Genomic DNA, 57,671 nt, shown 5'->3' with positions numbered 1-57,671 from the left:
TCAAAGGAGGATTCGTGCCAAATAACTTCGAGTATACATTGATAAAAACTTCATTGCCAGCAATTCCAAATGTTGTACAGTTCAGTCCGACATTTAATGGTATAGGAGCTGGAGATTATACAGTTACAGTTAGAGATGTTAATACTTCTTGTACGAGAACGGTAGACGTGAAATTAATTCTTCCAACACCAATCAATTTTGTATTAACAGATATTGTTACTACTCCTGTAGATTGTACTGCTGGTCAAGTAGGAGCAACAGACAATGGAACATTGACTGTTAATTTAAATCCAGCAAATGATAATCCAGATTATACTTATGAATTAACACCGGTTTCACCAACGGGACCTGTTAAAACACAACTTAATAATAATGTATTCACAGGATTAAGTGCGGGAGATTATTCGATTAAAGTAATTTCTGGCAGAGGTTGTGAATTGCAATTACCGGCAAATGTACCAGCTCCGGCAGCTGTAGTGGCTACTGCAGACGCAACGCCATTTAGCTGTACTGTAGATCCTGCAACTACAACGGTAGTTGTAACAGGTGCAGGCGGTTCAGGAAGTTATACTTTTAGTCAAAACGGTACAGATTATTTTACAAGTAATAGTAGTCCGGCAGACAATAAGTATACATTTGAAATTTCCGATAATCTTGGAGTTCAAAATCCAACATATTGGGTTAAAGATGCTAACGGTTGTGTAGAAAGTACTACATTGACTACTCCTTTAGAACCGCTTCCAAAGTTAATCTCAGCAACAGCAACGAGATCAACAGCAGCAGATTCGCAAATTGACTGTCAAAACGGAAGAGAAGTTATTGAAATAACGGTTGTAGGTGGATCTACAACTCCAATTGATTTGAAATATGAAGTTTCGATTGATGGTAATCCGTATATGGTTCTTGCGACGTCAAGTGTTTCACAAACATTTACTTATAATGCAACTTCGGTTGGAAGCAAATATCAGTTTAAAATAACTGATAACGCAACACACTGTGAGATTTTGTCTAATATCTATGAAGTTCCAGTATTTAATACTGTGGAGGTTAAAGCAACGACAGTGGCTGATGTAACGTGTAAGTCTGCAACGAACGGAAGTATTGAAATTTTCGTTTCAGGTTACAGTGGACCATATACATACGCATTGTATGATGGTGCAACACCAGTAGTGGGAGCAGGTGCATCTGGATCTCACGATACTACTATCTCAAATCCATTTGTAATACCATTCGGATTAGGAGAAGGAACAAATTATACCGTACACATATTAGAAGGAGCCTATCCAAGATGTTCAGCAACTTCGACTATTGCGGTTATAAATGAACCAACTATTGCATTTACTTTAGATCCTCTAGATGTTACACCATTAGGTTGTACAAGTGACGGTGCGGTTACAATTACAACTCAAGGTGGATGGGGTAATAACGAATATACGCTTACACCTCCATCTGGTCCAGCGATAAAAAACACCAATGGTAAATTTGGAAATCTTACATTAACAGGTACTTACGGAGTTTCTGTACGTGATGCTAACGGATGTACGCTTACTGATTCGTTTCCTTTAGTTACACCAACACCTCCAGCAGCTATTATTGCTGCAACATCTGATTACTGTTATGATAGTACAGATTTAGCAACGTTAGTCGTTAGTGCTTCAGGCGGTGCAGGAGGATTCATGTATAGTATCGATAACAGACAATCTTGGAAGGCAGACAATACATTCAAGGATTTAACACCAGGGAAATATGATATTATTGTTAAAGATGCTCTTGGTTGTGAAGTTACAGTATCTAATAATGAAATTAAACCACAGCTTTTTGCTTCGGCTACTAACGAAAAAGATGTTTTCTGTACAGGTGTTGTAGACGGAACTATCAAAATTACTGCAGTAGGCGGATACGGTTCTTATTCTTATACTGTTAATGATGGTACAGGAGCTTCTCTTCCAATTGCTTTCCCAGCAGGATTAGATACTGCAGAATATAGCGTAACAGCTGCTGGTACTTATGAAATTGTAGTTTCTGATGCAAGAAATTGTTCTTATACGATTACAGAAAAAATTGTTATGCTGCCTCCAACACCAGTAGATTTATTGGTGTCTGATATTGCTATTACACCTGTAGATTGTAATGCATCTCAGGGTACAAATAACAACGGAACGATTACTGTTAATTTAAGAGCAGTTAATGATAATCCTGATTATACTTATACACTTACACCAACAGTGCCAGCAGGTACCCCAATAGTTCAGAAAAATAATAATCTGTTTACTGGTTTAACTCCTGGAGATTATAACGTAAGTGTACAATCTGCGAGAGAGTGCGAGGCTAATGTAGATGTAACTATAGCAGCTCCTGTTCTTGTGACAGCATCGGCTAGTGTAACACCATTTAGCTGTGCTGTTGATCCAACTAAAACAACTGCGGTTGTTACAGGCGGCGGCGGTACAGGAACATACACTTTCAGTATCGATGGTACAAATTACTTCGAAAGTAATAGCACACCAAAAGACAATAAATACTCATTTGAATTATCTGACACAGGATTTACTCAAAATCCAACATTCTATGTTAAAGATTCTAATGGTTGTATTCAGTCAACACAATTGCCAGCTGTTTTAGACCCATTGCCTAAATTTATTTCAGCAATTGGTACTTTTGGAGCGCCAATTGACTGTATTAACAGAGCACAAGAAATAAATGTAGTAATCACTGGAGGAAGCAATACGCCAAATGCATTTACATACAATGTATATGAAAACGGAGTATTAATCCCGGGACCTCCTACTACAGTTACAGGAAATACATTTACTTATAATGCTACAACAGTAGGTAGCAGTTATCAGTTTGAAGTGATCGACAACAATACAGGATGTCGTATCAAATCTCCTGAATATGAAGTTCCTGTTTACGAAATTGCTTCTGTGAATGCTATTGCTTCTGCTGACGTAGATTGTAATGGTAATAATAGCGGAGCGATTGAAATTAATATCGTAGATTATAGTGGACCTTATACGTATGAAGTATTTAATGGTACAAATCCAGTGGCAGTAACTTCTGGTCCAGGAGATACAGCAACGGCAAATCCATTTGTAATTCCTTTCGGATTCACTGCTGGTACACAATACAGAGTAGTTGTAACAGAAGGTGCTTACCCAAGCTGTACAATAACTTCTGCTGATGTTGAAATTAAAGAACCAGCAGCGTTAAGTTTAGCAGGATTTAATCCAAGCGTTGATAATCAATATTGTGATAGACCATTTGCAGTAATTACTATAGATCCAACTACAATTGTAGGAGGTGTAAAAGAATATTCTTATGCAGTAGTAGCAACAACAACTCCACCAACAGTTCCAGCTGTGGGAGATTATAAACCATTAACAAGAATAGAAATTGCTACAGCTCAAATTGCTCCAGCATCTGATTCTTACGATGTTTATGTTAGAGATGCTAATGGATGTTACGACTTTAAGACGATTCAGATTGCACAAGATCCAATGCCGGTTATAACTGCTGTAGTGCCTACGCATTGTGCTACTACAACAGGTTATACTATTACGGTAACGGCTACAGGATTTACGTCAGATTTAGAATATAGTCTAGACAAAAATACTTGGCAGTTAAACAACAATGTATTGGAAGTAACTACTCCTGGAGATTACACCGTGTATGTTAGAGATGCTAACTTATGTATCGTTGATGCTCCAGTAAAAATATTACAACCATTACGTTCTGGTTATCAAATAACTAATTCTCCAATCTGTAATGGAAATCAAGGAGAAGTAACATTATTGCCTTCAGGAGGTTCTGGAACAGCAAACTATGAGTTTAGCCAAAATGGTACTCTGTTTGTTTCTTCTCCTGTATTTAGTAATTTGACTCCTGGTAATTACCAATTTACAGTTAGAGATAATGTAACAACTTGTACTGTATTAGTAGACGTTGTAATTCCAATACCAAATACTGCTATCGAATTTACTTTAGTTCCAAGCCCAGTAATTTGTAACGGAGGAAGTACAGGATCAATAACGGTTAAAATGGATCCTGCAACAGGAACTGTAAATAACAATCCAGAATATACTTATGCTATTAGTCCAGTTCCAGTAGGAATGGTATTGGTAGGTAATGTATTTACAAATCTTCCTCAAGGTACTTATACAGTAACAGTAACTTCAGGTTTAGGATGTCCAGTTGATAAAGATATGACAGTGACAGAACCACTGCCTATAACAGTACCAGTTCCTGTAGTTGCAGAATACTTATGTACAACTGGAAACAAAGAGAATAATGCAACAATCACAATTAATACTCCATCTGGCGGTTCTAATGTTTACAAAATATATGAATTCTTCAGAGATGGTAATCCTGTAGCAGTTCAAAGAGGAGATAATCCTGTTTACATTGAATCAGATTTATTAGGAGGAAATTATGTGATTAATGTATATGATGATAAAGGTTGTTTAGGAACCGCTACAGCATCAATAAAACCATTTGTTAAAGTTGAGTTTGCTACTCCAGCTGCAATTACAGTGACAACAGCAATTACTTGTAAAAATGACGAAAGTATTCAAGTAAATGCAATTACTGTCGGAACTTCAGTTCCTATGCCAGTTCTAAGTTACAATGTAAAAGGAATTTCTGCTGGAAGCACTTACGATCAAACAAATAATGATGGTGCTTTCACAGGATTGACAATTGGAAACTATTTAGTTACAGTAACAAATCCTCTTACAAACTGTTTCATTACAACGATTCATTATGTAAACAATCCGAATACATTTGAGTTAGTGACAAATCCTACTAATGTAGTTTGTTACGGAGGTGCTGGAAGTGTTGATTTAACTATCGTGGACAACCAGACAGACCCAACAGATGATGCAGGAATTTTTGATTACGTTATTACAGGACCTGTTAATGTCAACGGACAAACATTAGGCGCAACAATCAATATTCCAAACTTACCTGCTGGTCTTTATACAGTAACAGCTAAATTGTTTGGAACGCCATATTGTGAGGTTGCAGGAACATTTAGAATTGATCAACCTGATGCTGAATTACAAATAACAGAATCTCATACACCAATTACTTGTGATCCAGGTAATGATGGTACCATCACAGTTAGCGCTGTCGGCGGATGGTTAGGAGGAGATTACCTATACGAATTGGTTGGTCCAGTAAGTGTAGCATACTCTACAGAATCTCATTTTGAGAATTTGACAGCAGGAATATATACTGTTAAAGTTAAAGATGTTAATGGATGTGTTGATACAGCAACAGTTGTATTGAAAAATCCAGATCCAATTTTAGTAACAGCTCATGCGACTGTAGCTCAATTGGTTTGTAATGGAGATACAAGTGGTGAAATTACAGTTGATCTTCCAACAGGAGGTCAGGAAGGAAATTATTCTTATATCTTGAATTACCTCTCTGCTGATCCTGTAATGTCAACAGTACCACAGATTAGCCCTGTGTTTTCAGGATTACCTGCAGGAACATATACCGTTACTGTAGTAGATGGAATTAATTGCGTATCGGCTCCATCCCTTGAAATCGTAATTAACGAACCATCAAGAGTTGAAGCATCGTTAACATTGGCAACAGGAATAACATGTAAAACTGATGCAACATTGACGCTGAGCGCGATTGGAGGAAATGGTGGTCCATATGAGTACAGTCTTGATCAAAACTTCAGTAGTGTTATAGGTTCGTTTACATCATCTGTAACATTTGCTGTAGGACTAGGAAATCACCAATATTATGTTAGAGATTCTAAAGGATGTGTTGGTATAATTTCTAATAATGTTACAATTAACCCATTAACACCATTAAATCTTGAAATAGATTTAACAAATGCAAAAGTTTATTGTAAAGGAAGTTCGACAGCCGCTATTGATGCAGTTGGAGTAGGTGGTTTAGGAAATTATGTTTATACTTTATTTGATGCTAATGGTAATCAATTAAAACCAGCGCAGTCTGAAGGATATTTTGATCAACTTCCTAAAGGAACATATGTGGTACGTGTAGATAGTGGAGATTGTCAGTACGATTCTAAGGCAATAATAATTGATGAGCCAGCTTCAGAATTAACTGCGGTTCCAACAGTTACAGATGCGACTTGTTTCGGTGCTAATGACGGTAAAATTGTAATCGCTGCCACTGGTGGTACAGGTGTAATTAAATATGCTATTTCACCAAACTTAGGATTATTCGATGACAAATTCAGTTTTGATCGTTTAGCTCCAGGTATGTATACAATAATTGTTCAGGATGAAAACTCATGTTTTGTAATTATAGAACGTGAAATTAAAGAACCAAATGTATTAGAAGGTAAAGTGGTTGGCCCAATCATCCAAGAGATTTGTGATGGTGAAAATGACGGAGCATTCTCAATAGAAGTTACCGGAGGTAGACCACCTTATACTATTAGCCTCGACAATGAGACGGGTACTTATGTACCATTGAATAATGGCACAATACATGATTTTACAAACCTTAAAGGAGGTTTACATAATGTTTACATTAAAGACGCTAGCTGTATTACTTTGGTTGAAGTAAACATGGATAAAGCGGTAGTTCTTAACCCAACCCCAGAAGTGAGATACGACTGTGTGGACAACAAACAGGCAAACATGGTAATCGTGACTGTTGATAAATCTAATAGTCCTACAGATGTGGATTACTCTCTTGATGGAGGAACATTCCAACCAAGTAACATTTTCACAAATGTTGCTCCAGGAAAGCACTATATTATGGCAAGACACTCTAATACTTGTGAGAAGAGAACAGATTTTGAAATAGATGCAGTTGCAGAGTTAAGCCTAATAGATGTTACAAACCAAAGCAAAGACATCAACACAATTGTTGTAAAAGCTTCTGGTGGTGTTGCTCCTTACGAATACAGTTTCAATGGAGAATCATTTACATCATCTAATAGCTATAGAATCTATAAAACAGGTATCTATAAAGTAATTGTTAGAGACAAAAATGGTTGTGAAGCTACGATAGATGTAGAAGGAACATTCTATGACTTCTGTATGCCGAACTACTTTACACCAAATGGTGATGGTGATGGAGACACTATTGGACCTGATTGTGGTGCATTAGCATACAAAGAGCTTACGTTCGATATTTATGATAGATACGGTAGAGTAGTAGCGAAATACCGTGTAAATGGAAAATGGGACGGAAGATATCACGGAAACGAATTGCCTACAGGAGATTACTGGTATGTTCTTAAATTAAATGATCCGAAAGATCCAAGAGAGTTTGTTGGGCATTTCACATTATACAGATAACAAAATTATAGCCCCAATGATGTTATCTAAAAAAATTAATACAATGAAAAAGTTTATTTTATCCTTAGTACTCATGGCTGTAACAACAAGTTACAGCCAAGAGTTAAACCTACCAGTGTTTACCCAGTATTTAGCTGATAACCCTTTTATTCTTTCTCCTGCGTATGCTGGTATTGGAGATAATCTCCGTATTAGAGCCAACGGTTTGACACAGTGGGTCGGAATTAAAGATGCACCAGACAACCAATCATTGTATGCAGATTTTCGTCTATTAGATCGTTCGGGTGTTGGTATTTCATTGTATAATGATAGCAACGGTAATACAAGACAAACAGGAGCAAAAGTTTCTTTTGCACACCACTTGATTTTAGATTATCGTACAGAACAGTATTTATCTTTTGGTATCTCTTATAACTTTAATAGTTTCCGTATCGAAACGGGAAATTTTAATGACGGTAGTAACGGAAATCCGCCAGTTGGTGGACAACAGCCAACAGACAATCGCTATAGTGCTAACAATAACTTCGATATTAGTGCTTTGTATCGTAACAGAGGTTTTTATTTAAGTTTCAATGCCAATAACGTATTAAAAAAGAATATTAGTCTTGAGAGAGTAAATGAACCCGATCTTTTATCAAATTTTCAAGTATACACAGGATTTACTTTTAAAGATGCGGAAAACAGACGTATCGAATACGAACCATCAGTTTTCTTGCAATACTTTGCAAGTGATCAGCGTTCTACAACCGATTTTAACTTCAAGTACAGACGTTATAATCGTTACGAAGATTATTATTGGATTGGAGTTTCATATCGTTTCTTAAATGACCAGTTCCCAAAACCTTTGGCAATGGGACCAATGGCTGGTTTTATGAAATCTAAATTCTATTTTGCATACTCTTATCAATTGATGTTTAATGGTCTTGGAAGCTACAATTCAGGAACGCATTCTATCACAATCGGATTCGATTTCTTGCAATCTATCAGTAACTGTCCTTGTACACAAAGTCCCGTTCGAGATTAAACAAGTAATTTTATCATTTTTGAGAATAAATTTGTTTATTTTCATAAATTACAACGTTTTCGTTTTTATTGTTCGATTATTTTTGCTTTTTTGAAATTTAGACTACTGTAAAAGTTCTATATTTGTTATTCTTTCAAAAAATTAAAAAAATTAGCAGATGAAAACTTTAAACGATTTCGATTTTAAAAATAAAAAAGCAATTATCCGTGTTGACTTCAACGTGCCATTGGATGAAAATTTTAATGTAACAGATACGACACGTATTGAGGCTGCAAAACCAACAATCGATACTATTTTAGCACAAGGCGGAAGCGTGATTTTAATGTCACACCTTGGAAGACCAAAAGGAGCAGAAGAGAAATACTCTCTAAAACATATTCTAAAAACAGCTTCTGATATTTTAGGAGTTCAAGTAAAATTTGCTGAAAACTGCGTTGGAGAACCAGCTCAGACTGCGGCAAAAGATTTAAAACCAGGCGAAGTTCTTTTATTAGAAAATTTACGTTTTCATGCTGAAGAAGAAGCAGGAGATGTAGCTTTCGCTAAAGAATTAGCTTCTCTTGGAGATATTTATGTAAACGATGCATTTGGTACTGCTCACAGAGCACACGCATCGACTACAATTATTGCACAGTTTTTTCCAAACGATAAATGTTTCGGAACATTATTGGCAAAAGAAATTGACAGTTTAAATAAAGTTCTTAAAAACAGTGAAAAACCTGTAACTGCTGTTCTTGGAGGTTCTAAAGTTTCTTCTAAAATCACTGTTATCGAAAATATCTTAGATAAAGTAGATCACATGATTATTGGAGGAGGAATGACTTTTACTTTCATTAAAGCTCAAGGCGGAAAAATTGGTGAGTCTATCTGCGAAGATGACAAACTAGATCTAGCTCTTGAAATTTTGAGATTAGCAAAAGAAAAAAATGTTCAGGTTCATATTCCTGTTGATGTTATTGCTGCAGACGATTTCTCAAACAATGCAAACACGAAGGTTGTAGATGTAACTGCAATTCCTGACGGATGGCAAGGTTTAGATGCAGGTCCAAAATCTCTAGAAAACTTCAAAAAAGTAATTTTAGAGTCAAAAACAATTCTTTGGAATGGTCCATTGGGAGTTTTTGAGATGGAAACGTTCTCTAAAGGAACAATCGCATTAGGAGATTATATCGCAGAAGCTACAGCAAATGGAGCATTTTCATTAGTTGGTGGTGGAGATTCTGTTGCAGCAGTAAAACAGTTCGGATTTGAAGATAAAATGAGCTACGTTTCCACTGGTGGCGGGGCTATGCTAGAAATGTTAGAAGGAAGAGTTTTACCTGGAATCGCTGCGATTTTAGACTAAAAAATCACAATTAACATTTTTTTAAACACTTTTCTTCGATAAAGGGCTTAGATTTGCAAAAATACAACTCTTGTAATTGTTTGAATTACAGAATTTTAAAAAAATGTTATATGATTGTAAAGAAATTATCGTTAGTGGTTTCGGCTTTCTTTTCGTTAGCTGTCTGTGCGCAAGAAACGGCAAAGACAGATATAGAACTGAAACCAGAGGTTAAACTTTCATATTTAGATTCTATTAAAAGCACATTCAAAAAGAACGATCTTGCTACAAAAGTAGATAGTCTTTGGATGAACGAATTAGTAAGTCTCGATATTTATGATGATCTGACCAAGGACATTCAAACCATCAATAAGGATGTTACTGTTGATGAAGAACTTCCAACCGAACTGCTAAAGCAGCGTTTGGCGGCGATGAATGAGAAATCACCTTTTGAGATACAATACAATCAAGGTTTAGAAAATATAATAAAGTCATTTCTTAAGAATCGTAAAAAATCGTTTTCTCGATTAATGGCTTTATCAGAATATTATTTCCCAATTTTTGAGGATGCTTTTGCCAAACAAAATGTTCCTCTAGAGATAAAATATTTAGCCGTTGTAGAATCTGCTTTAAATCCTAAAGCAGTTTCTAAAATGGGCGCTACGGGACTTTGGCAGTTTATGTACGGAACCGGAAAACAATACGCTTTAAAAATCGATTCTTATATCGACGAAAGAAGTGATCCTCTTAAAGCTACAGCTGCAGCATCTGAGTATATGACCAAAATGTTTAATATTTTTGGCGACTGGGAACTGGTTTTAGCTTCTTACAACTCAGGTCCAGGAAATGTTACCAAAGCAATTCGTCGTTCTGGCGGAAAAACAAAATACTGGGACATTCGTAATTATCTTCCAAAAGAAACTCAAGGTTACGTACCAGCTTTCTTAGCAACAATGTACCTTTTTGAATATCACAAAGAACACGGAATTAATCCAGAAAGAGCTGTAGTCAAAAACTTTGAAACCGATACAGTAGCAGTCAAAAATCAAATGTCTTTCAAACAGATTGCCGATTTATTAGACATGCCACAATCTCAGATTCAGCTTTTAAATCCGTCGTATAAAATGGGTGTTGTGCCTTTTTACCAAGGAGAACAGCATTTTATACGTCTTCCAAAAGATAAAGTAGCAACATTTGTTTCAAACGAAGAACAAATTTATGCTTACGTAAAATACGACAAAGAGTTTAGAGCAACATCATCTAGATTAGCTGTAAAGTATGCTCCTAAAGCAAAACCTGCTGTTGCAAAACCTGCAGCGGTTGAAAGCGGTGATTTCGAATTTTATAAAGTTAGAAAAGGAGATAATTTAGGCGCAATTGCATCTAAATATAATGTTAGCATCAGCGAGTTGAAAAAATGGAATAATCTGAAAACAAATGCTGTTGCTATTGGAAGAAGTCTAAAGATTAAATCTGAAGAAGAAGTTCCAGTTAAAACTACTCCTATCATAGACAGAAAAGAAGAAGCAATCGCTTCTGCTGATGAAAAAAATAAGCCAACAGCGGTAGATATGGACTATGTTGTGGTAGCTGGAGATAATTTAGGCAGTATTGCAAAGAAATTCGGTACGACTATTGCGGAGTTAAAAGAACTTAATAATTTAACTTCAAATAATATTGGTTTAGGAAAAACACTGATTATTTCTAAAGCAGCAATAGTTATAGAAGAGCCTGTTTCGACAGCAATTGCATCAAACTCGGTTGATTCATTCAAGAAAAAAGCACCTTCTAAAAATGTAAGTGAAGATTATTACGTTAAAAAAGGAGATTCTTTATACAGCATTTCTAAAAAATATCCTGGAGTAACAATTTCAGATATTAAAAAATGGAACGGCATTAAAGATGAAGATATTAAACCGGGAATGAAACTTAAAATAAACGGATAAATAGAATAATCTTATTAAATTTGGGTTTTATTTCATAAATTAAAAAAATGAATAAAACCCATTTTTTATTGCTATTAGTTCCATTTTTCCTGACTTCTTGTTTTAAAAGTGAAAAACAAAGTGAACCAGTTTCAGGAAAAACCAACACCATCTCTGTCATTATTGACGATCAGTTATGGTATGGAGAAGTAGGTGATAGCATCAGAAATAAATTTGCCTCTCCTGTTCTTGGACTTACCCAAGAAGAGCCTCTTTTTACCATAAATCAATATCCCGCCAGATTGCTAGAAGGATTTGTTACAGACAGCCGAAGCATTATTGTGGTAAAAAAAGCCGCAGCTGATAAATTCGAAATCATTCGAAGCAAAACATTGCCTCACAATACTTTTCGCATTTACGGAAAGTCGGTAGACGATATTATCTGCAGTATCGAATTGAATTCAGCGCAGATTATAAAAATAATTCACGACGCCGAAATTGAAAAAATTCAGGAAGATAACAGCACTTCGTTGTTAAATAAGGCAATTATTAAAAACAAATTCCATATTAATATTCAGATTCCATCAGGATATGAATATATGCTGCATAAAAAGAAATTCATCTGGCTTAAAAAAGAAATCATAAGCGGTAACACCAGTTTACTAATTTATCAGATTCCACTAACTAATTTCAAGAAGAAAAAAGACGTTGTAAACGCCATTGTCAAAATGCGTGATTCAATCGGTAAATATATTCAAGGACGTGAACCCAATACGCAAATGATTACCAGTGAAGCATACGCTCCTTATTTCTCAAAAAGAACTTTAGATAATAAAACGGCTTTCGAAACAAAAGGAACGTGGGAATTGAAAAACGATTTTATGTCGGGTCCCTTTATCAATTATGCCATATTAGACGAAACTTTCAATCGTGTTTTGGTTATAGAAGGGTTCTGTTATTCGCCTTCACATCAAGAACGTGATCTAATGTTAGAACTTGAAGCCATTATAAAAACGGTTAAAATCGACAAAAGATAGGGTTTCAAGTTTCATAACGTATTTAATAGTTCTCAAAGATTAATAGCGTTCTTTGCGCAAAAACTTTACGAGTTTTGCGGTTTAATTAGTCTAGCTTATCAACTTGAAACCTCAAACTTCAAACTTGAAACAAATTTTTTCGTACTTTTATTCATAACAAACATAAAAACAAATAGTTATGAAAAAGTTAACCGCAACCTTAGCAATAATAACCTTGTGTTTTATTTCTTGTAAAAAAGAAGTGAAAGAAGAAACTACAACCTCAGTAGCAACAGATTCTGTTAAAACTGAAGAACCTGTTACTGAAGCGCCATTAGATTCTGCCGCACAAATGAAGGCTTGGCAAGAATATGCAACTCCTAGTAATCCGCATAAAATGCTGGCTGATGAAGTTGGAACTTGGAATTGCGATATGACATTTTGGTCTGATGCAAATGCAAAACCTGAAAAAGAAACTTCTGTAGCCGAAATCAAAATGATTTTGGGCGGACGCTTTCAAGAAGCAACTTATAAAGGAACTATGATGGGGCAGCCATTTGAAGGCAAAGGCACAGTGGGCTATAATAATGCGAGTAAAGAATACATCTCCACATTTATTGATAACATGGGAACGGGAATGATGGTTGGTAGAGGAAAGTATAATGAAAGCACAAAGAGTGTAGAATATGACGGAGAAATGGCCGATCCAGTAACAGCAAAAAACACCAAGTATAGAGAAGTTTACACCGTTGTAGATGCTAAGACCCGAAAAATGGAAATGTTCGATACAAAAAACGGAACCGAATATAAAAGCATGGAAATTATAATGACCAAAAAATAAATTTTCTATTTAGATACAAAGAAACAAAGGCGCAAAGGCACAAAGTTTTATTTCTATGAGATATAACTTTGTGTCTTTTTTGATTTCTATAAGAAACTTTAGCGCAATAAAAAAATAATATAACTTAGCGCCTTCGTGCCTTCGTGGCAAAAAATAAACAAGAATGGAATTAAAATGGAAAATAAAGCCTTTTGAGGCATTAAATGTTCATGAGTTATATGATTTACTCAAACTAAGAAGTGAAATCTTTGTCGTAGAGCAAAACTGCGTTTATTTAGACCTTGATGGCAAAGACAAGAAAGCGTTACACTTAATAGGAGAGTTTGAAGATAAAATCGTGGCCTATTCACGCTTATTTGACGCTGGAATTAGTTTTGATAATGCTTCTATCGGAAGAGTAGTTGTAGACGCCAATTACAGAGATAGAAAATGGGGACATGAACTAATGCAAGAAGCCATAGTTGGAATTAAATCTAATTTTGGAAAAGATAAAATTACCATTGGAGCGCAATTATATTTGAAGAAATTCTACGAAAGCCACGGTTTTGCTCAAACCAGCGAAATGTATCTTGAAGATGATATTCCGCATATAGAGATGATTCGAGAATGATTAAAAAATGAAATAAATCCGAAAGGATTTTTAGCATATTCCAAGCAGCAAAAAACTTAGAACCTTAGCAGCTTAGTATCTTAGAATCTTTAAAAAAAACTAGATTTTAGTAATCACAAACTCCACCCGCCGATCATAATTATCACCTTTTCCTAACGGATATCGATTGCCGCATCCAATATACGTCATACGGCTTTTGGAGATTTTTTTAGACATTAAATAGTGAAAAACCGTTTTGGCACGATTCCAGGAAAGTCTTCTTTCTTTTGTATCTCTATCAATTCCGTCACTGTAAATTTCTGGCGTGCAACAGACATGGCCTCTGATCTCAAAATTGAGAGTTCTATGTTTTTGAAGTGTTACTGCAATTTTATCCAGTTCTTTTTTAGAAGTGCTGGTTAGTTTGGCGCTTCCAATATCAAATAGAATAGATTCGAGATAAACTTTGTCACCAACTTTTAGATTGTCTTTGAAAGAAGTATAAACACCTTTTCCAAAACTATTTTTCTTAACAACGATTAAATCAACCCGCCGATTTCGGAGACGTGTCTCATACAGATTCTCTACCGTATCTGCTTTTACGACAACACGCCCTTTTCCTTCAAGAATGACGATTTTACTTTGTTTGAATCCTTTCCCGACCAATAGATTCTGAATCGTATTAGCCCGATCGTTAGACAATCTAAAGTTATACTCATCGTTTCCGCGATCATCACAATAGCCATAAATCTGTATAGACTCAACTTTTGCTGTGTCTATGTTTTTTATAAAGTTTGAAACAACAGTAATTTGTTTATCTGTCAGATCATACCTGTCAAATTCAAAATAAATAGTTTCAACAGGTTTTTGCTGTGCCGTTACTGTATAAAATGAAAAAAGAGTCAGGGCTAAAGTTATCTTCATTCACTACATTTTTAAAATCGTCTTATATTCTGTTTGGTTATTTAATACGCCAACTGCTCTTTTAATTTCTGAATTGTTTTTTAAATAATACTGGTACAAACCTTCCTGATATTGATATCTTTTAATCAACTCTTCCAAAATCATGTTTTTAATTTCTTTTTGATTTTTGTCCAGTAAAGTAGTTTCGCTTTTTTCTAAAGCATTTAACAATTGCTGATATTCGGCAGTAATGGTCTCGTCTATTTTTTCTTTTTTAGCTGCTGCTAAAGTGTTTTTTAAAGCCACTTCGGTTTCTGTATCGAAAGTGATTTTGTTAGTTTTTAAGTATTGCTTGAACGCAGTATAATCGGCATCAGTCAAAGTCGGAATCTTATCACCCAGATTTGGATTTTTGTAATAATACGTTGTTGCATAATCAAAAACACCATCGTTTTTAATTAAAGCAGTTGCAATAGCACTTGTTTTAGTTTCTTCCAATTCAATATCTGGTAAAACACCTCCGCCATCATAAACCGTTCTTCCTTTTCTGGTTTTAAAAGCATTGAAATTTTTAGCATCAGTTTTCTGAGCCACACCATTTTTATCTTTATGTGCGTAATCCAAAGCCTGAATACATCTTCCAGAAGGCGTATAATATCTAGAAATAGTAACTTTCAATTGCGTTCCATAAGTTAAATCAACAGAACGCTGAACCAAACCTTTTCCAAAACTTCTGCTTCCTAAAATAACGGCACGATCCAAATCTTGCAAAGCGCCCGAAACAATTTCAGAAGCCGAAGCACTTCTTCCATTCACTAAAATTGCCAACGGAATTTCGGTGTCAACAGGTTCTTTCTGTGTTTTATAAGTATTGTTGTGTTTTTCAATTCGCGATTTAGTTGTCACGATTACTTCGTTTTTTGGAACAAATAAATTACAGATATCAATTGCTTCATTCAATAATCCTCCAGGATTTCCTCTTAAATCCAAAACAATCTGTTTGGCTCCATCGGCTTTTAATTTCTCAAGAGCATCTTTAACTTCAGCTGAAGCTTTTCTGCTAAAATGAGCCAAAACAATATATCCTGTTTTATCATCAATTTTTCCGTAAAAAGGAACCGATTTAATATCGACTTCATCCAAAACTAAAACCGTAGTACTTGGTTTTCCCTGACGAAGATATTTGATGTTGATTTTAGTGTTTTTTGTTCCTTTCAATAATTGAGAAGCGTCGTCTTTAAAATCAGCAATCAAGACATCACCAATCTGAATGATTTCGTCACCGGCTTTTAATCCTGCTTTGTCTGCGGGATAATTTTTATAAGGTTCGCGTACAACTAAGCGGTCATTTTTTCTAGAAATCAAAGCACCGATTCCGGTATATTCTCCAGTATTATTGATTTTGAAGTTAACTACATCTTGTTCGTTAAAATAAACCGTGTACGGATCTAAACTTCCCAACATACTCTTAATGGCTTTATCCATCAAATCACCAGGATTGGTTTCGTCGACATAATTGGTATTTACGGCTTTAAACAAAGTCGTAAAAATCTCGATCTGTTTGGCAATTTCAAAAAAGTCTTCTCTAAAACTGGTTCCAACAAACAACATTCCCGCCGCAGCGACTGGTATAATAAATTTCTTCTTGAAATACGGATACATGATTATTCTTTTTTTCTTCTTTTAAATCTTCTTCTTATAAAATAGGCAAATACAACAAATAAAATTACAAACGGCCAAGCGCTTAATAAAGAAATTAATAAATCGGATAAAGTATAAAATCCCGATTTAACGGCGTTCCAAAGTTTGGAGCCGTATGATATTTTAACGCCTTCTTTTTCGGCAATAGTTTTATAAAACTCTATTGTGATCGTGCTTTCAGAAACACGACTTTCTAAGTATTTTAATTGACCTTCTTTAGCCTCTATTTCTTCTCGAATAGTTGAAATTTGTTGTTCAATTTCTAAAATCTCACTGACTTTGTTCGCTTTCTTTAAAATTTCAAGATAACGTTCCTCCAGTTTTTTCTTTGTTTTTAATCTTGAAGTAAGATCTAGGTACTGTTCTGTTACATCCTCAGCAGATATGTTTTTAACTTCAAAATAAGAAACCCCTTTAGAAACGTCATTTATAAAACGGTCAAAATTCTGGCTTGGTACCTTTACAATAAGATTTCTAAAGACAGTTCCATAATCTTTACCCTCAGAATCATTTATGATTCTAGCTTTGTTGCTTGAAACAGCTTTTTGAACTTGATTAAAAGTATTTTCAAGATTATCGGTTTCAAACCGTAAAGTGGCTTCCTTTATTATCTTTTGCTCAATTTCTTGTTTGACTTTTGGAGGCGGTGGTGCTTTAGCGGGATCTGCGTCATAAGAAGATGCTTCTGCTTTTGCAGGAAGTTTTACCGCTGCAATAGAAATATTTTCTTCATTTGGAGCAGAAGATTTACTACAGCTAGAAAGAATAAAAACAAAAACGAAAATAGATAAAAAGAAAAGTTGACGCATAAAATTTCAATTTAGAGCTAAAACTACGATTTTTTTGTCTAACTTGATTAATAATCTTACGTTTTGAAATTTACGCTTCAGTTTTCGTATCAGAATCTTGCGGTTTGTTGATTTGAGCTGAAAATTTCTCAAATAACTGAATCATTTTGGTATTGATTTCTTCGTAAGATAAACGGTCTTTGGTCTGATAAAAAAGCATTATCGAATAGGGCTGATCCATGTTATCCAAAAGCAAATGTTTGTTCAAACGATACGTTTCTCTTAAAACCCTTTTGAAGTAATTGCGGTCAACAGCTTTCTTGAAATATTTCTTAGATACCGAAACACCAATTTTGGTTTGTTCTTCTGAATTTTCTTCCGCTTGACGGTAAACCAAACGAAGCGGATATTTAGATACCGATTTTCCTTCAGAAAACAGTAAACCAATTGTCGTTTTGCTTTTTAAACGCTCGTTTTTAGGGTAAGTAAAGTTCATTTAATTCAGAAAAAATTTGCAAATTCTAGTGCAAAGGTACAATTAAACCATAAAAACAGTTATTGTTTTCAATTTTAATAAGTCTAAAAATTTATTTACTACTTTTGCGCATTAATTTTTGAAGCATGGAAAAAATTATTTCTTATCCAATATCGGTAATTTATTATTTATTATTTGGTTTATGTTTGGCTGTTTTTCATCCAATTCAGTGGATTTGTTTAAATGTTTTTGGTTACCAGGCTCACAAAAAAAGTGTTGATTATTTAAATTTCTGCCTTTTAAAATGTACAAATCTTGTCGGGACAAGATACACAATTGAAGGCGTGGACACGGTTCCGAAGGGTGCGCCAATTATTTTTGTGGCAAATCATCAAAGTATGTACGATATCGTGGCAATGATTTGGTACTTTAGACGTTTTCATTGTAAATTTGTAAGTAAGAAGGAGTTAGGCAGCGGAATTCCGAGTGTTTCTTATAATTTGAAATACGGAGGATCTGTCTTAATTGACCGAAAAGACCCTAAACAAGCAATACCCGTTATTAAAGGCTTGTCTGAATATATCGAAAAAAACACAAGATCTGCCGTTATTTTCCCAGAAGGGACAAGAAGTAAAACGGGAGTACCAAAAGAATTTGCGCAAAGCGGTTTAAAAATTTTATGCAAATATGCACCATCTGCGTATGTTGTACCGGTAAGTATCAATAATTCTTGGAAAATGGTAAAATTTGGTTTTTTTCCTGTTGGTTTAGGAAATCACCTCAAATTTACAGCTCATAAAGCTTTGGCTGTTAAAGATTACAAGTTCGAAGAACTGATGGAGATAACTGAAAAAGCAGTTAAAGAAGGAATAAATGAATATAAACAGGTTTAAGTTTTAGTCCGAGCTAAAATGTACAACCCAAATCTATAATAAGTAATGTCTATAAAAAACATTAGATTAGAAGTAATGCAGTTTTTGGAAAAAAACGTGGATAGCTTCGTGGAACAGTATTTAATTCCAGTGGAAAAAATTTGGCAACCGTCGGATTTCTTACCAGATTCTCAAGGAGAAAACTTCTTTGAAGAGGTAAAAGAATTACGTGAGATTGCTAAAGAACTTCCGTACGATTTCTGGGTTACACTTGTTGGTGATACCATCACAGAGGAAGCATTGCCTACATATGAGTCATGGTTAATGGATGTTGAAGGAATAGATCAGCAGGAAGAAGGCCAAGGAAACGGTTGGGCCAAATGGGTGAGACAATGGACTGGAGAAGAAAACCGTCACGGAGATCTTTTAAATAAATACTTGTATTTGTCTGGTCGTGTAAACATGCGTGAAATCGAAATGACTACACAGCATTTAATCAATGATGGTTTTGATATTGGAACTGGAACTGACCCGTACAAAAACTTTGTATACACTAGTTTTCAGGAATTAGCAACTTATGTTTCGCACAATAGAGTAGCGCAGATGGCTAAGAAATTTGGAGATAACAAGTTGTCTAAAATGTGTAAAATGATTGCAGGTGATGAAATGCGTCACCACCATGCATACAGCGAATTTGTAACTAGAATTTTCCAAGTAGATCCTAGCGAAATGATGTTGGCTTTTCAATACATGATGAAGCAGAAAATTGTTATGCCAGCTCATTTCTTGAGAGAATCTGGTCAAAAAATAAGCACAGCTTTCGAACAGTTTTCTGATTCTGCACAACGTATTGGAGTTTACACTGCAAATGATTATGTTGAAATTATGCAGAAATTAATCAACAAATGGGAGATAGATAAAATCTCTAATTTGACTGATGAAGCTGAAAAAGCACGTGACTATTTAATGAAATTGCCTGCAAGAATGGCTAAAATTTCTGAAAGAATCGTTATTCCACAAGAATCGCATATCTTTAAATGGGTTGAACCAGCTAGACTTTAAAATTTTAGATTTTAGAATGGAGATTTCAGATTCTTAATTGGAATGTGGAATTTTAGATTTTTAAAATTTGAATAAATTATATTTGTTGATTGTTGAAGATTTAAATCTTTGGCAATCAACTTTTTTTATAAACCGTAAAAACTTCACTATGAGCGACGCAGCATTAATTATTAAAACCATTGCTTTTGTAAAAGAAAAATTAAACGATGCCGAAGGAGGCCACGACTGGTTTCATATTGAACGTGTTTATAAAAATGCACTATTGATTGCAAAGGAAACAGAATGCGATCTTACAGTTGTACAATTAGGAGCCTTATTGCACGATATAGCCGATAGTAAATTTCATAACGGAGATGAAACTATTGGGCCAAAAACAGCCAGAGCGTTTTTAGAAGCTGAAAATGTTTCTGAAGATATAATTGTTCATGTAGTCAATATCATTGAAAATATCTCTTATAAAGGTGGAAATTTCGAAAAAAAATTCTCTTCTCTCGAATTGGATATTGTGCAAGATGCAGATCGTCTAGATGCCATTGGCGCTATTGGTGTTGCTAGAGCGTTTAATTATGGCGGATTTAAGAATAGAGCTTTATACAATCCAGAAATTGCTCCTGTAACGAATATGACAAAGGAGGAGTACAAAAAGAACAGCGCTCCAACTATTAATCATTTCTACGAAAAGCTTTTACTTTTAAAAGACAAGATGAATACTGAAAAGGGAAAAGAAATCGCTGCCGAGAGACATCGTTTTATGGAAACTTTCCTTGCCCAATTTTACGCAGAATGGGAAGGGTTGAAGTAAGATCATTTAATTTATAAAAAAAAAGCGACTCTAGATATAGAGTCGCTTTTTTTATAAGTGTTTAAATTATTTGTTAAAGATTTATAATTTGGATCAAAACCACATTAAATGCGAAATGATTTTATCTCTAGCTATTTCTCTTTTTTCAAATTTTGTCATTTTGGATAACTTTAGAATATATCAAAAGTATTTTTATAAGAAATTGACTTCTTAATGAAATCGGTTTTTAAATTATTTGAATAAGATATTTTTTTCTTTAAGGTTCAATCTTTTTTTTTCAATCTTAACAGAAGTCATTGATCTTGATTCTTTGATTTTTTCTTTATCTAACTTTCTTAGCAAATGTCTGGATTGTGTTTTTAAACTCTTTATTTTGTTCGTAATACAAAATATGTCCGCCGTTGATAATCTTAATTTCTTGGTTTGGGAATTTAAACAGGCGATAATGTTCTGGACCAATATTGTTGTCTTTTGTTCCTGAAATTATAAGTGTTGGAACTTTAATCGAAGCTGTTTCTTTTGTAAAATCACTAAAATATAACGGGCCACTTAACGCATGCTGCGCAAATGAAGAGTTTCTTTTTTCACTGTTATCAATGCTGTCCAGTTTTTCAACAGTTGCTCTATTATCAGAAAGCATTTTATAATCTAGATCTGCCTTTTTAATTTGCTGTTTAGCTTCAAAAAAAGTACTTAGAATTGAATCCTTACTTTTTACTGTAAAATCTTTTCCTAGAGTTTTACCCATAAAAGCGATTTGATTAAGCAGAGAATCATTTATATCCAATGTAGCATTCAATAGAATTAAGCCTTTTACATGCTGTGGATATTTTTCGGCATATTTAGTAGCTAAAATTCCTCCGAAAGAATGCCCGATTACAAATACTTTATCCGTTTTAAGATGAATTCGAATTTCTTCAATATCATCAATCATTCTATCCATGCTATAATTGTTGTCTACAGGAGATCCGGATCTACCGCAACCTCTTTGGTCGAAATAACACATAGTTAGTTTATCTTCTAACACATTTCCGCCAAATTCTTCAAAAGACTTGCTCCATGCGCCTGGACCGCCATGCACAAAAATACAAGCATCACCTTTTCCTGAAACTTTCAGAAATAGAGAAACTCCATCAGATGTTAGAAAAGTTTTATTTGAATCTTGTTTTGCATCTGTTTTTGTTTGGGAAATTCCGCTTTGAGCAAAACATAAAAATAGAAAGAAAAGAAAAGGAGTTTTTGGATTCATTTTAAAGTTTTTTCTGCTGTTTTAATGGGATAAAATTATAATTAAATCAGCAGAGAAAAAACTAATGATTGTTTTTCATTGAAAAATAGGTAATAATCATTGCGCAGAAAAAACCTATTGTAAACCACAGTAATCGAGCAACTCTATTGTCTCGAATTACTTCCATTCTATCTTCTGGTGTCATCTTGAATAAATTTTATAGTCAAAAATAATCTTAGAAAAGACACCAATAAGCTATTTTAAGTTTTTAAAACAATAGAATAGGACATTTTCACTCATAAAAAAAAGCCGTTCAAAATGAACAGCTTTTTACTTTGTACCTATGAACCTTTGCTCCTTTGGCCCTTTTTAATTACGAACATCCGCAATCAGTTCCGCCTCCACAGTCTTTTTTCTTTTTCGATTTAAAAAAGAACTTTTTAATCAAAAAAACAACTGCAAATCCTAATATGGCAAAGGCTATTATTTCCTGAAACATAACTTTTTATTTTAAAAGTTGATACGCAATTAATGCGGTAATATAAGCGAGACCGCTCATGAAGACCAACTGCATTGCTGGCCATTTCCATGAATTGGTTTCTTTTTTGGTAATCGCCAATGTACTGGCGCATTGCATTGCAAAAGCATAAAATAGCAATAAAGAGATTCCGGTTGCAAAGTCAAATACTTTCTTTCCGGTATCTGGACGAATCTCTGCTTGCATTTTGCTTTTTATGGTCGATTCGTTATCTGTATCTCCAACACTATAAATGGTTGCCAATGTTCCTACGAAAACCTCACGTGCAGCAAATGAACTAATTAAGGCAATTCCGATTTTCCAATCGTAGCCTAAAGGCTGAATAGCTGGTTCGATCGCTCTTCCCATTAATCCAATGTAAGAATTCTCTAGCTTTTGAGAATTAACTTCGTTTTCAAATTGAGTTTCATCCAAAGTAGTATTGGCAAATCTTTCTTTAACAATTGTTTCGGCTTCATTAAATTCTTTTCCAGGACCGTAAGAAGCCAAAAACCATAAAATAACCGATATTGCCAAGATAATTTTTCCTGCACCAACAACAAATGCTTTTGTTTTTTCTACAACATTGATTCCCACATTCTTTAAAAGTGGCATTTTATAACTTGGCATCTCAACAACAAAATATGTTTTTGATTCTAGTTTTAAAACCTTATTCAAAATGTAAGCCGATAAAATGGCCATAAAGAACCCTAAAACATAAAGAGACATAAGGGTTAACCCTTGAAGATTTAATACTCCAAAAATTCTTTTGCTCGGAATAACCAACGAGATAATAATCGCATAAACAGGTAACCTTGCTGAACAAGTTGTGAATGGCGTTACTAAAATGGTGATTAAACGTTCTTTCCAGTTTTCGATATTTCGAGTTGCCATAATTGCTGGAATCGCACAAGCAGTTCCTGAAATTAAAGGCACGACGCTTTTTCCTGAAAGTCCAAATCGGCGCATGATTTTATCCATTAAGAATACAACACGGCTCATATAACCGCTTTCTTCTAAAATCGAAATAAATAAAAATAAAAAGGCAATCTGCGGAATAAAAATAATAACACCGCCAATTCCCGGAATAATTCCCTGCGAAAGCAAATCTGTCAAAATACCGCTTGGAAGTTCTTCGGCAACCCAGCTGCTTAAAGAAGCAAAAGTGCTGTCAATGAAATCCATTGGAATAGTAGACCAGCTGAAAATCGATTGGAAAATCAAAAATAAAATGGCAAAGAAAATAACGTAGCCAAAAACTTTATGCGTTAAAACACGATCTAATTTGGCACGAATATCTTTCGCCATCGTAGCATCAATCTTTAAACCATCTTTTAAAACATCATTGATAAACTGATATCTTTTGATGGTTTCCTTCTGCTGTAAACGTTTTAATTCGGAGTGCGATTTGGTAAAAGTGCCTCGTATTTCGTTTCGGTCTAAGTTTAAAAAATTAACATCCTGCGTAATTACCAGCCACAATTTATACATTAATTGGTTTGGAAATGCTTTTTGTAATTTTTCAAAATATTCAGGATCAATTACAGAAGCATTCAAACAAGGTTCGTGCGGAATGGCTTTATGAGAAACAATGAGTTCTTTTAATTCTTCAATTCCTAAACCTTTTCTTGAACTTACTAAAGCAATTTTCGTTTTTAGTTTTTCTTCTAAATACGGAATATCCAAAGAAATTCCTTTGCGTTCCATACGATCAGACATATTAATGACCAAAATCGTCGGAATTTCGAGATCTTTTATCTGTGTGTAAATCAGTAAATTTCGTTTCAGATTTTCGACATCTGTTACAACTACTGCTACATCTGGATATAATTTGTCGTTTTTATTTAATAAAAGTTCGATTACTACGCTTTCGTCCATAGAACTGGCGTTCAAACTGTACGTTCCTGGTAAATCTAGAATATTGGCTTTAACATTATTGGGAAGCTTGCAGAAACCCATTTTTTTCTCAACCGTGATTCCAGGGTAATTTCCAACTTGCTGGTTAAGACCTGTTAATTGATTGAAGACAGAGGTTTTTCCGGTATTTGGATTTCCGATAAGGGCAACATTGATATTCTGAACACTCATTACAAATTGGTTTTGATAATTTCTACTTCAATTTCACGAGCTGTTTCAATTCGGATTGCAACATGAGAACCATTAATGTCTAAATATAAAGGATCGCCAAAAGGAGCAACCTGCAATAATTCAACTAAGCTGCCAGGAAGACAACCCATTTCTAATAATTTAAGTGGAATAAGATCGATATCAAAATCTTTGATAATGGCTTTTTCGCCTTTCTTCAGAGTATGTATTGTATTTTGCAAGCTTATTTAGATTGAATTTAGATTGCAAAAGTAGGCAATTATTCTTTATTTCAAGGCATTTAACACTTCGACAAATGCTAAATGTTTCTAAAAATAAGGGATTTTACTCCTGAGAAAGGAATTCGATGTCTTCTAAAAGACGTTTTATGTCTTCTTTGTTTGTTCCGTCATAAAAACCTCTAACGCGGCGTTTTTGATCAACCAAAACAAAATTCTCTGTATGCACCATATCATAAAGCTGATCTGGTCTTCCCATTTTTACAGCTAAGTACGATTTTCTGGCCATTTTGTAGATTTCTTTTTTGTCGCCAGTAACTAAATTCCATTTACTGTCTACAACACCATATTTTATAGCATAAGCTTTTAAAACAGAAACACTGTCTACTTCAGGAAAAACGGTATGCGAAAGGAGCATCACTTTTGGATTGTTTAAAACCGCTTTTTGAACATCAACTAAATTGGTTGACATTTTTGGGCAGATCGATCCGCAGGTTGTAAAGAAGAAATCGGCAACATAGATTTTTCCTTCGTAATTTTTTTGTGTAATCGTATCACCATTTTGATTGATAAAAGAAAAATCGGCAATAGTATGGTATTTGCTTTTATATTGAACTGTACTATCCACCAATTCTGGATTTACATCGGCTGGATTGTAAATCGGAAGCGTTTTTTTAGGTTTCAATGCAGAATAAAACAAAGATATCGTAACAACCGAAAACACTATCAAAACAATGAAAAATTTGCGGTATTTATATAAAAGCGATTTCATAAAAATAATTTGGCGCAAAAATACAAAAAGCAGATTCTAAAAACTTTACTGGATTATTTTTTTAACAGCCTTTTGTAACTTTTGCCAGTATCTGCAGACATATACCTCAATGTTTAAGTTCTATTTGTGAAATTTATCCGTCTTTTTGACTGTACAGTTAGAATTTTAACACAATTTTTGAAATAATAACAATATGTTTGTATTTTCCCTTAAACTATAATTTTTTATGAAAAAACAATTTGCTAAACCTGTGTTTGGTGTGATATCTGCAATGTTTGCAATAACTGCAGCTCAAGCTCAAACAGCGCCAAAAGAGCCAGGTATTAATGTATCTTATATGGATACGAAAATCAGCCCAAGTCAGGATTTTTTCAAATATGTGAACGGCACTTGGCTGGATAAAACAGAAATTCCGAGTGACCGAACTACTTGGGGAAGTTTTAATGAATTAATTAAAAGAACCGACAAAGACGTGATGGAGGTTTTAAAAGAAGCTTCTAAAAACCCAAAGTACAAGTCTAATACAGATCAAGGAAAAGCAGTTAACTTATTTAACACTTATCTAGATTCTGTTGGAAGAAATAAAAAAGGAATCGAACCTTTAAAGCCATATCTGAAAAAAATTGATGCAATTAAAAATATTTCTGATGTTCAGAAATATTTGGTTGAAATGGAACAAGAAGGAAACGCAGGTTTTTTCGGAATTTACATTGGAGCTGATGATAAAGACAGTTCTAAAAACTCTGTAAATCTGAGTCCAAGCCAATTAGGACTTTCGGATAAAGATTATTACACTTCTGATGACAAAGATTCTAAAGAGAAACGCGCAAAGTATGAATTGCATGTTGCAAGAATGCTTCAGTTTATTGGAGAATCTCCAGCAAAAGCAAAACAAAGCGCTGCTGAAATTTTAGCTCTTGAAACAGAATTGTCACAGCCAAGATTGAATAGAGTTGAAAGAAGAGACAGCCGTTTGCAATACAACCCAATGACAATTGCCGATCTTCAAAAATTAACTCCAGCTATTAAATGGAATGAATATTTTGCAGGTTTAGGAATTACTAAATTAGATACTGTAATTGTTTCTGAGCCTAAATATATGACAGCTTTGCAAGCTGTTTTCAAAGAAAATAAAGTAGCACAGTGGAAAGAGTACCTGAAATGGGATTTGATTAACAGTGCTGCAGGCAAACTGACAACAGAAATTGATAATGCTAATTTTGATTTCTACAGTAAAACTTTAAGAGGTGCAATAAAACAGCTTCCTGCTGAAGAAAGAGCACTTAATGTGGTTAACGGAAATGTTGGTGAAGCTCTTGGAAAACTTTATGTAGAAAAAGTTTTCCCAGCTGAGGCAAAAAACAAAGCGATAGATATGATTCATAATGTTATTACGGCTTATCAAAATCGTATTAACAATTTAAGCTGGATGTCTAAAGACACTAAAGCTAAAGCAATCGAAAAGCTGAACAAAATAACGATTAAAGTTGGATATCCTGATAAATGGAAAGATTACTCAGCTTTAGAAATTAAAAGCATTGCAGAAGGAGGAAGCTATTTTGAAAACACTAAAAGCTTAGCGCAATGGAGATTTAAGAAAAGCGTAGATAAATTGTCTAAACCAGTTGATAAAACAGAATGGCATATGTCTCCGCAAACTGTAAATGCTTATTACAATCCATCTTATAACGAAATTGTATTCCCAGCAGCAATCTTACAGCCGCCTTTCTACAATTATCAAGCTGATGAAGCTGTTAATTATGGTGGAATTGGTGCAGTAATCGGGCACGAGATTTCTCATGGTTTTGATGATTCTGGAGCACGTTACAATGCTGAAGGAAATTTAGTGGATTGGTGGACAGAAGATGATTTAAAACAGTTTACAGCTTTAGGAAATGATTTAGCAAATCAATATAGTGCTCTTGAGCCATTGCCAGGTATTCATGTTGATGGTCATTTTACATTAGGCGAAAATATTGGAGATTTGGGTGGAATTAACGCAGCATTTGATGGTCTGCAGTTGTATTTGAAACAACATGGAAATCCAGGTTTAATCGACGGATTTACTCCAGAACAGCGTTTCTTTATTTCTTGGGCTACCGTTTGGAGAACAAAATCTAGAGATGAAGCAATCAAAAATCAAGTAAAAACAGATCCGCACTCACCGGGAATGTACAGAGCTTATGTGCCAATTCAAAATGTTGATGCTTTTTACAAAGCTTTTGATATTAAGAAAGGTGATAAAATGTACGTTGAACCAGAAAAACGAGTTAAAATCTGGTAATATATTTTAATGATAAAAAAAGGAGGTTCCGATATTCGGAACCTCCTTTTTTTTGCTTTACTATTTTTAGATAATCAAACGATGTTCCGTAGGAACATTTCATCGGTAGAAAAAAAATATTGGCGCCCCGTTTTTTACGTTCCGTAGGAACGTTTGATTTTGACGTAAATTTTAACAATGCAGCATATCAAACGTTCCTATGGAACGTAAATGCTAAATAACATCATTTTCTACCGATGAAATGTTCCTACGGAACATCGTGTGATTATTTTAACTGACTGTAAATGTAACTTTCTATTGCTTTTAATTCTTCATCAGACATGGCCTGTGTTATAGCAAAATTGGTTTTCATAACCTCAAACTGACTGGGATCAACAATTGGTTCTGCATTTCCTTTCAGGAAGGTAACGATATTGCCATTTTTGTCTTTATAGATTTTGGCAATTTCTTTAATGCTTGGCCCAACTACTTTTTGATCTGGCTGATGGCATGCAAAACAATTTCCAGTTCCTTCAAAAAGCTGTTTTCCTAACTCTTCTGGACTTTTGGCTTTCGCCGATTCTCCTTCAGAAACAGATTCGGTTGCTGTGTTTGTTGATTCAGAAGTTTCTTTTTTGCAAGAAGCAAATGCTAAAACAGCAGAAAGGAATAATATCTTTTTCATGTTTTTAGATTTTATTCAATTGTAATTCGGTCGTTATTTGTTGATGGCTGTGATATCACTAAAAAATCCAATTGTTCTTGGCTTTCATTGGCAATATAATGTTGCGTTTTTGCCTCAATCAATAAACCTTGATTTGAATTTACAATTTCAGTTTTTTCTCCATGATAAAAAGTTGCAGTGCCTTTTAGAATAAAAAAGAATTGCTGTGCATGATTATGAAAATGCAATTTTTCTTTGGTTCCGCTTGGCATGCTTTCTTGTTTAACAGATAAACCTTCAGTATCTGCCAAAATCCAGCTGTCGCAATTATCTCCCCATAAATAATGAGAAGCATTTTGTTTATCGACAATCATTTTATTTGTTTAATAAAATTGCCGCTTCTTTTGCGAAGTATGTCGAAATAAGATTGGCACCCGAACGTTTGATGCACATTAATTGTTCCATCATAATTTTATCGTGATCGAGCCAACCTCTTTCAGATGCCGCTTTAATCATAGCATATTCTCCAGAAACCTGATAAACGGTTACAGGAACATGTACGGTATTTTTTATTTCGCGAACAATATCCAAATAAGCAATTCCTGGTTTTACCATAACCATATCTGCACCTTCTTCTACATCTGATAAAGCTTCTTTGATCGCTTCGATACGATTCGCATAATCCATTTGGTATGTTTTTTTGTCTTTTGGAACCACAACATCAGCTTCTCTTGGAGCCGAATCTAAAGCATCTCTAAATGGACCATAAAAAGCAGAAGCATATTTAGCAGAATAACTCATAATTCCAACATTCTGAAACCCTGCCGCATCCAAACCTTCGCGAAGGCGTAAAACGCGTCCGTCCATCATATCACTTGGCGCAACAAAATCGGCACCAGCTTCTGCGTGCGAAACGGCCATTTTTACCAAAGCATCAACTGTACTGTCGTTTTCTACGTCACCATTTGTTATGATTCCGTCATGACCGTAAATAGAATATGGATCTAATGCAACATCTGGCATAACGATCATTTCTGGACAAGCTGCTTTTATGGCACGAATTGCTTGCTGCATTAATCCGTTAGCATTCCAAGCTTCTTTTCCAGTATTGTCTTTTAGGTTTTCGCTAACTTTTACATAAATATTTACGGCGCGAATCCCTAAATCATAAAGTTCTTTTACTTCTTCAACTGTTAAATCTATTGATCTTCTGAAAATTCCCGGCATTGACGGAATTTCGACTTTTACATTTTCTCCTTCAGCAATAAACATTGGAAACATAAAATCCGATGGACTTAAACTGGTTTCACGTACTAAAGAACGAATTGATTCATTTACTCTTAATCTTCTGCCTCTTTGTAATGGGAACATATAAATTTAGATTTTAGATTTTAGATTTCAGATTTTAACCTGAATTATGAAAACAGATTGATAAATCCTTATTCTAAAACTGCAGTTGTTTTTATTTTTTTTGAAGTTTATCTCACTTTTTAATGAGTGGCGCAAAGTTAAAGAAAAAGGAACAGAATAAGGCGTTTACCTTGCCTCAGAATCCGTTAATATTATCTAAAAATTTAGATTTTTTATTGTTTGAACCAAAGCATGGTTTTTCAGAATATTCCATCTAAATTTGCAAAATGAAGAAAATTCTCGCTTTATTTTGCTGTCTGCTCTTAACGAGCTGTTTTGAGATTACTGAAAGAATCAAACATCACGACGATCAAAGTGGTGAATACACGCTAATGATTGACTTTTCAAAATCTTGGTTTAAGGCCAAATCGGCTATTTGGCTAGAAGAAGTTGATGGTGTGAAAATTCCGAACGAACAGGAAATCACCGCTAAACTCAATGACTTTAAAGAAAAAGCGTTGAAGATTGATGGAATTTCAAATGTTATTACAAAAACAGATTTTCAAAATTACGTTTTCATTATCAAACTCAATTATGCTAATTTAAAAGCGTTAAACGCGGTTGTGAATACGATAAACAATCAGCGCGATCAGATTCACTTTAGCGGAAGTGGCAAAACTTTTGAAAGAATTGCGTCTTATCCAATTCCCGAAAAAGTAGTAAATGACCCAAAGAAAAAGAAAGATCTGGAAGAAGCCAGCATTATTTCTATTTATACTTTCGATAAAGATATTTTGTCTGTTGATAATACAAACAGTCAAATTTCAAAAAATAAAAAAACGGTTTTTTTAAAACAAAGTATGTACAGCGTATTTAAAAAATCGACTTTAATGAATAATACAATCCAATTAACGCCTTGATTTTATGAAGTATTTTTACACTCTAGTTTTTCTATTTGCCGCCTATTTTACTTTTGGACAAACGGGTCCAGACAAATACGATTATTTTGTTCAGTTTAACGGAAATCAGCTTTCGAAGAAAGTAAACATAAACGAAGTGCTGAACCACTCAATTATTACAAGATACACTAGTAAAAAACCTGATTTTGATCTTCGCCAATATACTTCGATTATTCAATTGGACCAAAAGATTACGGTTCATGGAAATTTCTTAGATAGCGTTCCATTTTATCAGGTTACTATTCCGATAAAAAATAAAGAAGCGGTCAAACAATATCTAATTGAAAAACAAGGTGCAAATGGAAAGAATAGCACAATTGAAGAATTTGGAAAATATGCTGTTTTTACACCGAGCGGTTTAAAAAGATCATTTGTATGGAATGACAATTATTTGGTCATATTTGAATTGACAAAAAGACTTCCTAATAAATTTTATGCTTCTCCAGATGGACCTCCTGTTTTAAACGATTCAATAGGAATTTCAGAACCGTATGAAGAAACGGTAATTGTAGATACACCGAAAGTATACGGAGTAGAAGAAGCGCCAAATCCGCCAAAAATAGCAGAACCGTCTGGAATGCGTGATGAGCCGATGGTGGTTGGTGTGCCACCAGGATCTGCAGAAACTGTGGAACAAGATTATTTGTATGATGGAAATCCGTATGAAGAATATACGGTAGAGCAGGCAGAGTTTGATAAAAAACTTGCCGAGCAGCAAAGCCAAATTATAAAAGGTTTATTTGAAAATGGTTTTACTGCGCCAAGTTTTTCAAAAATAAATGCTTCAGCAGATATTTCGACTTGGGTAAATTATAGCGGATTGATGTCTAGTTTTTATTCGCTATACAATTATCCTTTAGCACTATTTGGAGGTTATGATAAATACTTGCCGATGCAGAAGAACTTTGGGAATTTTGTAAAAGGCATTAATCTGGATTTCTATTTTGATAATGATAATTCACGAATTGAAGAAGTAGTTGAATATGCTCCAGAGATTGCTGCTGTTGTAAGCAAAATTTGTGATAGAAAAATCAATAAGAATATTTTTAATTATTTCCCAGCAGAAAAACCTCTTGGATACATTTCGTATCACGCCAATACAAAAGCAGCGCTCGAAAATTTTCCGTCATTAATGTCAGAAATATTTCAAAATCCAAAATTTGTCAAAGAAGATATTACGCTAATTACAGATTTGATTTCTACAATTGTTGATGAAGAGGCCACAGCAAAGCTTTTTGATGGCGATTTAAGTGCTTTTTTATACGATACGAAAGAAGTTGAGGTTATGACTAAAAAGTACGATTATGATGAGAATTATGAAGAAAAAATAACAGAAGAAAAAGTGAAAAAAGAAATTCCGTTGTTTTCTGTGATTTTTACTTCTACGCATCCAACATTTGGAGATAAATTATTGCAATTGGGTGTTCGCAAAAAAGTATTGATCCCAAACGGAAATTCATATAGTGTTGCAGGTACACAAGATTATGGTGATATTTTTATTGCAAAAGACAAAGATGTAGTAATTGTTGCTAACACAAGAGATTATTTTGGTTCTGGAAAAGGATTTTTTGCAAAAGACACGAAGAAAGACTTGAGTAAAAATTATATTTCTGGAAAATTAGATCTTTCAAAAACCGTGAGAACATTTGGTAAGAAAGTAACAGATTCAGAATTGGATCGAATGACTAAAATTTCATCTCAGTTTTCAGATATTTCTATAGAATCTCCTAAAAAGCTAATCGATAATAAATTGAAATTCGTTTTTAAACTGAACTCTTTCAAATCTGATAAAAACATTATTTTGCAGACATTAGATTTAGCCGAAGAAATGACTTCTAAATAATCGAAAAAAGAAAAATCCCTGAAGCAATATTGTTTCAGGGATTTTTTATCTAATAATTCATTCCGTAGGAATGTTTCGTCGGTATAAAAAATTGACAGGACCATTTATTTACGTTCCATAGGACGTTTGATTATTTCAATTTGCTAAGTGATTGAAGCTTGATAAATACCTTTAATGGTTTCTTGTAATTCAGCATTAAAATCTTGATCAGACTGACCTGCTGTTAATCCTTCAGACAATGCTCTAGAAAAACTGGCAATCAATCCATGGTTTTGAGAGAGTTTTTGATTTGCTTCTTCTCGTGAATAGCCGCCAGAAAGTGCCACGACACGAACCACATGAGGATCTGAAATAAGATCACTGTAAAAATTGTTTACAGTCGGAATTGAAAGTTTCAGCATTACTTTTATCTCTTTATCCAATGCATTAAGCTGTTTTTGGATTTCTTGTTTTAGAATCTCTTCCGATTTTTTCTTATCAGGACTGTAAATATCAACTTCAGGTTCTATAATTGGAATTAAACCTTTACTGAAAATTTGTTTTCCCACTTCAAATTGTTGGGCAACAATATCTCGTATTCCTTCTGGATTGGCTTCTTTTATTACAGAGCGCATTTTAGTTCCAAAGATATTACGTTCTACAGCCCGATCAAGCAATTCGTTTAAGCCAGAAATGGGTTTCATTAGTTGTACGCCATTTGCAGTTTCTGCCAGACCTTTATCTACTTTTAAAAAAGGAATAATATGTTTTTTCTCCCACAAATAATCTGCTGTCCATTGTCCGTCGATTTTACGATCCATTGTGTTTTCAAACAAAATTGCACCGAGAATATATTGACTGTCAAATGCTGGACTTTTAATAATTCTAGTTCTCATTTCATGTACAAGAGTGTACATTTCTTCATCGTTTGTATATTGGTTTTCTGCCACTCCATATTGTAAAAGTGCTTTAGGAGTACTTCCACCGCTTTGATCTAATGCTGCAATAAATCCTTTTCCAGAATGCATGAGATTTAATTGTTCTGTGTTTTTATTTCCCATAATAATGAATTTTAGTTTTTCATAAATCTCTGTAATTTAAGCATTTTTATCCTTTTGGCTGTTTATTTGAGATTAAGATTTATCAAAGACCTATTTTTTCATTGACCTTATCGTAGACTTCTTTTACTTTTTTAGGAGGATCAAATCGATACCCAACAGAGAGTTTTAGAGTAGAAATATTATCATTCAATCGCGGATCGACTTTGTCATCTTGTGCAAAACCAATTGTGTTAAGACTGGCAAAACCAAAAAAACGGTCTTTGTTATAAGCCAATTTTAAATTGAAATCTGCTTGATACAAAGCTGAGGTGTCTCCATCAATAATATTAATTCCGGCACCCAAAGCGAGTCCAGCACCAATTAAGACGCGATCACTAATTACGAAATTGTAAAAATAGGAGGGCGCAAGCGTTAAAACATAAATATCGCCAGGTGACGAATCGGGAGTATTTAAATCTAAATTGGTGTAATAAAAAGAGAAAGTCGGAATAAAACTTCCAGAACTTTTGGTTTGCCATTCATTTTGGCTTACCAATGTTTTAAAAGAGAATTTATCATTAAAAACATAAGCTGTCGACCCGCCAATTTTTGTTGTTCGCATATTGGGCAGTTGAGCTATAATGTTATCATCACTAATGTAAAATCCTTTTTGATTGATAAAAGTGAACGATTGCATCCATTTTTTTAAGTAAAAACGGGTGTTGAAATTAAAATTTTTGGAATGAGAATCGCCTTTATTCTGACTTAAAAATTTGGGAGCAAAACCAATTGTGATATCAATGATTTTATAGTTTAATGTAAAACCGATTTGTTCTCTTCGATTCGGAATTAGATTCACATACGTTTTTGGATCGGTATTGTCTGAAGCAATCTGAAAACTATTGGAAGTATCTAGATAATAAATACTAGCAGTAATTTTATCATTATATGATTTAAAATACGGATTTTGTAGGGAATCGTTTTGGGCAAAACACCCAAAAATGCTGATAAAGAATGTGGCGTAAATCAGTTTCAAGATCATGTGGTATTTTAAAAATGCTTCGGAGAAGCAAAATATTTATAGCAATTACAATAATCGAATAGCATTTGAAGCTCCAGCGGAGCGACATAAATTAAACATCATTAAACAGATATTCATTTTTAAAATCAATATTGAATAATTTTAGAAATGCGATATATTCTTCTTTGAACGTTTTGGTTTTATGATGTTCTTCTTGGTTTTCAATATACTTTATTACAGGTGTTAATTGTGAATGACCGTACGAAAAAGCACCAAAACCTGTTTGCCATTCAAATTTTCCATTAATCCATTTCTGTTCATTTATGAATTTGGATGAACTTGATTTAATGTCTCGTACCAAATCCGATATTGAAACATCTGGTTTTATTCCAACTAAGATATGAATATGATCTGGCATTCCGTTTATTGCAATCAATTTTTGTTTCTGATTGAGAATAATTCCTGTAATGTATTTATAGATTTCATCTTTCCATTTTTTAGAAATCAGGTTCTGTCTTCCCTTTACGGCAAAAACGATTTGAATGTATAATTGAGAATAGGTATTAGCCATTTTTTAAATAAAATTATGATCAGTAAAGCTAATTAATAATTTTAATTTGTAGGATAAATATTGTTTTTTTGATATTAAATAAATATGTCACTCCTCTGGAGCTTGATACTGGGGGATGTAAATTGTTCTATAAATATTTCGCTTCTCCGAAGCTTCTTTAATAATAGTCTAAAATTTTATAGGAACTAGTCGTATATAAAAATGCTCCAGCGGAGCAAAATATTTGTAGGGATTGAATCGACAACGAAAGACAAAGCGCCAGCAGAGAAGGAAATATATGTTTTATAATTACATCAGCTCCATAAATAGTAAATGTAAAAAATGCTCCAGCGAAGCAAAATATCTATAGGGATTGAATCGACAACGAAAGACAAAGCGCCGACAGAGAAGGAAATATTTGTTTTATAATTACATCAGCTCCATAAATAGTAAATGTAAAAAATGCTCCAGCGGAGCAAAATATTTATAGAGATTGAATCAACAATGAAAGACAAAGCCCCAGCAGAGAAGGAAATATATGTTTTATAATCACATCAGCTCCATACATAGTAAATGTAAAAAATGCTCCAGCGGAGCAAAATATTATAGGGATTGAATCAACAACTAAAGACAAAGCGCCAGCAGAGAAGGAAATATTTGTTTTATAATTATATCAGCTCCATAAATAGTAAATGTAAAAAATGCTCCAGCGGAGCAAAATATTTATAGAAATTGTGTCGACAACAAAAAAAGAAGCCCCAGAGGGGCGACATATAATTATAAAATTAAATAAATTTTTAGATTAAGAAATCCACTCACGCGGATTTGCCAATACATGGATCAATTTTTCTTCTTTGCTTCCAGCTTCTGGATGATGATCGTAAACCCATTGCACATGCGGAGGCAAACTCATTAAAATACTTTCGATTCTTCCGTTGGTTTTTAAACCGAATAACGTGCCTTTATCATGAACCAAATTGAATTCAACATAACGGCCACGACGGATTTCTTGCCAGGTTCTTTGCTCTGGAGTATAAGAAAGATTTTTTCTTCTTTCTACAATTGGAATATAAGCTTCAAGGAAACTATTTCCCACTTCGGTTACAAAATCGTACCAGTTTTCCATTGACATTTGCTCATTTGCTTTGCAATAATCAAAGAACAAACCGCCAAGTCCGCGCGCTTCATTTCGGTGTGCGTTCCAGAAATACGAATCGCATTGTTTTTTATATTTAGGATAAAACTCTGGATTGTGTTTGTCGCAACCTGTTTTGCATGTTTGATGAAAGTGAATTGCATCTTCTTCAAACAAATAATACGGCGTTAAATCTTGTCCGCCACCAAACCATTGCTCAATTACTTTTCCAGATTCATCATACATTTCGAAGTATCGCCAATTAGCGTGCACGGTAGGAACCATAGGGCTTTTTGGATGCAGTACTAAACTTAATCCGCAAGCGAAGAAATCTGCTTCGCCAACACCAAACATTTTCTGCATTGTTTCAGGAAGTTTTCCATGAACGGCCGAAATGTTTACACCGCCTTTTTCGAAAACTGTTCCGTTTTCAATGACGCGAGTTCTCCCACCACCGCCTTCTGGACGTTTCCATAAGTCTTCACGGAATTTTGTTGATCCATCAACAGCTTCTAATCCAGCGCAAATCTGGTCTTGTAAGTTTTGTATGTATGCGTAAAATTTGTCTTTCATGATTTTATATATTCTGATTTAAGAAGTCCGAAATAAACGGTGTTTTGCAAAGTGCCGTCACCATTTCTAAACTCATCTCTTAAAATTCCTTCTTGTTTAAAATTATGTTTTAGAGCGATTCGCTGACTTGCTAAATTTACTTCTGATGTACAAATGAAAACTTTATTCATTTTTAATTCATCAAAACAAAATTCAAGCACGTCTGAAACCATTTTGGATGTAATTCCTTTTCCTTGAAAATCCTCATCGATAAAATAACCTAACTCACATTTAGAAATACGATAATCGATAGTTTTTACACATAAATAACCAATTAGATTATTTGTTTTGATGTCTCGGGCAAAGAAATAATATCCTTCGCTATTTCTTTCCTTGTTTTTATTAAATGAGATAAAATTTTCTGCTTTTTCTGGTGAGTCAGAATTAGCTAGTGTTACAGGAAATGTTTTTCCTATATGATTTTTATTCTTATCGATTAGTTTGTAGAATTCTTCGGGAAGAATATTTTCAATTCGGTCTGTTTTCCAATCTATAAAACTCATATGTGATTGTTTTTTAAAGATGCGATTTTGGTATTTATTCCAAAAGAAAAAACCTTGCTTTCTTGTTGGATATATTGATATATTGCGAGGGCTTTTCCTAGAAAGTCAAATTGTTTCTCTACAGAAAGGCCCATTAAAATATCAGCAAATTGTTCTTGCTGATTCCAGTCTAAATGGCATCGTTGTAAAAGCAGAATTAATTCCTCTTCTGGAATTTCAATTGTTCTTTGTAGGCTTAAGCCAAAACTTTTCAATTGTTCATCAATAAGACTTGTATCTTCAGCATTCCAAAACTTTGGGACAAAAATTAATGCATGCAAAGTTCGTAGAGTATTCTCTATTCTAATAGATTCTTCGTCTCGTAAGCCTTTATTTAGCATAATTTAGAATTTATTCGATTTGACAGTTGTTCGGCTAAAAACTAGTTTTTCATTTTGAAAAGAATCTTTTTTACCAAAGTTTTTTAGTATTCGATAAATAAAATATAAAACAGGCAAAGCATAATAAATAAATCCCATACAGATAGGCACATAAGGCTTTTCTATAAATAACCCGCTTGATTTAACAGTTTGGAAATAATGTGCTTTTTCTAAAAATTCCTGTGTTAATCCGAATGGAGGTACTATAGAATTTCCAATGCAAACTGTTAGGATTAGGAAAAAGTAGAAAACTGCTTTTGCTGCAGATTTTCCCATTTGATATACTCTGACTTCTGGCGCTACATTTGAAAAGGCAAATCTCATTCTGTTTAAAACCGTAAGCAGATAAATATAAAGAATGTTAGTATTAACTACTGATTCATTAAAAGAGTAGGCAAATAATCCGTAGAGCGGGAAAAACACAAAAAGCGACCATTTTTTTGGCATGACCGCCATAAAAACTCCTGAATGAACCATTATAAACTCAAAAGCCATCAAAACTGCCAAGTCATTTATAAGACTTACTGGGTGCAATTCTGGATGCGTCCAAACCATCAAAAACACATAGGCGTAGTACGCCTGAAATCCGTATTCGATAAATGAAAACGGTGAGTTTCTGTTGAGGTTTAGGTTTGCAAGCATATTTTCGAGTTGATGGTTGTTGGTTTATGGTTGATAGTATTTATATCCAACAACTATCAACCATAAACTATCAACTTATTAATTCCCGTATTCCTTAACCGCGTCAATAAACGCTTTTGCATGGTCTACAGGGATATTTGGTAAAATTCCGTGACCTAAATTTACGATATATTTATCTTTTCCGAATTCGTCGATCATTTCGTGAACCATTTTCTTGATAGTCGGAATCGGAGAAAGTAATCTTGACGGATCAAAATTTCCTTGTAGAGTAATGTTTCCACCAGATAAGTAACGAGCATTTCTAGCCGAACAAGTCCAGTCAACTCCTAATGCAGAAGCTTTACTTTTACCCATTTCGCCAAGAGCAAACCAGCATCCTTTTCCGAAAACAATAACCGGAGTAATATCTGCTAAAGCGTCAACAATCTGGTTGATGTATTTCCAAGAAAATTCCTGATAGTCAACAGGAGAAAGCATACCTCCCCAAGAATCAAAAATCTGAACGGCATTTACTCCAGATTTTACTTTTTCTTTTAAGTATAAAATAGTCGTATCGGTGATTTTTTGCAATAAAGTATGCGCTGCAGCGGGGTTTGAAAAACAGAATCCTTTTGCTGTATCAAAACTTTTAGAACCTTTTCCTTCAACAGCATAACAGAAAATTGTCCAAGGTGAACCAGCGAAACCAATTAATGGCACTTCGTCGTTCAGCATTTCCTTAGTCAATTTCACAGCATCAAAAACGTAGCCTAAAGTTTCATTTACATCTGGAACATAAACTTTGTGAACATCTGCCAAAGAACGAATCGGATTTGGAATAATCGGACCCAAATTGTCTTTCAATTCTACGTGAATTCCCATTGCACGCGGCACTACCAAAATATCCGAAAATAAAATCGCAGCATCTGGAGCAATTCGACGAATTGGCTGAACTGTAATTTCTGCAGCTAATTCAGGAGTTTCGCAACGCGTAAAAAAATCATATTTATCACGAAGTTCTCTAAATTCAGGTAAATATCTTCCTGCCTGACGCATCATCCATACTGGCGGACGTTGAACAGTTTCTCCCTTTAATGCTCTTAAAAATAGGTCGTTTTTTAACATTTTTTTCTTTGCTTTAGGCTTTAAGCTTTAGGCTTTAAGCTTGTTTAACTATGATTTTTTTGCTTACGGCTTACTGCCTAAAGCTTATTGCTTTAATTATTTATATTCGTGAATTACATCTTCGATTACGTCCTCGATTGTAGGCTGATCTGCGACGATGATATTCTTTGTAATTTTTGATAAAGCTTCTGCAGTAGTATCACCAATACAGAAACAGATTTGTTTATTTATAGTGTTGTCTTTTAGATAACTTTTAACTCCAGACGGACTAAAAAACAAAATCGCTTCCGGATTTGCTTTTATTTTTTGAGGCTGTAGCGTAGTTTCGTAAACCTGAATTTCATTGAATTTAATTCCGTTTTCTTTCAGGGCATCTGGTAAAGTATCTCTTCTCAAGTTTCCGCTGAAAAAAGTATAGCTTTCATTACCATAAATCAAAGTGATAATTTCAGCTAAATCAGAAGCATAGCCAGTGTAAGCAATAACATTGAATCCGTTATCTGTCAATAAAGTTTTGGTTTTAAGACCAACACAGTACACGTTTTTCTTTTTTAGTTCCTCTGATTTTGGGTCTGATAAAACGCTATGAACAGCATTTTGACTTGTAAAAATCAGACTTTCGTTGAGGTCTTTTAATTCGAAAGGTTTGTTTTCGGTTTTAATGAAATCGGCTTCGATTAACTCAACGCCATATTTCATTAACTCTTGTTTATGAAGTGGAGATAATATTTTAGTAGATAGTATTTGAACAGAGTTTGCCATTATTTCTTTAGAGATTCTTTAATTTTCTGCATTAATTCCGTTCCGCCATTATTCAAAATCTCTTGAGCTGAATGAAAACCTAGTTTTTTCCATTCTGAAATATCAACCGTTTTGTTGATTTCCAATTTTTGTTTCCCGTCAATAGAAAGCAAAACACCTTGAAAATGCAATGTGTCTTCGTCTTCGTTATACGTTACCAAAGCTCCGATTGGCGCTGTACATCCGCCTTCAAGTGTTCGTAAAAATTGACGTTCGATATAAGTGCAGATTTCAGTTTCAATATCATTCAATTGAGAAAGCGCATCCAAAGTATAATTGTCATTTTCCATTGCCACAACAAGCATTGCTCCTTGTGCCGGCGCTGGAATCATCCAATCTAAATTGATGAAGTTTTCAGGTTTTAAGTTGATTCGCTCTAAACCTGCAGCCGCAAAAACAGCTCCGTCCCAATTATTATCTTGTAGTTTTTGCATACGTGTATTTACGTTTCCGCGTAAATCAACTACTGTATGATTTGGGTATTTATTAAACCATTGTGCCTGGCGACGCAAACTTCCCGTTGCGATGGTACTTGGATTTGTAAAATCAGGATTTCCTTTATGAACTAAAATATCCAAAACATTAGCTCTTGGCAAAACAGCTGCCTGAACAATTCCTTTCGGTAAAGCCGTTGGAACATCTTTCATAGAATGCACCGCAATATCAATATCGCCATTGATCATAGCAATGTCCAGCGTTTTGGTAAAAATTCCGGTAATTCCTAACTCATAAAGAGGTTTGTCCAGAATAATATCACCTTGAGATTTAACCGCAACAATCGAGGTTTTATAACCTAAATCGTTTAGTTTTTTCTCGACAGTATGTGCTTGCCAAAGTGCTAATTCGCTATCGCGCGTTCCAATTCTGATTGTTTTTTCAGCCATGTTTTGTTTTTTGAACCATATAAGTTATATAAGGAAATTTAAGCGGTTTGAGTAAAACACAGTTTTTAAATGAACTTATATAACTTATATGGTTTAAATTTTATTTAAGATGCTTTTATTTTGAAGACTTTTTCGATCCATTCGATGCTTTCGTCAACCATGGTATCGTCGTCTTTTAAATGATTGGCAAAATGAGTAGTGATTTTCTGGATGATTCTGTTACTGATGATTTCAGCTTGTTCTTCGTTAAAATCGGCGATTTTTTTACTTTGAAAATCTAGTTCCGAAGCTTTAATAGCGTTTAATTTCTCTTTTAAAGCATTAATTGTCGGAGCAAATTTTCGACCTTTCATCCAGGTCACAAATTCTTCTTTGATTTCTTCGATGATCGCTTCAGCTGCCGGAATGTGTAATTTTCTGTTTTCTAGAGTTTCATCTGTCAATTGAGACAAATAATCCATGTGGATTAAAGTTACACCTTCTAATTCCTCAACATTTTCATGAACGTTTTTCGGAATCGATAAATCAAGAATCAACAAAGGTTTTTTAAGATTTAAAATCGCTTTGTCAACCGTTGGGTTTTGTGCGCCAGTTGCAACAACGACAACATCGGCTTTTTGAAGTTCTAAATGCAATTCAGAATAATCTTTAACAATCAAATTTAATTTTCCTGCTAATTTCTCTGCTTTATCTTTAGTTCTGTTGATCAAAGTGATATGCTCGTTTTTAGTATGTTTTACTAAATTCTCGCATGTATTTCTTCCGATTTTACCAGTTCCAAAAAGTAAAATGTTTTTGTTGCTGATATCTTCTACATTTTTAAGAATGTATTGTACTGATGCAAAAGAAACGGAAGTAGCGCCAGAACTGATTTCTGTTTCCGTTTTGATTCTTTTGCTCGCTTGAATTACCGCATTTACCAATCTTTCCATAAAAGCATTGGCTAATCCCATTGACTTTGAATGCGTAAAACTGGTTTTTATTTGAGATATAATTTCAAAATCGCCTAAGATCTGACTGTCTAAGCCAGTTCCTACGCGAAACATATGATTAATTGCTTCTTGATTTTTGTAAACGAAACCCACTTTTTGAAAAGCATCTACAGATCCGTTACTATTGTCGCAAATAAGTTTTATTAATTGAAATGGATGTTCAGCAAAACCGTAGATTTCAGTTCTGTTGCAAGTTGAAGTAACTAGTAAACTTTCTATTCCATCGTTTTTAGCTTGTTCTAGCAGGCGAGTTTTCGCAACGGCGTCCAAACTAAATTGACCTCTAACCTCAGCATCAGCTTTTTTATAACTCAGACCAACTGAGTAAAAATAAAGGTGTTTCGGTACGTTATTGTTTTCCATAAATTCACTTTCATAAAAGTGCAACAAAATTATTACTATAGCATCGATAAAAATAACGCTAAAAGTACTTTTTATGTCGCTGTATGTTTTTTTGAACCTAAATAGGTGTTTTTGAGTAAAAAGGACTACTTTTGTAGCAAAATCAACTCGTTTGAAGTGATTAGTTTAGAGTCGTTCTAAATAACATTTTGAGTTTGTTTTGATTTTCGTTTCAAAAAAATATCGCTATGAGTTCTCAAGAAGTTATAAAAATTGAAGACGACTTTACGCTGATCCGTTTTCAAAATGATGGTTCTGAACCTTTCTATGCACAGCACGAAATAATAGGTACTGGCCTGATACAGTTTCACTTCGGGATAAAAGGAAACGCAAAATTTTTATTCAATCAAGGCAATTACGCTTTAGAATTGAAAGAAGAAAAATCGTTGCTTTTATACAATCCACAGAAAGAATTGCCGCTAAATCTAGAGTTGGCTCCAAACTCGTGGGCGATTTCAGTAATTGTCTCCATTAAGAAATTTCATGCGTTATTTTCTGCCGAAGCCGATTATATTACTTTTCTAAGTCCAGACAATAAGGATAAAAAGTATTATAACGAAGGAAATATCAGTCCGTCAATGGCTATTGTACTAAGTCAGTTGTTTCATTATAATCTTCACCCTTCGATAAAAAACCTTTATTACAAAGGAAAAGGATATGAATTGTTGAGTTTATATTTCAACAGAACAGAAGATCCAAATGCAGAACAATGTCCGTTTTTGATTGATGAAGACAATGTTTTGAAAATCAGAAAAGCCAAAGAAATTGTAATCGCTAATATGGCCGAACCGCCAGGATTGCAAGAATTGGCAGATGAAATTGGTTTGAATTTGAAAAAACTCAAAATGGGTTTCAAACAGATTTATGGCGATACAGTTTACGGTTTCCTTTTCGATTATAAAATGGATTTCGCAAGAAAACTTTTAGACAGCGGTTCATATAATGTAAACGAAGTAGGACTGAAGATTGGCTATAGCACGGGAAGCCATTTTATAGCAGCTTTCAAGAAGAAATTCGGAACAACACCAAAAAAATATTTGATGTCGATTAATGCGAATGTTTAATGATTAGAAAGTACTCAGTTGTTTTATTGCTTTTCGTAATACTTTCTTGTAAATCAAAAGAAGATAAAATGTTCTTTGATTTTGATAGTGTTGAATATTATTCATTGAATAAAAGCAAAGAAAAAGAAATAGAGGAGAATAATAGAAATGGGATTAAAGATTCTATTATAAACGATATTCTTTATTCTGAATTTCCAGAGAAGTTAAATAATGAAGTTTTTTATGAAATTATTAATTCAAGAGGATTCTCGAAGTTTGATTTATCTCAGAAAGATGTAGATTATTTAAAGAATGATATTTTCGTAGAAAAAATTTCTTTAAAAGTTTTTGGAACAATGAAAGCTTGTGCACCTGAGTATAGAGATTTTTTAGTTTTTAGAAAAAACGATAAAGTTTCAGGCATCGCTAAAATTTGTCTTTGGTGCGGTCATTCTTATTTTATAAGTTCTAAAAACAATATTAATACAGAAGATTTTGGAACAGAAGAAGATTATGAATCATTAAAAGAATTATTTAATACCTATAAAAACTAAAATGTTAGAAAAGCATTAGTTTTATAAATAAGAACATAATTAAAAAGTAATAATTATCATATTTCGAATAAAGTACAGCGTTTACTTTTGCCGAAATTTTTAAAAACAAATAAAAAGCTTAAAGCCTAGTGCTTAAAGCCTAAAGCAAAAAACACATAATGAAAGGCGCACTTTTAATAAACTTAGGATCACCAGACAGTCCAACACCAAAAGATGTAAAACCCTATTTAGATGAATTTTTAATGGATAAATACGTGATCGACGTTCCGTATTTATTGAGAGCATTATTAGTTCGCGGTATTATTTTAAGAAAAAGACCAGAAGAATCGGCTCATGCTTATGCGAAAATCTGGTGGAAAGAAGGTTCGCCACTAATTGTTCTTTCTGAAAGAATGCACAAAAAAGTACAGCCTTTATCAAATATTCCAGTTTCGCTTGCAATGCGTTACGGATCAATGACAATCGAAAAAGGCTTGCAGGAATTGAGCGATCAAGGTGTAACAGAGGTTTTACTTTTTCCTTTATATCCTCAATATGCAATGGCTTCTACTTTGACCATTTTGGTTTTAGCCGAAGAAATTCGTAAGAAGAAATTCCCTCACATGAAATTCTCAGATGTTCCAGCGTTTTTCAATAAACCAGACTACATCAAAAATGTTGCAGATTCAATCAAAAAACATTTACGAGATTTCGATTATGATCAATTGGTGTTTTCGTATCACGGAATTCCAGAGCGTCACGTTCGCAAAACAGATAAAACAAAATCGCATAAAAAATTCGTAACCAACGAAATGTGTTGTGAAGTAGGAACTCCAGAAGCAGAATTCTGCTATAGAACACATTGTTATGAAACAACTCGTTTGGTAGTTGAACAATTGGGAATTCCGAAAGACAAATATTGTGTGACTTTCCAGTCAAGATTGGCAGGAGACAAATGGCTTGAACCATATACCGATGTCGAAATTGACAATATGCCAGCAAGAGGAATTAAGAAAATTGCGATTGTAACTCCAGCTTTCGTTACCGATTGTTTAGAAACTTTAGAGGAAATCGCAATGCGTGCCAAAGAAGATTTTGAAGCAAATGGAGGAGAGGAGTTTTTAGCAATTCCTTGCTTGAACGATGATGATGAATGGTGCGAAACAGTTGCTAGTTGGATTAACGATTGGGCTAAATAATTTCAATTTTTATAAATGAATAGATTAAGATATTTTTCGATCTTACTTTTTGCTTTAGTAACAATAATTGGATGCAAAAAGAAAAATGCTTTTGAAAATAATCGTTTTTTTGATAAAACATTCAATTGGGAAATTACAATTCCTGATGATTATGAAAAAGTAATCCAAAAAGAAAAAGGAGAAGTAAAAGGAGATACAGCTTTGGTTAAAAAAGAAAACTCTATTGTAGCTTTTAAAAGAGATGAAGCAAATTATTTTTCTGCAAATTACGAAAACTATCCTACCGGAGATGCTCGTGGAGCTGATCTAAAGATGAGATTAAGAGATTTTCTTCTTTTAAAAGATATTGGAAAAGTTTATCCAAAAGGTAAAATGGGGGATTACGTGGTAAGCAGTGAAAAAATTTCGGGTTTGGAATTTAGAAAATCTAAAATCGAAGTTACTGAAGATGGAAAAACAGTTGCTACAGCAGTAATTTTTTCGAAAGGATTTGGAGACAAAATCTTTATCGCTTCAATAGTGTATGAAGATGAAAATTATGGCAAAGATATGATTGATCTTTTTAAAAAATCGACTTTTAAAAAATGATGGAATACTATAACTATCTGAAATCACTGCATCTTATATTCGTGATTACTTGGTTTGCGGGTCTATTTTATATTGTGCGTTTATTTGTGTATCAGATTGAAGCCAATGAAAAACCTTCGCCAGAAAAAGAAATTCTACAGGCACAATACAAAATAATGGCCTACCGTTTGTGGTATATCATTACATGGCCATCGGCGGTTTTGGCAAGCATCTTTGCTTTTTGGATGCTGTTTTTTACAGATGCAGGAAGCGTTTGGATCAAAATGCCGTGGATGCACGTAAAATTATGTTTCGTTTTCCTATTATATTTATATCACGGAAAATGTCATCAGATTTTTAAGCAATTACAAAGAGATGAGGTAAAATATTCCAATAATTTTATGCGTTTGTGGAATGAAGGCGCAACGATTATTCTATTTGCTGTTGTCTTTTTAGTAGTTTTAAAAAGTGCCATCAACTGGATTTTTGGCGTAATCGGAATTATTTTATTCTCGGTTTTAATTATGCTAGGATTCCGTTTTTATAAAAGAATTAGAGAGAGAAAATAGTTTTTTTAGTTTCAGGTTTCAAGTTTCAAGTTACCAAACGCACCATAACCTGGAACTTGAAACCTGAAACAAACAAAACAAAAACAAAATGCTAAACTTCAAAATGTCAATGCTGTCCCTTCGTACCAGGATTTTCCTGTCGATGATTGTATTGATTGTTGTGGCATCTTTTTTATTGGCTTCGATTTCGATTATTCAGTTTAAAACTGAAGCCAAAGAATATCATCAGGAACGTTTAGAACGAAAAGAAAATGCGGTAAAAGAACATATCAATTACGTTCTGGCAACTACAACTTATCCACTAAAAACTCAGAATTTAGATTTAATTTTTAAAGATAAAATTCATGAGTTGGCACAGATTCATAAAATCGAAATCAATATTTACAGTTTGGATGGAAAACTTTTAAAATCATCCAAAGAGTCTTTTGCAGTTGATAAAATTGCACCTCCAATTCCGGAATATATTCTTAAACTGGTTCGTTCTTCTATCGAAAAACGTTTTGTTGATATTAAAACCATCGACGGAGTCAAAAACCGATCTTCATACAGTTTAATTAAAGACGAAAAATTCAAACCACTCGGAATCTTGAATCTTCCATATTTAGAAGATGATGGTTATTATGATAACGAGTTGAATACTTTCCTGATTCGTTTGAGTCAGGTGTATTCTTTTATGCTGATTGTCGCTTTTGCTTTGGCGTATTTCCTTTCAACTTATATCACAAAATCGCTGAAAACCATTTCAGATCGTTTGGAAGAAACCAATTTGGATCAGAAAAACGAAAAAATTGTGTTAGAAGCTAATAGTAAAGAAGTCAACTTTCTGATCAAAGCGTACAACGGAATGGTGGATAAACTCGAAACGAGTGCAATTAAACTAGCGCAAAGCGAACGTGAAGAAGCTTGGCGCGAAATGGCAAAACAAGTTGCGCACGAAATTAAAAATCCGCTTACGCCAATGCGTTTGACGGTGCAGAGTTTCCAGAGAAAATTTGATCCTTCTGCTCCAGATGTGAAACAAAAAATGAATGATTATTCCGAAACTTTAATTCAGCAAATAGATACCATGACGGCTGTTGCTTCGGCATTTTCGAACTTTGCTTCGATGCCTGCACAGCAAAATGAAACTTTAAATGTTGTTGAGGTTGTCGAATTGGCTTTAGATATTTTCAACGAAGATTATATTTCTTTCGAGAAAGAAGAAGAGGAAATCATTTCTAAAATGGATCGTACGCAATTGATTCGTGTTATTACCAATTTGGTTAAAAATGCAACTCAGGCCATTCCTGAAAGTCAGTTTCAGAAATCAATTATTGTATCAGTAAAAAGACGAGATAATAATGTTGAAATTGCGGTAAAAGACAACGGAATCGGTATTCAGAAGCAAGATATCGGAAGAATTTTCGAGCCAAAATTTACTACCAAAACCAGCGGTATGGGACTTGGACTAGGAATTATCAAAAACATTATCGAAAATTACAAAGGAACAATTACCTTTGAGTCAACTTACGGAAAAGGAACCACATTTACAGTTTCTCTCCCTATCACCAACTCATAAAATAAAGCATCATGAACTACGAAAATCTTTTAATTTCTATTGAAGGGAATATCGCAACCGTTACCATAAACAGACCAGCAAAATTAAATGCTTTAAACAAAGAAACTATTAGCGATCTGAGTAAAGCGATTAAATTACTGGGTAAAAATGAAGATATCCGCGTTATTATCTTAACAGGAAGTGGCGAAAAAGCATTTGTTGCCGGAGCTGATATTTCAGAATTTGCTAATTATACTATTGTTGAAGGCGCACAATTGGCAGCTGAAGGTCAGGAATCGTTATTTGATATGATCGAAGGATTAAAAAAGCCAGTTATTGCTGCAATAAACGGATTTGCATTAGGAGGTGGATTAGAATTGGCAATGGCTTGTCATTTCAGAATTGCTTCGGATAATGCAAAAATGGGACTTCCGGAAGTTACTTTAGGGTTAATTCCTGGTTATGGGGGGACGCAGCGTTTACCACAATTAATTGGAAAAGGGCGTGCAATGGAAATGATCATGACAGCAGCGATGATTACTGCCGAACAAGGAAAAGATTATGGTTTAGTAAACCATGTTGTGCCTCAGGAAGAATTACTGTCATTTACAAATGTGATCGCGCAGAAAATCATCAAAAATGCACCTTTCGCTATTGGAAAAGCTATAAAAGCAATCAACGCCAATTTTGCAGATGGTAAAAACGGTTTTGATGTCGAAATAAAATCATTCGGAAAATGCTTCGGAACACAAGATTTTAAAGAAGGAACTACAGCATTTTTAGAAAAACGTAAAGCTGAATTTACAGGAAAATAAGTTATTTCACAAAGTTGCACAAAGACTTCACAGAGATTCACAAAGAAAAAAAATATATAAATCTTTGTGTAACTTTGCGAAGTCTTTGTGCAACTTTGTGGTAAAACTATAGACAAAGATTGTAAAACTTTAGCATCTCAGAACCTTAGCACCTTTAAAAAAAATGTACGAACCAATATTTGCCCTTTTTTGTGAACGAGTTAAAGAAAGCATCCAAAAAGGAACTTTCGCAAAACTGACTTTGGCCAAAACTATGGGCGATACAGAGCTTAAAAATGTTTATTTCCGATTGGTTCTCAATGAAGATAATACATTCTCAATTTCGCTTACTTTTAGATATAAAACAGAAGAAATAGAAAGCATTCACACTTTAGATGAAGCCTTATTGATTTTAGGCACACACATCAAAAATCCTTTTTTAACTGCGCTTTTGTTTACAACTGACGATGATGTTACGTTTAAAGTAAATAAAAAGAACGCAGGAAGTATTATTGAGCAAGCGCCAACTTTTAAAAATGCTTCGCCAGTTATGCTGGAAATGATTGAAAAGGGGATTGTTTAATAATAACTAATTTGTCAGGCTGACCGAAGTCGAAGCCCAAGTTTGGTGAATCCTCTTTGCGAAACTTCGAATTCGCTAAGCCTAACAAAAGAATCTTATTAAAACTCTTAGCGCATCTCTGTGAAACTTCTTTGTGAATCTCTGTGTAATTACCCTTAAACTAACTTCACAAACAAATTAGAAGCAATTTTATTAGAAATGGATAATTCTCTATCATTTACTTTAATTCTTACTGATAGATCGAAAGATTCTTTAGAAAGCAATTCAATTTTTGAACCCAAAGCGATTCCTTGTTTGTCCAGATATTTCAAAAACTCCGAAGAAGTATCTTTTACGCCAACACAAACTCCCGCTTGATTCTCTTCAAGCTCAGATAATAGGTATTTCTCGATTTTAATGATTCGTCCGTTTGCATCTGGAATTGGATCTCCGTGCGGATCTTCAGTAGGATTTCCAAGAAAATCATCCAAACGATTAATCAGTTGCTCTGATTTGATATGTTCTAATTGTTCTGCAATATCGTGAACCTCATCCCAGCTAAAGTTTAGTTTTTCAACCAAAAAAACCTCCCAAAGGCGATGTTTTCTAACAATCATTTTTGCAGCTAACTTTCCATTTTCAGTTAGTGATACACCTTGGTATTTTTTATAATTCACCAAATCTTTCTCTGCTAGCTTTTTAAGCATATCGGTTACAGAGGAAGCTTTCGTTTCCATAATTTCCGCAATAGCATTCGTGCTAACTTCTGTTTCTGAAGCAGCAGTAAGATGGTAGATCGATTTTAAGTAGTTTTCTTCTGAAAAGGTCATTTTTTTAAGCTTCTAAGTTTCTAAGATGCTGAGGCGCTAAGTTTTCTTTCAGGCTTTTTAATAAAAAGCTTAGAATCTTAGTAGCTTAGCATCTTAGAAACTTTATTTAACAATCAACAAAGGTATCGAAATTTTATGTCTCAATTTATCTACTGTTGTGCCGAAAAGAATATCTTTCAATCCAGTGTGGCCGTGGGTTCCCATGACTAGAATATCGAAACTTCCTTCGTTTATAATTTTCGGAATTATGCTGTTTGGTTTCCCAAATCCAAGTTCGGTTTTAATTTTGAACCCTTTTTCGGAAAGCATTTCTTTATATTTTAATAATAACTTTTCGTCGATTGTAGTTTCATGATCGTGAATATTAACGCCATACATTAAAGCACCAACGGTTTCTACAATGTGAATGAGGGTATATTCTGTGTCAATGCCACCCAATTCGAAGGCTTTGTTTAAAGCAGCTTCGTCAGCATGTGAGAAATCTACAGAAATAGCGATGTTTTGAATGCTCTGACTTTTTCTTGGCGAAAACTTCAATTTAAGATGGTGTGGTGAATGATTTATTGTTTTTGATTTGAATTTGGCGATAAATGGTTTGAAAACGATATACAGCAATAAAGCTGCGAATCCGAAAGCTAGTGGAACTACCGTAAACCAAAGTACCATTGGATGATTTGAACTTGCTAACCACGAAGTGATTTCGTCATAAACCAATTTCGCATTCAGAGAAACAATGATCGTCGCAATAATCCAAGAAACAACTTGAGTGGTTCTGGAAATATGAAAACCATTCATTTTTGATTTATCGCTCACAAAGTGTATAAGGGGAATAATGGCAAATCCGAGCTGTAAGCTTAAAATAACCTGACTTAGAATTAAAAGTTTTCCTGTTACGCTTTCACCATAAATTAAAATTACGATTACGGCAGGAATAATAGCAATTAAACGTGTTATGATTCTTCGGACCCAAGGCTGAATTCTGAAATGCAGATAACCTTCCATTACAATTTGCCCAGCGAGAGTTCCTGTTACTGTTGAACTTTGCCCTGCAGCGATTAAGGCAACGGCAAATAAGATTGGTGCCCATTTGGTTCCTAACAATGGTTCAAGAAATTGATGAGCATCTTGAATTTCGGCCACTTCATACATTCCGTTTTTATGGAAAGTCGCGGCGGCAAGAATCAGAATAGCGGCATTTACGAAGAAAGCTAGGTTTAAGGCAATGGTCGAATCGATTAGATTGTATTTTAAAGCTTGTTTGATTCCGGCTGGCGTTCTATCGAATTTTCTGGTTTGCACTAAAGACGAATGCAAGTACAAGTTGTGAGGCATAACAGTTGCTCCAATAATTCCGATAGCAATATATAAAGCGGCTGAATTTGGAATCGAAGGAATAAGTCCTGCTAAAACTTTGCCCATTTCTGGTTCTGCAAAAATCATTTCGAAAATGAAAGAAAAGCCAATTATGGCAACTAGAGCAATAATGAAGGCTTCCATCTTGCGAATTCCTTTATTGATCAGGAAAAGCAGTAAAAAGGTATCTAAAACGGTAATGAGAACTGCTTCGAGTAACGGAATTCCGAAAAGTAGATTAATTCCGATTGCCATTCCGAGAACTTCGGCAAGATCACAAGCCGCAATTGCAATTTCAGCAAGAAAATATAAAATATAGTTGATGTATTTGGAATAGGTTTCTCGAGAGGCTTGCGCAAGGTCGCGCTGCGTTACAATTCCGAGGCGCGCGCTCAAACTCTGCAATAGCAAAGCCATTAAGTTACTCATTAATAAAACCCAGACTAAAGTGTATCCGAATTGGCTTCCGCCGGCAATATCAGTCGCCCAGTTTCCTGGATCCATATAGCCGACACTTACAAGATAAGCGGGACCTAAGAAGGCTAAAATTTTTCTAAAACCCTTTTTTTTATTTTGTGTGGCAACCGATTCGTGGACTTCTTCTAAAGATTTGGTCATTGTAAAAGTATTGTTTTCACAAATATAGATAAAAATTATATTCGCGAAACAATATTTTTAGACGAGTCTAAAAGTTAAATGTTAGAATTTAAACAATTCGGACATAATCCCGATAAAGTAAAATTAATCTCGTTTACTTTATAGTTATGCGGCATAATATAACTTGGTTTTACAGTCTCAAGACAAGTAATCTCATGGCAATTCTCGCAGCTAAAATGCGCATGGTTGTGAATGTGTACACGCTGATGCGAATGATTGCATTTGGCATACTTCACCGTTCCATCCAAATTTGAAATTTTATGAATTACATCTTCATTAATCAAACGGTCCAAAATTCTGTAAATGGTAACGCGATCGCACAAATCATTTAATTGTTTCTGAATTTCGGTATGTGAAAGAGCCGTTTTAGATTTCTCAAACACCTCTAAAACAGCCGTCTTTGCTGCGGTATTACGTGTAGTCTTCATTTTTTACGGAATTAAAATTTAAACGCAACAATGTTGCAATTGATAAAATTGTATATATTTGCAACAAAATTGCATTAAGCAAAAGTACACATAATGAAGAAAATAAGCACATCCTTTTACGATATTTTAGGAATTTCGAGCGCAACCATTTGTCTGGTGCATTGCTTGATTTTTCCTCTTTTAACGATTCTCCCTTTAGGCTTGAGTCACAACCCAATTATAGATTTACTATTTGCTTCGATAGGTTTATTTGCAATTCTCAAAATTATAAAAAAATCAGCTCTTTTGGTATCGTCCATTTTGGTTGTTTCAATGGCGCTGATTTGGATTAGTATTTTGACTGAACTCTTTTTCGAAATTCATCTTGATCTGATTTATTTCGGTGGAATCGGAATGATCATCGGGCATTTAATCAATTATAAATTACATAAAAAACAAAATCATTAAAAATAGAAATATGGAACAGAAGCATTTTGAAGTGATTATCGTTGGTGGCAGTTATAGCGGATTATCTGCCGCAATGAGTTTAGGACGTTCCTTGCGTCAGGTTTTGGTTATCGATAGCGGTTTGCCTTGCAACAGACAAACACCGCATTCTCATAATTTTATTACACAAGATGGTGAGAAGCCAGCAGTTATTTCTGCGAAAGCCAAATTGCAAGTAGACATTTATAAAACTGTTCAATTTTTTAACGGACTTGCTGTAAAAGCAGTTAAGATAGAAAGCGGTTTTGAAATTACAACCGAATCGGGAGCTGTTTTTACTTCGAGAAAAGTATTGTTTGCAACTGGAGTTAAAGACCTGATTCCTGAAATTGAGGGTTTTGCAGCTTGTTGGGGAATTTCGGTTTTGCATTGCCCGTATTGTCATGGTTATGAAGTTAAAAACGAAAAAACAGCAATTATTGCCAATGGAGAAATGGGATTTGAATATGCTAAACTGATTTCGAATTGGACAACAGACCTGAGATTATGCACCAATGGAAAATCGGAATTGAGTCTAGAACAAACTGAAATACTCAAAAAACATGGAGTTCAGATTTTTGAAGAAGAAATAGAGTCTTTTGAGCATAAGGAAGGTTATATTAAAAACATCATTTTTAAGAATGGAGAAAAAGTGGAGGTTAAAGCTATTTATGCAAGACCGCCTTTTGAGCAGCATTGTCCAATTCCTGAAACTTTGGGATGTGATACTAGTGAACAAGGTTTGTTAAAAGTAGATGCGATGCAGAAAACAAATATCGCTGGAGTTTTTGCTAGCGGAGATTGCACAACACAAATGCGATCTGTAGCAATTGCGGTTTCTACGGGCTCTTTTGCTGGCGCAGTGATTAACAAAGAACTTATCGACGAAGATTTTTAATTAATAGAAAAGAGTGTTAAACCATATAAGTTATATAAGCTAATTTAAGTTAGTGCTAAAATGAACTTATATAACTTATATGGTTTTAAAAGAAATCTAACATATTGAACACAATCAGTTTGAAAATTTTTGTTTTAAGAATAAATATTTGTCAAATTTAATTTTTAGTTTTGTCTAAATTTAATTTTATAATAATGAAATATTTATTTTTGACAATATTAATAATTTCAACAAAAAGTGTTTTCTCTCAAAATATTTCTGGAAAAGTAGAAAGCATACTTCCTATTGATCAAGAAATTACCATTCGTTTGTTGAATACAAACTTTAAAACACAAGCCGATTCTTTGGGATTTTATAAATTAGAAAATATCCCAAATGGAACGTATAAAATAAATATAACCTCGACTGGATTCAAACCCATAACCCAAAGAATTTCAGTTTTAGAAAATGAAAATTTGAACTTGGATTTTGAATTGGACGAAGATCAAAACGAATTGAACGAAGTGGTGGTTTCAGGAACGTTAAAACCGGTAAAACGATTAGAAAGTGCCGTTCCTGTTGAGGTGTATTCTCCAGTTTTCTTTAAGAAAAACCCAACGCCAAGTATTTATGATGCGCTTCAGAATATAAACGGCGTTCGTCCGCAGCTTAATTGTGGCGTTTGTAACACAGGCGACATTCATATCAACGGATTGGAAGGTCCGTATACTTTGGTAATGATTGACGGAATGCCAATTGTGAGCAGTCTTTCTACGGTTTATGGCTTGTCTGGAATTCCGAACTCTTTGGTGGAACGAATCGAAATTGTAAAAGGTCCAGCCTCGTCTCTTTATGGAAGTGAAGCGGTTGGAGGATTAATTAATATCATTACTAAAAATCCAATTAACGCACCCGTTTTTTCTGCCGATTATTTTACGACTTCTTATTTTGAAAGTAATCTAGATTTGGGAATGAAATTTAATGCGGGAAAAAAGGCCATTTCGCTTATTGGTGTTAATTATTTCAATTATGATCAAGTAATCGATAAAGACAAAGATAATTTTACCGATTTAACGCTTTCTGAACGTATTTCGATTTTTAATAAATGGAGTTTTCAGCGAAATCAAAATCGTCTTTTTACCATTGCTGTGCGTGGAATGTATGAAGATCGCTGGGGCGGAGATATTCGCTGGGAGAAAAAATACCGTGGCGGAGATGAAATTTACGGCGAAAGCATTTACACCAAAAGAGCCGAATTAATTGGAAGTTATCAATTGCCGTTTGAAGAAAAACTAATGCTTTCGTTCTCTGGAAATGTGCATTATCAGGACAGCCGTTATGGAACAACATCTTATATTGCCAATCAGAAAATTGGATTTTTACAGCTGACTTGGGATAAAAAAATTGGTCGAAACGATTTGCTAGCAGGAATTGCAAGCCGATATACGTATTATGACGATAACACAACTGCAACAAAAGAAGCTGAAAATACTTGGCTTCCAGGAATTTTTGTTCAAGACGAAATTACCTTTTCTCCAAAAAGTCAGGTTTTGCTGGGAATGCGTTACGATTACAATTCGATTCACGGATCTATTTTTACACCAAGATTTGCTTACAGATTTAAGGTAAACGAAAACACTATTTTTAGATTAAATGCAGGAACTGGGTTTCGTGTCGTGAATTTATTTACCGAAGATCATGCGGCTTTAACGGGTTCGAGAGATGTTGTTATTAAAAATGATTTGAAACCCGAACAGTCTATAAATGTGAATTTGAATTATATTCAGAAAATCAATTTTGGCAATGGAACGTTTATGGGAATTGAAACAACTGCTTTTTACACGAGATTCAGTAATAAGATTATTTCTGATTATGAAACAGATCCCAACAAAATCATTTACGACAATATTGATGGCTACGCCTTAAGTCAAGGAATCAGTACGAATATTGATCTTAATTTTCCATCGGGATTAAAGTTTATTATCGGAGCCACGGTTTTAGACAATAAAAACGTTGAAAACGGAATTTCTGAAAGACCTTATTTGACGGAGAATTTCACCGGAACTTGGAGCATTTCGTATAAAATTCAGCCTTGGAACTTGTCGATGGATTATACTGGGAATGTTTACAGTCCGATGAAATTGCCTTTGTTGAGCGAAACCGATCCAAGAAGTCCAAATTCGCCTTGGTATAGTATTCAAAATATTCAGTTTACCTATTCGGGATGGAAGGATTTTGAAGTTTATGGAGGAATTAAGAATCTGTTGAATTTTACTCCGAAACAGAATAATCCGTTTTTGATTTCGAGAACCAATGATCCTTTCGACAAAAATGTGCAATACGATTCGGCAGGAAAAGTTCTGGTTACGCCTGATAATCCCTACGGTTTGACATTTGATACGACGTATGTATATGGACAGAACCAAACTATTCGTGGATTTTTAGGATTGAGATATACTTTTAGGTAAAAGATTTAAACTAAATTTTGCCACAAATTACACGAATTATCACGAATTTTAATTTGCGTAAATTCGTGTAATTTGTGGCAAACAAGACAAAAAAAATGAAAAAGCTGTTTCTCTTAATTCTCTTCGGAATAACTTCAACAGGGTTCTGCCAATTAAAAAGCAGCACTTTTGAAGAAATTAGTAGCTTACAGCAAATTCAAAAACGAAAAACCATTGTTTTCATTCATACCGATTGGTGTCAATTTTGCCAGAGAATGAAATCCGTAACTTTTAAAGATCAGGAAATAATCGAAAAATTAAACTCCAATTTCTATTTTATTGATTTCAATGCCGAGGAAAAGCGAGATATTACATTCAATAACCATATTTTTAAGTACAAGCCTTCAGGAAATAATGTTGGAGTACATGAATTGGCATTAGAGCTTGGAACTATCAATAATCAGATTGCCTATCCGACTTTATGTGTTTTGAATGAGAAAAACGAAATCATTTTCCAATATAATATTTATTTAAGCTCAAAAGAGTTTAAAATTCTGTTGGAGAAATTGAAATAGTAGTTTTGGATTAGTTCTTTGAAAATGAAATAAATAACGTTGTTTACGCGGTATTTTTTAAAATTTATTTGTAAATTGTTGTAAAGCTTTGCAAGTTAAAAAAGATATTGATAATCAGTTTAATATGTTTTTTACTTTGTTAATTAACAGCTTTTTATAATGTTCTCATACAATATAAAAATTATGGAAAGAGTTTTAAGAATGAAGTAAGATGTTGAATTTATTGAGATTCAGATCATTTCATTATTAAAAACAGAGAGAAAATTAAGCTTATATAAGAGGATAATATGGGGATATTTAAAAATATTAAGCGCTATTATAAACGAAAAGAAGAAATTAGGAAGCAGCACGATCAATCAATTCCAAATTATAATACTTACAACCCATTAAATAAAACTATTGTTTTTTTCAATATTCATATGCCAGCTCCTGAGCATGATTCGGGTTCTAACAGACTGAAAGAGATTATATTGTTTTTCAAAAGCAAAGATTACAATTGTATTATTTGTTCAAAAGATACCTTTCGAGATAATGGTTATGTTACTTATTTCAGTAAGTTAGGCGCTGTCGTTTTTGTAGAAAACAATCAGTATTCGAACTATTTTGATTTTATA

General features: G+C 34.1%; 53 protein-coding genes (2 of these 53 only partly in view). 26 read left to right on the top strand and 27 right to left on the bottom strand.

The window, feature by feature from the left end:
* The 7 genes from AC5ZCW_RS04680 to AC5ZCW_RS04650 form a co-directional block, all read left to right on the top strand.
* Nucleotides 1-7,295: the final stretch of a T9SS type B sorting domain-containing protein gene (locus AC5ZCW_RS04680; RefSeq protein ID WP_496118250.1), read on the top strand. It extends 9,274 nt beyond the left edge of the window; only the last 7,295 of its 16,569 coding nucleotides appear in the window; its start codon lies beyond the left edge, outside the window; the stop codon is at nt 7,293-7,295.
* A 43-nt stretch (nt 7,296-7,338) separates the two neighbouring features.
* The gene (locus AC5ZCW_RS04675; RefSeq protein ID WP_281634337.1) at nt 7,339-8,319 is read left to right on the top strand and encodes a PorP/SprF family type IX secretion system membrane protein; all 981 of its coding nucleotides are present in this window, start codon (nt 7,339-7,341) and stop codon (nt 8,317-8,319) included.
* Between the two features lie 157 nt (nt 8,320-8,476).
* Nucleotides 8,477-9,664 (top strand): phosphoglycerate kinase, encoded by a 1,188-nt coding sequence (locus AC5ZCW_RS04670; RefSeq protein ID WP_496118247.1) that lies wholly within the window; start codon nt 8,477-8,479, stop codon nt 9,662-9,664.
* 110 nt (nt 9,665-9,774) lie between these two features.
* Entirely contained in the window at nt 9,775-11,589 is a 1,815-nt protein-coding gene (locus AC5ZCW_RS04665; protein WP_496118245.1) for a LysM peptidoglycan-binding domain-containing protein, read from the top strand.
* A 47-nt stretch (nt 11,590-11,636) separates the two neighbouring features.
* Nucleotides 11,637-12,605 (top strand): DUF4837 family protein, encoded by a 969-nt coding sequence (locus AC5ZCW_RS04660; protein ID WP_496118243.1) that lies wholly within the window; start codon nt 11,637-11,639, stop codon nt 12,603-12,605.
* Nucleotides 12,606-12,783: 178 nt separating this feature from the next.
* Nucleotides 12,784-13,425: a DUF1579 domain-containing protein gene (locus AC5ZCW_RS04655; RefSeq protein WP_496118242.1), complete on the top strand. Its 642-nt coding sequence runs from the start codon at nt 12,784-12,786 to the stop codon at nt 13,423-13,425.
* A 163-nt stretch (nt 13,426-13,588) separates the two neighbouring features.
* Nucleotides 13,589-14,035, top strand: a complete 447-nt coding sequence (locus tag AC5ZCW_RS04650; RefSeq protein WP_496118241.1) for a GNAT family N-acetyltransferase — start codon at nt 13,589-13,591, stop codon at nt 14,033-14,035.
* Between the two features lie 99 nt (nt 14,036-14,134).
* Here AC5ZCW_RS04650 and AC5ZCW_RS04645 read toward each other — a convergent pair whose 3' ends face one another.
* From AC5ZCW_RS04645 to rnpA, 4 genes are all read right to left on the bottom strand, one after another.
* On the bottom strand, nt 14,135-14,938 hold the full coding sequence (locus tag AC5ZCW_RS04645) for an OmpA family protein (RefSeq protein ID WP_496118240.1): 804 nt from the start codon (nt 14,936-14,938) through the stop codon (nt 14,135-14,137).
* A 3-nt stretch (nt 14,939-14,941) separates the two neighbouring features.
* The gene (locus tag AC5ZCW_RS04640; protein WP_496118239.1) at nt 14,942-16,579 is read right to left on the bottom strand and encodes a S41 family peptidase; all 1,638 of its coding nucleotides are present in this window, start codon (nt 16,577-16,579) and stop codon (nt 14,942-14,944) included.
* Between the two features lie 2 nt (nt 16,580-16,581).
* Complete coding sequence (locus AC5ZCW_RS04635) at nt 16,582-17,427, bottom strand: DUF4349 domain-containing protein (RefSeq protein ID WP_496118238.1); 846 nt, start codon at nt 17,425-17,427, stop codon at nt 16,582-16,584.
* 70 nt (nt 17,428-17,497) lie between these two features.
* A complete protein-coding gene (gene rnpA / locus AC5ZCW_RS04630; RefSeq protein WP_496118237.1) occupies nt 17,498-17,902 on the bottom strand; it encodes a ribonuclease P protein component in 405 nt (134 codons plus the stop codon).
* Between the two features lie 125 nt (nt 17,903-18,027).
* Between rnpA and AC5ZCW_RS04625 the strand changes: the two genes are divergently transcribed.
* The 3 genes from AC5ZCW_RS04625 to AC5ZCW_RS04615 all read left to right on the top strand — a co-directional run bounded on the left by AC5ZCW_RS04625 (nt 18,028) and on the right by AC5ZCW_RS04615 (nt 20,617).
* Nucleotides 18,028-18,774, top strand: a complete 747-nt coding sequence (locus tag AC5ZCW_RS04625) for a lysophospholipid acyltransferase family protein (protein ID WP_263523694.1) — start codon at nt 18,028-18,030, stop codon at nt 18,772-18,774.
* 45 nt (nt 18,775-18,819) lie between these two features.
* Nucleotides 18,820-19,815, top strand: a complete 996-nt coding sequence (locus AC5ZCW_RS04620) for an acyl-ACP desaturase (protein WP_177211555.1) — start codon at nt 18,820-18,822, stop codon at nt 19,813-19,815.
* Between the two features lie 148 nt (nt 19,816-19,963).
* Nucleotides 19,964-20,617 (top strand): HD domain-containing protein, encoded by a 654-nt coding sequence (locus AC5ZCW_RS04615; protein WP_343540774.1) that lies wholly within the window; start codon nt 19,964-19,966, stop codon nt 20,615-20,617.
* 322 nt (nt 20,618-20,939) lie between these two features.
* Here the strand turns inward: AC5ZCW_RS04615 and AC5ZCW_RS04610 are convergent, their stop codons facing one another.
* The 6 genes from AC5ZCW_RS04610 to AC5ZCW_RS04585 form a co-directional block, all read right to left on the bottom strand.
* A complete protein-coding gene (locus AC5ZCW_RS04610) occupies nt 20,940-21,866 on the bottom strand; it encodes an alpha/beta fold hydrolase (protein ID WP_496118236.1) in 927 nt (308 codons plus the stop codon).
* Nucleotides 21,867-21,927: 61 nt separating this feature from the next.
* Nucleotides 21,928-22,050 (bottom strand): hypothetical protein, encoded by a 123-nt coding sequence (locus AC5ZCW_RS04605; RefSeq protein WP_281634324.1) that lies wholly within the window; start codon nt 22,048-22,050, stop codon nt 21,928-21,930.
* A gap of 168 nt (nt 22,051-22,218) precedes the next feature.
* Nucleotides 22,219-22,344 carry a FeoB-associated Cys-rich membrane protein gene (locus tag AC5ZCW_RS04600; protein WP_201999258.1) on the bottom strand — a complete coding sequence of 42 codons (126 nt, stop codon included), beginning with the start codon at nt 22,342-22,344 and terminating at the stop codon, nt 22,219-22,221.
* 6 nt (nt 22,345-22,350) lie between these two features.
* Nucleotides 22,351-24,450 carry a ferrous iron transport protein B gene (gene feoB, locus AC5ZCW_RS04595; RefSeq protein WP_496118235.1) on the bottom strand — a complete coding sequence of 700 codons (2,100 nt, stop codon included), beginning with the start codon at nt 24,448-24,450 and terminating at the stop codon, nt 22,351-22,353.
* Nucleotides 24,450-24,689 carry a FeoA family protein gene (locus AC5ZCW_RS04590; RefSeq protein WP_177211560.1) on the bottom strand — a complete coding sequence of 80 codons (240 nt, stop codon included), beginning with the start codon at nt 24,687-24,689 and terminating at the stop codon, nt 24,450-24,452. The genes feoB and AC5ZCW_RS04590 overlap by 1 nt, the downstream gene beginning before the upstream one ends.
* 103 nt (nt 24,690-24,792) lie before the next feature.
* Nucleotides 24,793-25,458, bottom strand: a complete 666-nt coding sequence (locus AC5ZCW_RS04585) for an SCO family protein (RefSeq protein ID WP_354592192.1) — start codon at nt 25,456-25,458, stop codon at nt 24,793-24,795.
* Nucleotides 25,459-25,684: 226 nt separating this feature from the next.
* Here AC5ZCW_RS04585 and AC5ZCW_RS04580 point away from each other — a divergent pair, with 226 nt between their 5' ends.
* The gene (locus AC5ZCW_RS04580) at nt 25,685-27,742 is read left to right on the top strand and encodes a M13 family metallopeptidase (protein WP_496118234.1); all 2,058 of its coding nucleotides are present in this window, start codon (nt 25,685-25,687) and stop codon (nt 27,740-27,742) included.
* A gap of 265 nt (nt 27,743-28,007) precedes the next feature.
* Here the strand turns inward: AC5ZCW_RS04580 and AC5ZCW_RS04575 are convergent, their stop codons facing one another.
* Genes AC5ZCW_RS04575 through hemB form a run of 3 tightly spaced genes read right to left on the bottom strand, consistent with a single transcriptional unit; the run spans nt 28,008 to nt 29,756 of the window.
* Entirely contained in the window at nt 28,008-28,406 is a 399-nt protein-coding gene (locus tag AC5ZCW_RS04575; RefSeq protein ID WP_496118233.1) for a c-type cytochrome, read from the bottom strand.
* An 11-nt stretch (nt 28,407-28,417) separates the two neighbouring features.
* Complete coding sequence (locus AC5ZCW_RS04570; RefSeq protein ID WP_343540786.1) at nt 28,418-28,759, bottom strand: cupin domain-containing protein; 342 nt, start codon at nt 28,757-28,759, stop codon at nt 28,418-28,420.
* A 1-nt stretch (nt 28,760) separates the two neighbouring features.
* Nucleotides 28,761-29,756: a porphobilinogen synthase gene (gene hemB / locus AC5ZCW_RS04565; protein WP_496118232.1), complete on the bottom strand. Its 996-nt coding sequence runs from the start codon at nt 29,754-29,756 to the stop codon at nt 28,761-28,763.
* A 266-nt stretch (nt 29,757-30,022) separates the two neighbouring features.
* On the opposite strand from hemB, the gene AC5ZCW_RS04560 reads away from it, so the two are divergent.
* Both AC5ZCW_RS04560 and AC5ZCW_RS04555 read left to right on the top strand, forming a co-directional pair.
* Entirely contained in the window at nt 30,023-30,655 is a 633-nt protein-coding gene (locus AC5ZCW_RS04560; RefSeq protein ID WP_496118231.1) for a hypothetical protein, read from the top strand.
* A gap of 4 nt (nt 30,656-30,659) precedes the next feature.
* The gene (locus tag AC5ZCW_RS04555; RefSeq protein WP_496118230.1) at nt 30,660-32,537 is read left to right on the top strand and encodes a hypothetical protein; all 1,878 of its coding nucleotides are present in this window, start codon (nt 30,660-30,662) and stop codon (nt 32,535-32,537) included.
* A gap of 143 nt (nt 32,538-32,680) precedes the next feature.
* On the opposite strand, the gene AC5ZCW_RS04550 is transcribed toward AC5ZCW_RS04555, so the two are convergent.
* From AC5ZCW_RS04550 to hemA, 11 genes are all read right to left on the bottom strand, one after another.
* Nucleotides 32,681-33,577, bottom strand: coding sequence for a fructose bisphosphate aldolase (locus tag AC5ZCW_RS04550; RefSeq protein ID WP_496118229.1), 897 nt, complete (start codon nt 33,575-33,577; stop codon nt 32,681-32,683).
* Nucleotides 33,578-33,659: 82 nt separating this feature from the next.
* Entirely contained in the window at nt 33,660-34,598 is a 939-nt protein-coding gene (locus AC5ZCW_RS04545) for a DUF4421 family protein (protein WP_496118228.1), read from the bottom strand.
* Between the two features lie 91 nt (nt 34,599-34,689).
* The gene (gene tnpA / locus AC5ZCW_RS04540; RefSeq protein ID WP_496118227.1) at nt 34,690-35,148 is read right to left on the bottom strand and encodes an IS200/IS605 family transposase; all 459 of its coding nucleotides are present in this window, start codon (nt 35,146-35,148) and stop codon (nt 34,690-34,692) included.
* A gap of 781 nt (nt 35,149-35,929) precedes the next feature.
* On the bottom strand, nt 35,930-36,835 hold the full coding sequence (gene hemF / locus AC5ZCW_RS04535) for an oxygen-dependent coproporphyrinogen oxidase (protein WP_496118226.1): 906 nt from the start codon (nt 36,833-36,835) through the stop codon (nt 35,930-35,932).
* Nucleotides 36,832-37,377, bottom strand: a complete 546-nt coding sequence (locus tag AC5ZCW_RS04530) for a GNAT family N-acetyltransferase (RefSeq protein WP_496118225.1) — start codon at nt 37,375-37,377, stop codon at nt 36,832-36,834. The genes hemF and AC5ZCW_RS04530 overlap by 4 nt, the downstream gene beginning before the upstream one ends.
* Nucleotides 37,374-37,757, bottom strand: a complete 384-nt coding sequence (locus AC5ZCW_RS04525; RefSeq protein ID WP_496118224.1) for a hypothetical protein — start codon at nt 37,755-37,757, stop codon at nt 37,374-37,376. The genes AC5ZCW_RS04530 and AC5ZCW_RS04525 overlap by 4 nt, the downstream gene beginning before the upstream one ends.
* A gap of 3 nt (nt 37,758-37,760) precedes the next feature.
* Nucleotides 37,761-38,438, bottom strand: coding sequence for a hypothetical protein (locus AC5ZCW_RS04520; protein WP_496118223.1), 678 nt, complete (start codon nt 38,436-38,438; stop codon nt 37,761-37,763).
* Between the two features lie 78 nt (nt 38,439-38,516).
* Nucleotides 38,517-39,542 (bottom strand): uroporphyrinogen decarboxylase, encoded by a 1,026-nt coding sequence (hemE, locus tag AC5ZCW_RS04515; RefSeq protein ID WP_111377708.1) that lies wholly within the window; start codon nt 39,540-39,542, stop codon nt 38,517-38,519.
* A gap of 96 nt (nt 39,543-39,638) precedes the next feature.
* On the bottom strand, nt 39,639-40,304 hold the full coding sequence (locus tag AC5ZCW_RS04510) for a uroporphyrinogen-III synthase (RefSeq protein ID WP_496118222.1): 666 nt from the start codon (nt 40,302-40,304) through the stop codon (nt 39,639-39,641).
* On the bottom strand, nt 40,304-41,227 hold the full coding sequence (gene hemC / locus AC5ZCW_RS04505; RefSeq protein WP_343540800.1) for a hydroxymethylbilane synthase: 924 nt from the start codon (nt 41,225-41,227) through the stop codon (nt 40,304-40,306). The genes AC5ZCW_RS04510 and hemC overlap by 1 nt, the downstream gene beginning before the upstream one ends.
* A gap of 104 nt (nt 41,228-41,331) precedes the next feature.
* A complete protein-coding gene (gene hemA, locus AC5ZCW_RS04500; RefSeq protein WP_073410229.1) occupies nt 41,332-42,582 on the bottom strand; it encodes a glutamyl-tRNA reductase in 1,251 nt (416 codons plus the stop codon).
* Between the two features lie 227 nt (nt 42,583-42,809).
* On the opposite strand from hemA, the gene AC5ZCW_RS04495 reads away from it, so the two are divergent.
* The 8 genes from AC5ZCW_RS04495 (at nt 42,810) to AC5ZCW_RS04460 (ending at nt 49,446) form a co-directional block, all read left to right on the top strand.
* A complete protein-coding gene (locus AC5ZCW_RS04495; RefSeq protein ID WP_111368228.1) occupies nt 42,810-43,685 on the top strand; it encodes an AraC family transcriptional regulator in 876 nt (291 codons plus the stop codon).
* Nucleotides 43,685-44,218, top strand: a complete 534-nt coding sequence (locus tag AC5ZCW_RS04490) for a hypothetical protein (protein WP_343540807.1) — start codon at nt 43,685-43,687, stop codon at nt 44,216-44,218. The genes AC5ZCW_RS04495 and AC5ZCW_RS04490 overlap by 1 nt, the downstream gene beginning before the upstream one ends.
* A 158-nt stretch (nt 44,219-44,376) precedes the next feature.
* Nucleotides 44,377-45,396 (top strand): ferrochelatase, encoded by a 1,020-nt coding sequence (gene hemH / locus AC5ZCW_RS04485; RefSeq protein WP_496118221.1) that lies wholly within the window; start codon nt 44,377-44,379, stop codon nt 45,394-45,396.
* A 15-nt stretch (nt 45,397-45,411) separates the two neighbouring features.
* A complete protein-coding gene (locus AC5ZCW_RS04480) occupies nt 45,412-45,984 on the top strand; it encodes a hypothetical protein (RefSeq protein WP_496118220.1) in 573 nt (190 codons plus the stop codon).
* Nucleotides 45,984-46,532, top strand: a complete 549-nt coding sequence (locus AC5ZCW_RS04475; protein ID WP_177211580.1) for a CopD family protein — start codon at nt 45,984-45,986, stop codon at nt 46,530-46,532. Before AC5ZCW_RS04480 ends, AC5ZCW_RS04475 begins: the two co-directional genes overlap by 1 nt.
* A 142-nt stretch (nt 46,533-46,674) precedes the next feature.
* Nucleotides 46,675-48,090, top strand: coding sequence for an ATP-binding protein (locus AC5ZCW_RS04470; RefSeq protein WP_496118555.1), 1,416 nt, complete (start codon nt 46,675-46,677; stop codon nt 48,088-48,090).
* Nucleotides 48,091-48,101: 11 nt separating this feature from the next.
* Entirely contained in the window at nt 48,102-48,884 is a 783-nt protein-coding gene (locus AC5ZCW_RS04465; protein WP_343540811.1) for an enoyl-CoA hydratase/isomerase family protein, read from the top strand.
* 163 nt (nt 48,885-49,047) lie between these two features.
* Entirely contained in the window at nt 49,048-49,446 is a 399-nt protein-coding gene (locus tag AC5ZCW_RS04460; protein ID WP_177211582.1) for a hypothetical protein, read from the top strand.
* 155 nt (nt 49,447-49,601) lie between these two features.
* Here the strand turns inward: AC5ZCW_RS04460 and AC5ZCW_RS04455 are convergent, their stop codons facing one another.
* The 3 genes from AC5ZCW_RS04455 to AC5ZCW_RS04445 form a co-directional block, all read right to left on the bottom strand.
* The gene (locus tag AC5ZCW_RS04455; protein ID WP_496118219.1) at nt 49,602-50,255 is read right to left on the bottom strand and encodes a metal-dependent transcriptional regulator; all 654 of its coding nucleotides are present in this window, start codon (nt 50,253-50,255) and stop codon (nt 49,602-49,604) included.
* 102 nt (nt 50,256-50,357) lie between these two features.
* On the bottom strand, nt 50,358-52,226 hold the full coding sequence (locus AC5ZCW_RS04450) for an Nramp family divalent metal transporter (protein ID WP_496118218.1): 1,869 nt from the start codon (nt 52,224-52,226) through the stop codon (nt 50,358-50,360).
* Nucleotides 52,227-52,300: 74 nt separating this feature from the next.
* Complete coding sequence (locus AC5ZCW_RS04445; RefSeq protein WP_177211585.1) at nt 52,301-52,693, bottom strand: Fur family transcriptional regulator; 393 nt, start codon at nt 52,691-52,693, stop codon at nt 52,301-52,303.
* Between the two features lie 93 nt (nt 52,694-52,786).
* Between AC5ZCW_RS04445 and AC5ZCW_RS04440 the strand changes: the two genes are divergently transcribed.
* The 5 genes from AC5ZCW_RS04440 to AC5ZCW_RS04420 form a co-directional block, all read left to right on the top strand.
* On the top strand, nt 52,787-53,140 hold the full coding sequence (locus AC5ZCW_RS04440) for a MerC domain-containing protein (protein ID WP_198855138.1): 354 nt from the start codon (nt 52,787-52,789) through the stop codon (nt 53,138-53,140).
* A gap of 10 nt (nt 53,141-53,150) precedes the next feature.
* A complete protein-coding gene (locus tag AC5ZCW_RS04435; protein ID WP_496118216.1) occupies nt 53,151-54,056 on the top strand; it encodes an NAD(P)/FAD-dependent oxidoreductase in 906 nt (301 codons plus the stop codon).
* A gap of 194 nt (nt 54,057-54,250) precedes the next feature.
* Nucleotides 54,251-56,503 (top strand): TonB-dependent receptor, encoded by a 2,253-nt coding sequence (locus AC5ZCW_RS04430; protein ID WP_496118214.1) that lies wholly within the window; start codon nt 54,251-54,253, stop codon nt 56,501-56,503.
* 95 nt (nt 56,504-56,598) lie between these two features.
* Nucleotides 56,599-57,057, top strand: coding sequence for a thioredoxin family protein (locus AC5ZCW_RS04425; protein WP_496118212.1), 459 nt, complete (start codon nt 56,599-56,601; stop codon nt 57,055-57,057).
* Nucleotides 57,058-57,344: 287 nt separating this feature from the next.
* Nucleotides 57,345-57,671 carry the 5' end (the start) of a glycosyltransferase gene (locus AC5ZCW_RS04420; RefSeq protein ID WP_496118210.1) on the top strand. It continues 870 nt past the right edge of the window, so the window shows 327 of its 1,197 coding nt (coding positions 1-327); the start codon lies at nt 57,345-57,347; its stop codon lies beyond the right edge, outside the window.

The sequence above is a fragment of the Flavobacterium sp. PLA-DH12 genome, assembly GCF_059511845.1.
The sequence above is the reverse complement of the archived record's forward strand: the minus strand, read 5'-3'. Positions and strand labels throughout refer to the sequence as shown.

Bases quoted from the DNA above. Each gene is read 5' to 3' on its own strand.
- AC5ZCW_RS04625 (WP_263523694.1), top strand. From the start codon at position 18,028: ATGGAAAAAATTATTTCTTATCCAATATCGGTAATTTATTATTTATTA.
- hemB (WP_496118232.1), bottom strand. From the start codon at position 29,756: ATGTTCCCATTACAAAGAGGCAGAAGATTAAGAGTAAATGAATCAATT.
- hemE (WP_111377708.1), bottom strand. From the start codon at position 39,542: ATGTTAAAAAACGACCTATTTTTAAGAGCATTAAAGGGAGAAACTGTT.
- AC5ZCW_RS04495 (WP_111368228.1), top strand. From the start codon at position 42,810: ATGAGTTCTCAAGAAGTTATAAAAATTGAAGACGACTTTACGCTGATC.
- AC5ZCW_RS04605 (WP_281634324.1), bottom strand. From the start codon at position 22,050: ATGACACCAGAAGATAGAATGGAAGTAATTCGAGACAATAGAGTTGCT.
- AC5ZCW_RS04635 (WP_496118238.1), bottom strand. From the start codon at position 17,427: ATGCGTCAACTTTTCTTTTTATCTATTTTCGTTTTTGTTTTTATTCTT.
- AC5ZCW_RS04575 (WP_496118233.1), bottom strand. From the start codon at position 28,406: ATGAAAAAGATATTATTCCTTTCTGCTGTTTTAGCATTTGCTTCTTGC.
- AC5ZCW_RS04620 (WP_177211555.1), top strand. From the start codon at position 18,820: ATGTCTATAAAAAACATTAGATTAGAAGTAATGCAGTTTTTGGAAAAA.
- AC5ZCW_RS04660 (WP_496118243.1), top strand. From the start codon at position 11,637: ATGAATAAAACCCATTTTTTATTGCTATTAGTTCCATTTTTCCTGACT.
- AC5ZCW_RS04560 (WP_496118231.1), top strand. From the start codon at position 30,023: ATGAAGAAAATTCTCGCTTTATTTTGCTGTCTGCTCTTAACGAGCTGT.
- AC5ZCW_RS04665 (WP_496118245.1), top strand. From the start codon at position 9,775: ATGATTGTAAAGAAATTATCGTTAGTGGTTTCGGCTTTCTTTTCGTTA.
- hemH (WP_496118221.1), top strand. From the start codon at position 44,377: ATGAAAGGCGCACTTTTAATAAACTTAGGATCACCAGACAGTCCAACA.
- hemF (WP_496118226.1), bottom strand. From the start codon at position 36,835: ATGAAAGACAAATTTTACGCATACATACAAAACTTACAAGACCAGATT.
- AC5ZCW_RS04445 (WP_177211585.1), bottom strand. From the start codon at position 52,693: ATGAAGACTACACGTAATACCGCAGCAAAGACGGCTGTTTTAGAGGTG.
- AC5ZCW_RS04580 (WP_496118234.1), top strand. From the start codon at position 25,685: ATGAAAAAACAATTTGCTAAACCTGTGTTTGGTGTGATATCTGCAATG.
- AC5ZCW_RS04675 (WP_281634337.1), top strand. From the start codon at position 7,339: ATGAAAAAGTTTATTTTATCCTTAGTACTCATGGCTGTAACAACAAGT.
- AC5ZCW_RS04455 (WP_496118219.1), bottom strand. From the start codon at position 50,255: ATGACCTTTTCAGAAGAAAACTACTTAAAATCGATCTACCATCTTACT.
- AC5ZCW_RS04585 (WP_354592192.1), bottom strand. From the start codon at position 25,458: ATGAAATCGCTTTTATATAAATACCGCAAATTTTTCATTGTTTTGATA.
- AC5ZCW_RS04430 (WP_496118214.1), top strand. From the start codon at position 54,251: ATGAAATATTTATTTTTGACAATATTAATAATTTCAACAAAAAGTGTT.
- AC5ZCW_RS04530 (WP_496118225.1), bottom strand. From the start codon at position 37,377: ATGAGTTTTATAGATTGGAAAACAGACCGAATTGAAAATATTCTTCCC.
- AC5ZCW_RS04655 (WP_496118242.1), top strand. From the start codon at position 12,784: ATGAAAAAGTTAACCGCAACCTTAGCAATAATAACCTTGTGTTTTATT.
- AC5ZCW_RS04510 (WP_496118222.1), bottom strand. From the start codon at position 40,304: ATGGCAAACTCTGTTCAAATACTATCTACTAAAATATTATCTCCACTT.
- tnpA (WP_496118227.1), bottom strand. From the start codon at position 35,148: ATGGCTAATACCTATTCTCAATTATACATTCAAATCGTTTTTGCCGTA.
- AC5ZCW_RS04465 (WP_343540811.1), top strand. From the start codon at position 48,102: ATGAACTACGAAAATCTTTTAATTTCTATTGAAGGGAATATCGCAACC.
- AC5ZCW_RS04490 (WP_343540807.1), top strand. From the start codon at position 43,685: ATGATTAGAAAGTACTCAGTTGTTTTATTGCTTTTCGTAATACTTTCT.
- AC5ZCW_RS04610 (WP_496118236.1), bottom strand. From the start codon at position 21,866: ATGAATCCAAAAACTCCTTTTCTTTTCTTTCTATTTTTATGTTTTGCT.
- AC5ZCW_RS04555 (WP_496118230.1), top strand. From the start codon at position 30,660: ATGAAGTATTTTTACACTCTAGTTTTTCTATTTGCCGCCTATTTTACT.
- AC5ZCW_RS04640 (WP_496118239.1), bottom strand. From the start codon at position 16,579: ATGTATCCGTATTTCAAGAAGAAATTTATTATACCAGTCGCTGCGGCG.
- AC5ZCW_RS04425 (WP_496118212.1), top strand. From the start codon at position 56,599: ATGAAAAAGCTGTTTCTCTTAATTCTCTTCGGAATAACTTCAACAGGG.
- AC5ZCW_RS04570 (WP_343540786.1), bottom strand. From the start codon at position 28,759: ATGATTGTCGATAAACAAAATGCTTCTCATTATTTATGGGGAGATAAT.
- AC5ZCW_RS04520 (WP_496118223.1), bottom strand. From the start codon at position 38,438: ATGCTTGCAAACCTAAACCTCAACAGAAACTCACCGTTTTCATTTATC.
- AC5ZCW_RS04615 (WP_343540774.1), top strand. From the start codon at position 19,964: ATGAGCGACGCAGCATTAATTATTAAAACCATTGCTTTTGTAAAAGAA.
- AC5ZCW_RS04650 (WP_496118241.1), top strand. From the start codon at position 13,589: ATGGAATTAAAATGGAAAATAAAGCCTTTTGAGGCATTAAATGTTCAT.
- AC5ZCW_RS04435 (WP_496118216.1), top strand. From the start codon at position 53,151: ATGGAACAGAAGCATTTTGAAGTGATTATCGTTGGTGGCAGTTATAGC.
- AC5ZCW_RS04600 (WP_201999258.1), bottom strand. From the start codon at position 22,344: ATGTTTCAGGAAATAATAGCCTTTGCCATATTAGGATTTGCAGTTGTT.
- AC5ZCW_RS04440 (WP_198855138.1), top strand. From the start codon at position 52,787: ATGAAGAAAATAAGCACATCCTTTTACGATATTTTAGGAATTTCGAGC.
- rnpA (WP_496118237.1), bottom strand. From the start codon at position 17,902: ATGAACTTTACTTACCCTAAAAACGAGCGTTTAAAAAGCAAAACGACA.
- AC5ZCW_RS04470 (WP_496118555.1), top strand. From the start codon at position 46,675: ATGATTGTATTGATTGTTGTGGCATCTTTTTTATTGGCTTCGATTTCG.
- AC5ZCW_RS04460 (WP_177211582.1), top strand. From the start codon at position 49,048: ATGTACGAACCAATATTTGCCCTTTTTTGTGAACGAGTTAAAGAAAGC.
- AC5ZCW_RS04545 (WP_496118228.1), bottom strand. From the start codon at position 34,598: ATGATCTTGAAACTGATTTACGCCACATTCTTTATCAGCATTTTTGGG.
- AC5ZCW_RS04475 (WP_177211580.1), top strand. From the start codon at position 45,984: ATGGAATACTATAACTATCTGAAATCACTGCATCTTATATTCGTGATT.
- hemA (WP_073410229.1), bottom strand. From the start codon at position 42,582: ATGGAAAACAATAACGTACCGAAACACCTTTATTTTTACTCAGTTGGT.
- AC5ZCW_RS04480 (WP_496118220.1), top strand. From the start codon at position 45,412: ATGAATAGATTAAGATATTTTTCGATCTTACTTTTTGCTTTAGTAACA.
- feoB (WP_496118235.1), bottom strand. From the start codon at position 24,450: ATGAGTGTTCAGAATATCAATGTTGCCCTTATCGGAAATCCAAATACC.
- AC5ZCW_RS04550 (WP_496118229.1), bottom strand. From the start codon at position 33,577: ATGGGAAATAAAAACACAGAACAATTAAATCTCATGCATTCTGGAAAA.
- AC5ZCW_RS04525 (WP_496118224.1), bottom strand. From the start codon at position 37,757: ATGCTAAATAAAGGCTTACGAGACGAAGAATCTATTAGAATAGAGAAT.
- hemC (WP_343540800.1), bottom strand. From the start codon at position 41,227: ATGGCTGAAAAAACAATCAGAATTGGAACGCGCGATAGCGAATTAGCA.
- AC5ZCW_RS04670 (WP_496118247.1), top strand. From the start codon at position 8,477: ATGAAAACTTTAAACGATTTCGATTTTAAAAATAAAAAAGCAATTATC.
- AC5ZCW_RS04450 (WP_496118218.1), bottom strand. From the start codon at position 52,226: ATGACCAAATCTTTAGAAGAAGTCCACGAATCGGTTGCCACACAAAAT.
- AC5ZCW_RS04645 (WP_496118240.1), bottom strand. From the start codon at position 14,938: ATGAAGATAACTTTAGCCCTGACTCTTTTTTCATTTTATACAGTAACG.